Origin of the sequence: Microbacterium pseudoresistens, from assembly GCF_013409745.1 — a bacterium.
GTDB lineage: Bacteria > Actinomycetota > Actinomycetes > Actinomycetales > Microbacteriaceae > Microbacterium > Microbacterium pseudoresistens.
In genome coordinates, this window is record NZ_JACCBH010000001.1 from 1,909,431 (window position 1) to 1,965,489 (window position 56,059).

Sequence of the window (56,059 nt, forward strand, 5' to 3'; positions counted from 1 at the left end):
CTCGGCCGCATCCTGATCGACGAGGTAATCGCCGCCCTTGACGGTGTCGAAGGTGTGCCACTCCCAGCTGTCCTCTTCGACGTTGGCCAGAGCTGCGGCCATGCCGCCCTGCGCCGCGCCGGTGTGCGAGCGCGTGGGGTAGAGCTTGGTGATGACGGCCGTCTTGGCGCCGGGGCCCGCCTCGATCGCGGCGCGCATGCCCGCGCCGCCGGCGCCGACGATGACGACGTCGAACTCGTGGTGGTGCACACCGTTCTTGACGACGGAATCCTGAGTCTGGGTGGTCACTCTCGTATGCCTATCTATCTCGTCGCTCAGTTGCCTATGGCCAGGCAGGCTTCCCACATCGAGCCGTCCTCGAGGACGCCGTTGCAGGGATCGAAGGTGAACACCACCAGCGTGCCCAGCACGATCAGAAGCGCGGCGGCCAGACCCAGGGCCCACACGAGCGCCTTGCGGACGCCGGGATGGGTGACGTAGTCGTTCACGACCGTGCGCATGCCGTTGGCGCCGTGGATGAGCGCCAGCCAGAGCATCAGCACATCCCACCACTGCCAGAACGGGTTGGCGAACTTTCCGGCGACGAAGGCGAAGTCCAGCGCGTGGATGCCTTCGCCGAGCATGAGGTTCACGAACAGGTGGCCGAAGATCAGCACGACCAGAACGACGCCGGAGGCGCGCATGAAGATCCAGCCCCACTTCTCGAGGTTCACGCCGCGACGACGGCGTGCGGGGGTCGCGGCCGGGACCTGGAGCTGTGCCTGGGCGGACATCAGTGCGAACCTCCGGAGAAGACGTTGATGAGATGGCGCGGCACGAACCCGGCCAGCAGCACGAGCCATACGCCGATGACGCACCAGAACATCTGCCGCTGATAGCGGGCGCCCTTCGACCACAGGTCGACGAGGATGATGCGCAGGCCGTTGAGCGCGTGGAAGGCGATCGCCGCCACGAGCACGACCTCTCCGATGCCCATGAGCGGGTTCTTGTACGTGCCCAGCACGGCGTCGTACGCCTCGGGGGAGACCCGGATGAGCGCCGTGTCGAGCACGTGCACGAGGAGGAAGAAGAAGATGGCGATGCCGGTGATGCGGTGGAACACCCACGACCACATGCCCTCGCGTCCGCGGTACAGCGTGCCCCGGGGCGTTCTGGACGTGGTCTCCGATACGGACGGTGTCAAGCGTGTGCCTGCGGACACGGTCGTCCTCCCTGGTCGAAGCGAGGTCGGTGCGCGCGCGAAGGCGCATCCGATCGCTCCCATCCTATTCCCAGGTGGAGAGTGCGGGCGAGGAAGGGCATCCTAAGTGTCTCGATGTCGAGATATCTGCGCCTGTGGATAACTGGAGAGCGCGAGGATCGAACGGCGAAAGGGGCGGCGGATACCCTGGGGGGATGCGCGAACCCATCGACGACTTCTACGCGATCATCCCCGCCGGCGGGATCGGCAGCAGGCTCTGGCCGCTGTCGCGCGCGGATGCGCCCAAGTTCCTGCACGATCTCACCGGATCGGGGCGGTCGCTGCTGCGCGACACCTGGGACCGGCTGGAGCCGCTGACCGGTCCTGACCGGATCGCGGTGGTCACCGGGCGCGCGCACCGCGCCGCCGTCGAGGAGCAGCTGCCCGGCATCGACGACCGCAACGTGATCCTCGAGTCCGAGCCGCGAGAGTCGGCCGCGGCCATCGGGCTCGCGGCCGCCATCCTGCACCGACGCGACCCCGACGTGGTGGTCGGCTCGTTCAGCGCCGACCACGTCATCCGCGGCACGCGCGTGTTCGAGTTCGCCGTGCGCGACGCCGTCGAGGTGGCCAAAGAAGGCTACATCTGCACGATCGGCATCGCGCCGACCGAGCCCGCCGTCGGCTTCGGGTACATCAAGCGCGGCGGCGAACTCGTCGTCGACGGTGCGCGCGAGGCGGCCCTCGTGGAGCGCTTCGTGGAGAAGCCCGACCTTCAGACGGCGAAGGAGTACCTCGCCGAGCGCACCTACCTGTGGAACGCGGGCATGTTCATCAGCCGCGCCGATGTGCTGCTGCAGGAGCTGGAGATGCACCAGCCCGCCCTGCACGCGGGGCTCATGGAGCTCGCCGAGGCGTGGGACGACCGCGAGCGGCGGGGCCCCGCGGTCGACCGCATCTGGCCCTCGTTGCCGAAGATCGCGATCGACTACGCCGTCGCCGAGCCGGCGGCCGAGCGCGGCCGCCTCGCCGTGGTGCCCGGGCACTTCGACTGGGACGACGTGGGCGATTTCGCGTCGCTCACCAAGCTCATCTCCAACGGGCGCAAGAACGACCTCGCCGTGCTCGGGCCGCGCGCGCGGGTGCTCAGCGATGCCGCCAGCGGGATCCTCGTGAGCCAGACCTCTCGCGTGATCAGCCTCATCGGCGTGAAGGACATCGTCGTCGTCGACACCCCGGATGCGCTTCTGGTCACAACGACCGAGCATGCGCAGCGCGTGAAGGGCGTGGTCGAGTCGCTCAAGCTCACCGGCCGAGGCGACGTGCTCTGAGCCGGTTCCGCGCGCCGAAGTAGGCGCGGGAGCGCCCATCGTGCTCATGCGAGCACGCCCGCCCAGGCGTTGGTTTCAGGTTGATAACCATTCCCGAAGGCCACCATGCGCGCAGGTGCGCGCAGACGTCACAATCGGTAACTTTGAGCGATCCGCGATGGTCGCGGGTTCGTTCAGGGGAGGCAAGAGTTGACCATCTCTACCACCAAGAAGCTCGCCGGCATCACCGTCGCCGCGGGCGTGATCGCCGCTCTCGCCGGATGCGGCGCGGCACCCGAGAGCAACGGCGGATCGGCCGGCGGCGGAGAAGCCGCGACCGACTTCCTTCCGTGCATGGTCTCGGACGCCGGCGGGTTCGATGACAAGTCCTTCAACCAGCTCGGCTACGAGGGGCTGCTCGAGGCGGGCGACGACCTCGGCGTCACGCCGATCACCGTCGAGTCCAAGGACGAGTCCGAGTACGCGGGCAACATCTCCAGCCTCATCGACCAGAACTGCAACCTGATCGTCACGGTCGGCTTCCTCCTGGCCCCCGCAGCGGCCGAGGCGGCCGAGGCCAACCCCGACGTCGAGTTCGTCTCGATCGACGACATGGTCGACACCGACGGCGACGGCAAGACCGACTCCGAGAACGTCAAGCCGCTCGTGTACGACACGGCGCAGTCGGCGTTCCTCGCCGGATACGCCGCGGCGGCGTACAGCACGACCGGCAAGGTCGGCACGTTCGGCGGCATCAACATTCCCACGGTGTCCGTGTTCATGGACGGCTTCAAGCAGGGCGTCGAGTACTTCAACGCACAGAACAGCGGCAGCGTGCAGGTGATCGGCTGGGACGGCTCCGACGGCGTGTTCACCGGTGGGTTCGACGCCAACCAGGATGCGATCAACGCCGCGCAGGGCATCGTCGACCAGGGTGTCGACGTGCTGCTGCCCGTGGGCGGCCCGATCTACCAGAGCGCCGCATCGGTCATCCGCGATTCCGGTCGCGACATCGCGCTCGTCGGCGTCGACGCCGACGTCTACGAATCCGACCCGTCGGTGGCCGAGCTGATGCTCACCTCGATCCGCAAGGGCATGGACGTCTCCGTCAAGGAGGTCGTCGAGGCCGCGGCCAAGGGCGAGTTCGACGGTTCGCCCTACATCGGCACGCTGGAGAACGGCGGCGTCAGCCTCGCTCCGTTCCACGACTTCGAGTCGAAGGTTCCCGCGGGTCTGAAGGACGAGATCGAGAAGATCAAGGCCGGCATCATCGACGGCTCGATCCCGGTCGCGTCGTACCTCACTTCCTGATCGAAGACACAAGCGGGGAGGCCATGGCGGCCTCCCCGCTTTCTTCGTGTCGTCGGTGACGCAACCTGTCCATGACCACACCCGGTGAATAGGATCGGCCCATGAAGCTCGAACTCCACGGGATCACGAAGCGCTTCGGGACGTTCACGGCGAACGACCACATCGACCTCGTCGTGGAACCCGGAGAGATCCACTGCCTGCTCGGCGAGAACGGCGCAGGAAAATCCACTCTCATGAATGTCCTCTACGGGCTGTATCAGGCCGAGGAGGGCGAGATCCTCCTCGACGGCGTGCCCCAGAGATTCCAGGGTCCCGGAGACGCGATGCGCGCGGGGATCGGAATGGTCCACCAGCACTTCATGCTGGTCGACGTCTTCACGGTCGCCGAGAACGTCATGCTCGGCAACGAGGCCACCAAGGGCGGTGTGTTCCTCGATCTCGACGCGGCGTCCGCTCGCGTGCGGGAGATCTCCGACCGCTTCGGGTTCGACATCGATCCGGATGCCGTCGTCGAAGACCTCCCCGTGGGCGTGCAGCAGCGCGTCGAGATCATCAAGGCGCTCTCGCGCGACGCCGAGGTGCTCGTGTTCGATGAGCCCACCGCGGTTCTGACGCCGCAGGAGACCGACGAGCTGATGTCGATCATGCGCCAGCTGCGCGATGAGGGCACCGCGATCATCTTCATCACGCACAAGCTGCGCGAGGTGCGTGAGGTCGCCGACCGGATCACGGTCATCCGACTGGGCAAGATCGTCGGAGAGGCGCTTCCCACCGCATCCAGCGAGGAGCTGGCGACCATGATGGTCGGCCGCGAGGTGTCGCTGACCGTCGAGAAGGATCCGCCGACGCTGGGCGGCGAGGCCCTCGTGGTCACCGGGCTCACCGTGCTCAACGCCACGGGCCAGGCCGTCGTCGACGACGTGTCGTTCGAGGTGCGCGCGGGCGAGATCCTCGCTGTGGCCGGCGTGCAGGGCAACGGTCAGACCGAGCTCGTCGAGGCGATGATGGGCCTGCAGGATCACGTGCAGGGCAGCATCACGCTGGACGGGCACGAGCTCGTCGGGCGCTCCGTGCGGCGGATCCTCGACGCCGGTGTCGGCTTCGTCCCCGAGGACCGCAACGAAGACGGCCTGGTGGCCGAGTTCACGATCGCCGAGAACCTCATGCTCGACCGCTCCAACGGCGAGCCGTTCGTGCGTCGCGGCGCGATCCGGCGCGGGGCGCTGGCGGAGTTCGCCGCGGAGAAGTTCGAGGAGTTCGACGTGCGCGCCTCCGGCATCGACGTCGCTGTCGGGCGCCTGTCGGGCGGCAACCAGCAGAAGGTCGTGCTGGCGCGCGAGCTCAGCCGCGACCTGCGTCTGTTCGTGGCCGCCCAGCCCACCCGCGGGGTCGACGTGGGCTCGATCGAGTTCATCCACAAGCGGATCGTCGCCACGCGCGATGAGGGCGTTCCCGTGCTCGTCGTGTCGACCGAGCTCGACGAGATCGCCGCGCTCGCCGACCGCATCCTGGTCATGTATCGGGGGCGGATCGTCGGAATCGTTCCCGGCGACACCTCACGCCGCGACCTCGGGCTCATGATGGCGGGCGAAGCCCCTGCGCACGAAGGGAGCGTTGCATGAGCGCCACCGCGACCACCACGGAAGACCTCGAGCGGGCGCCGGAGCCCTCGCGCTGGAACGTCGCGCTGCGGGAGATCTCGCAGAGCAACGGCCTGGTGATCCTGCTCGCCGTCGTGCTCTCGTTCGTGATCGGCGGCATCATGATCGCCGCGACCGACAAGGGCGTGCAGCAGGCGGCGGGCTACTTCTTCGCCCGCCCGACCGACACGCTCGGCGCCATCTGGGATGCCGTGGCCGGCGCGTACACCGCGCTGTTCCGCGGGTCGATCTTCAACTACGAGGCGGCCACGTTCGAGCGCGCGATCCGCCCGTTCACCGAGACGCTCACGTTCGCGACGCCGCTGATCGCGGCGGGTCTCGGAGTTGCTCTCGCCTTCCGCATCGGCATGTTCAACATCGGTGGTCGCGGACAGATGCTCGTGGCGGCCTCGGCCGCCGGCTGGGTCGGCTTCGCGGTCGACCTGCCCTGGGGGCTGCACATGCTCATCGCCCTCGTCGTGGGCATCGCCGCCGGCGCGATCTGGGGCGGGATCGTCGGTCTGCTCAAAGCCAAGACCGGCGCGCACGAGGTGATCGTCACGATCATGCTCAACTACGTCGCCTACTACCTCGTGTCGTGGATGCTGCGCACCCCCGGCCTGCTGCAGGCGCCCGGATCGAGCAACCCGAAGTCGCCGGCGATGAAGGAGACGGCCGTCTTCCCGCCGCTGCTCGGCGACCGGTTCAACCTCAACGCCGGGTTCATCCTCGTCATCCTCGCCACGGTGCTGGTCTGGTGGATCCTCAGCCGTTCCAGCCTTGGATTCCGCTTCCGCGCGGTGGGTGAGAACCCGCATGCCGCGCGCACGGCGGGCATCGACGTCAACCGGATGTACATCGTGGGCATGCTGCTGGCCGGAGGCCTGGTGGGCCTGGCCGGCGTCAACCAGGTGCTCGGCGCGTCGACGACCGGCGTCACCTCGGGGGTGGATGCGGGGATCGGCTTCGACGCGATCACCGTCGCCCTGCTCGGACGCTCCACGCCGTGGGGCACGTTCGCCGCCGGCCTGCTGTTCGGCGCCCTCAAGGCGGGCAGCTTCACGATGAAGGCCGCCGAGCAGATCCCGCTCGAGATCGTCACCGTCGTGCAGTCGTTCATCGTTCTGTTCATCGCGGCGCCTCCGCTCGTGCGAGCGATCTTCTTCCTGCCGTCGCCGGAGCGCACCCGGCGGCGCGAGGCGCGCAGACGGAAGAAGCAGTTGCGCGCCGACGTGATCGCGGCGACCGAGGAGGCAGCACGATGAGCGGCGTTCTGAGCGCACCCGAGACGCCGGTGCCCACGGTCGCGCCCGTCGTCGTTCCGCGTAACTGGAAGACGCCCGTCGTACTCGTGGTGTTCAGCGTGCTGTTCGCGCTCGTCGTGCTCATCGCGCATCGCCGCGGCGAGACGACGTTCCGGCTGTCCACCGGGTCGGATGCCGTGGTGCTGCCCGACTTCGTCGTGCCCGTGGCAGTGACGGCGTGGGTGAGCATCGTCGCCTCGGTGCTGCTGACGGCGCTGGCCGCCTGGTATGCGTACGGCCGCCGCCGCGTGCCGCTGTGGCTCATCTCGCTGTACATTCTCGTGATCGTTTTCGGGTTCCTCGCCTGGGCCGCAGCGGGTAAGACTCTGCCCATCCCCGGCCTGCTGGCGGGATCGCTCGCCCTGGCCGTGCCGCTCATCTACGGCGCCCTGGGCGGCGTGATCGGCGAGCGCGTGGGCGTGGTGAACATCGCGATCGAGAGCCAGCTGCTCGGCGGCGCGTTCTGCGCGGCCGTCGTGGCGACCCTGACCGGCTCGCCGACGCTCGGACTGCTGGCGGCGATGGTCGCCGGAGCGGCCGTGGGCGCGGTGCTGGCGGCGTTCGCGATCGTGTACTTCGTCGAGCAGGTCATCATCGGCGTCGTACTGAACGTGCTCGTGGCGGGCCTCACCAGCTTCCTGTACTCGCAGGTGCTGCAGCCGAACGCCGCGACGCTGAACACGCCGCCGCGCTTCGACCGGCTGCCCATCCCGCTGCTCAGCGACATCCCGATCATCGGGCCGGTGTTCTTCCGGCAGACGTTCCTCGTGTACCTGATGTACGCGCTGATCGTCATCGTCTCCATCGCGATGTTCCGCACGCGGTGGGGTCTGCGGATGCGCGCGGTCGGAGAGCACCCCAAGGCCGCCGACACCGTCGGCATCGATGTGGGGCGCACCCGCTTCGTCAACGTCATGATCGCCGGTGCGATCGCGGGCGCGGGCGGCACCGTGTTCACCGTGGGCAACGGCATCGCCTTCAACCAGGAGATGACGGCGGGTGCGGGATATATCGCGCTGGCCGCCGTGATCTTCGGCCAGTGGCATCCGATCAAGGCGACGCTCGCGGCGCTGCTGTTCGGCTTCGCGTCGAACCTGCAGAACACCCTCAAGGTCGTCGGATCGCCGGTGCCGAGCGAGTTCATGCTCATGCTGCCGTACCTCGTGACGATCTTCGTCGTCGCGGGGGTCGTCGGAAAGTCGCGGGCGCCCGCGGCCGACGGCATCCCGTACATCAAGTCCTGATCGTGTGAGGAGCGAGATGACCGACATCGACTGGGACGAGCTGCGTCAGGTCGCCACCGACGCCATGCAGCACGCCTACGCCCCGTATTCGCGCTACCGGGTGGGGGCCTCGGCGCTCGTGGGCGATGGGCGGATCGTGTCGGGCTGCAACGTCGAGAACGCCTCGTACGGCGTCGGCCTGTGCGCCGAGTGCGCCCTCGTGGGCGATCTGCACATGTCCGGCGGCGGCCAGCTCGTCGCCTTCGTCTGCGTGAACGGTGAGGGCGAGACGATCATGCCGTGCGGCCGGTGCCGCCAGCTGCTGTTCGAGCATGCGATGCCGGGGATGCTGCTGGAGACCGTGTCGGGTATCCGCACGATCGACGAGGTGCTGCCCGACGCGTTCGGGCCGCGCGATCTGGAGGAGGTGCGATGAGCGGCGAGCAGCAGGCGGCGATCGAGCCGTTCGACGCGGTCGACGTCATCCGCGCCAAGCGCGACGGCGGCGCGGTTCCCGACGACGCCCTGCGCTGGATGGTCGACGCGTACACGCGCGGTTACGTCTCGGATGCGCAGATGGCCTCGTTCGCGATGGCCGTGCTGCAGCGCGGCATGCAGCGCGACGAGATCCGCGTGCTCACCGACGCCATGATCGCCTCGGGCGAGCGGATGAGCTTCGCGAACCTCGGCAAGAAGACCGTCGACAAGCACTCCACGGGGGGCGTGGGCGACAAGATCACGCTGCCGCTCGCGCCGTTGGTGGCCTCGTTCGGGGTGGCCGTGCCGCAGCTGAGCGGTCGGGGCCTCGGGCACACGGGCGGAACGCTCGACAAGCTCGAGTCGATCCCCGGCTGGCGTGCAGCACTGAGCAACGACGAGATGCTCGCCCAGATGCAGAGCGACGTCGGCGCGGTCATCTGCGCGGCGGGCTCGGGCCTCGCGCCTGCCGACAAGAAACTGTACGCACTCCGTGACGTCACGGGCACGGTCGAGGCGATCCCGCTGATCGCCTCGAGCATCATGTCGAAGAAGATCGCCGAGGGCACCGACGCGCTCGTGCTCGATGTGAAGTTCGGCTCCGGCGCCTTCATGCAGGACATCGAGCGCGCCCGCGAGCTGGCCCGCACCATGGTCGAGCTGGGTACGGACTCGGGTGTGGCGACGACGGCGCTGCTGACCGACATGAACGTGCCGCTGGGACTGGCGATCGGCAATGCGAACGAGGTGCGCGAATCCGTGGAGGTGCTCGCCGGTGGTGGGCCCGCCGATGTGCGCGAGCTCACGATTGCCCTGGCCCGTGAGATGCTCGCACTGAGCGGGCTGCCCGAGGCGGACGTCGAGGCGGTGCTGGACGGCGGGCGCGCGATGGACGTGTGGAACGCCATGATCCGCGCGCAGGGTGGCGATCCGCACGCGCCGCTGCCGACGCCGCGCGAGACGCACACCGTGACCGCGGATGCCGATGGCTTCGTCACCAGGATGGATGCGCTGCCTTTCGGCGTGGCCGCGTGGCGGCTGGGCGCGGGTCGTGCGCGTGCGGAGGATCCGGTCGTGCACGCCGCGGGCATCGATCTGCACGCCAAGCCCGGCGACGCGGTGCGCGCGGGTCTGCCGCTGTTCACCTTGTCGGCCGACGACGATGCGCGCTTCGCACGTGCTCTCGAAGCGCTGGAGGGCGCGTGGGCGATCGGCGCCGAGCGCCCGGCATCTGCCCCGCTCGTGCGGGAGCGGATCACCGCCTAGGCTGATCAATCGACGGGCGGTCATCGCGCGTCGATTCCGCATCCGTCCTTGAGAGGATCCGCCATGTCGATCGACGCGAACGGCGACGTCGCCGTGGACGGGGTGTCGCTGCGCAGCCTGCCCAAGATCTCGCTGCACGATCACCTCGACGGCGCCCTGCGTCCCGAGACGATCATCGAGCTCGCCGACGACGCCGGCGCACCGGTGCCGGAGAGCGATCCGGATGCCCTGGCCGACTGGTTCGCGAAGCAGTGCGATGGCGGGTCGCTGGGGGAGTATCTGAAGACCTTCGACCTCACGACGTCGGTGATGCAGAGCGCCGACGCGCTGCGTCGCGTCGCGCGCGAGTTCGTCGAAGATCTCGTCGACGACGGCGTCGTCTACGGCGAGATGCGCTGGGCGCCCGAGCAGCACCTCGCCGGAGGCCTGTCGCTCGAGCAGGCCGTGGAGGCCGTGCAGGAGGGCATCGAGGAGGGCGAGGATGCCGCCGATTCCGACGGCCACGGCATCCGGGTCGGCCAGCTCATCACGGCGATGCGCCACACGGATCGTTCGCGCGAGATCGCCGAGATCGCCGTCGCCTTCCGCGACCGCGGGGTCGTAGGCTTCGACATCGCGGGGCCAGAAGACGGCTTCCCGCCGTCGCGCCATCGCGCGGCGTTCGACTATCTCGCCGAGAACCTGTTCCCCGTGACGGTGCACGCAGGCGAGGCCGCGGGGGTCGAATCGATCCGTTCCGCACTGCTCGACGGACGTGCGCTGCGGCTGGGCCACGGCGTGCGCATCGCGCAGGACCTGCGCATCATGGGCGCCGACGGCGACGCCGTGCAGGTGCGCTTCGGCGACGTGGCGCGGTGGGTGCGCGACCGGGAGATCCCGCTCGAGCTCTCGCCGTCGTCCAACCTGCAGACCGGTGCCGTTGCCGCGTGGGGGTCGGACATCGCCGATCACCCCTTTGACCTGCTGTACCAACTTGGCTTCTCGGTGACGGTGAACGTCGACAACCGCACCATGAGCGCGACCTCGCTGACGCGCGAGCTCGCCCTGCTCGTCGACGCCTTCGGCTACGGGCTCGACGACCTCGAGGCGTTCCAGTTCAACGCCGCATCCGGGGCGTTTCTGCCCGTGGAAGAGCGCGAGGAGCTCGTCGAGATCATCGCCGAGGGCTTCCGCGGCTGACACGCCTTTTCTGGGGGTTGGAGGTCCTCCTCCCCACACGGCGTGACCGGGAGGATATCCCCGAGACGTGGGGAAGCGCCGGCGGACGAGATCTGTCTAGGGCAAGGTGCACCCATGAATGCGTGCATCGAGATTCTGCAGGGTTCGCGGCTGGGAGCCATCCGGCGGCGCGGCGAGGTCTATCGCTCGCCCGCGGTCGACGTCCCGCTCGTACGGCTGCGTCCGGGCGCGTATGCCTCCGCGGATGCGTGGGGAGCCGCGCGCCCCGAGGATCGTGTCGTGGCTCGTGCGCGGGCGCTGCGACTGACGGCGGCCGAGTCGCCCGTGTTCTCGCACGAGACGGCCGCCGCCATCCATGGTCTTCCGCTGTACCGTCCCGATCCGGACCGTGTGCACATCAGCCTCGACGATGCACGGCCCGGCGCGGCCCACGGCACCGTGCGGCATCGCTCGCAGCTGAGGGATGACGAGGTCGTCGAGGTCGACGGCTTGCGGTGCACGTCCTTGATCCGCACGGTCGCGGATGTGGCGCGCACCGCGACGTTCGAGCGCGCGGTCGTCGTCGCCGATGCCGCTCTTCGGGTGGTCGCGGGGCGCGTACGGCAGGGTTATGACGAGGATTCGGCTGCCGATTTCGTGGGCGAGTGTGGCATGATCGCGGAGCGGTCGGCGCACGGCCGGGCACGCGGCGCGATCTCTCCCCTTCGCCGACGGCCGTGCTCAGCTGCCCGGCGAGAGCATCAGTCGCATAAGGCTGCGTGAACTGGGGTTTCGAGATCTGCGGCTTCAGCATCCGGTCGCAGGCCCGCCGGGGACGCCGACGTTCTTCGTCGATTTCGCGTGCGACGGCCCCGGCACACGATGGCTGGGCGAGTTCGACGGCCGGGTCAAGTACGACGACGAGCGGATGCGGCGTGGGCGCTCGCCCGACGAGGTCTTCCACGAGGAGAAGCGCAGGGAGGACTGGATCCGCGGCGTCGAGCAGCGCCCCCTGGCCCGCTGGGGATGGACTCACCTCACCGACGCGGCGACCCTTGCTCGGCGCCTCGCGGCCTTTCGCATCCGTCCGCCCGCCTAAGCCCCGGGTTTGGGGCAGGTTCTCGTGTTTGGGGCGGGGAATCTCCGCCCCAAACACGAGAATCCGCCCCAAACCGAGGGAGGGGAGAGGGAGGGAGGGGGACGGGTCAGGGGGCCGCGACGCCGGGGTGCGTCGCGAGGTACTCCTCGAACGCCTCGCGACTCGTGCGGGCGGGGGTGAAGCCGAACTCCGCCTTCAGCCGGTCGTTGGCGAGCACCGGGCGGTAGCGGAGGAAGCGCACCTTCTCGGGGCCGTGCTCGGTCAGACGCAGCGCGTGTCCGATGCGCAGCGCGGCGCTCAGCGTCCACGCGGGAATCGTCAGCAGCGGCTTGCCCAGTCGTGCGGCGATCTCCGTCACGGTGAGTGCGCCGTCTCCGGCGACGTTGTAGATGCCCGCCGGGCCGCCGGTTGCGGCGCGCGTCATGGCGGCGGCGACGTCGTCGGCCCAGATGAACACGAACGGCGAGTCGGATCCGGCGATGTGCAGGATGCGTCTGCCGTCCCACAGCGCCGTGATCTGGTTGCGCACGGTCGGCCCCAGGATCGTGCCGATGCGGAACACCACCTGCTCCAGTTCCGGATGCTCCTGTCGAGCCTCGGCGAGCATGTCCTCCACGAGGCGCTTGTGCTTCGAGTACGGGAACTCGTCGCTGCCGCGGGCCGGCACGTCTTCGTCGATCCAGGCGGGGGAGTCGGCGTGGTATCCGTAGGCGGCGCCGGAGCTCGACACGACGATCCGCCGCACTCCCGTGGCGATGCAGGCGTCGAGCACATGCCTCGTGCCCTCGACGTCGACGCGGTATTCGAGGTCGACGTCGCGCCCCGGGTTCACGATCGCCGCGAGATGGATGACGGTGTCGATGCCGTGCCGCTCCAGCACCGGCGCGATGCCGGTCGTATCGGTGACGTCCACCGTCTCCGACACGACGCCGGGTGTCGCGGAGGCGCGTACGTCGCCGCAGACGACGAGCTCGACATCCGGATGGGCGGCGAGCAGCCGGGTCACGTGCGAGCCGAGGAATCCTGCCCCGCCCGTGACGAGCACGCGCGTCACGATGACACCTCCGCGACGGTGCGTCCGGTGGCGTCACCCGTGGACGATCCTGTGCGCCTCCGGGTGTGCGCGGCCCACAGGCTCGCCACGACCAGGCCCGCCACGATGTCCCAGATGCCCCACCAGCCGGCGACGATGGCCATGCCGCCCAGCCCGCCGAAGAAGGTGAAGACGAGGCCCAGCCCGAGCCCGGCATTGCGGATGCCGACCTCGAACGTCATCGCCTTGCGCTCGCGCGTGCCCAGCCCGCCCAGCACGGCGGTGCCGTAGCCGAGGGCGAGGGCGACCGCGTCGTGGACGGCTACGACGAGCAGCACGATCCCGATGACCGAGAGGAACACGGCCCAGTTGCCGACGAGGGCCCCGACGATGAAGCCGACCAGCGCGATCAGGCTGAACCACTTGACGAACGGCTGCACTCTGGCGGCCAGCCGCGGCAGCTTCGCGCGCACGAGCAGGCCGATGGCGAAGGGCACACCGATGATGAGCAGGATCTCGGCGAGCATCTGCCACGGGTTCAGCGCCACGGCCACGAGCAACTCGTGCGCTGTGGGGTGCAGCGAACCCCAGAACGCGATGCTCAGCGGCATGGCGACGATGTAGAGCAGGTTGCCCACGCCGGTCATCGACACCGACAGGGCCACGTTTCCGCCGGAGCGGTGCGTGAGCACCTGCGAGATGTTGCCCGGCGGGCAGCACGCGACGAGAATCATCCCCAGCGCCATCGACGGCGTCACCGGCAGCACGAGGGTGAGCAGGAACGTCACCACGGGCAGCAGCAGGAGCTGCGCGAGGATGCCGATGATGAAGGGCCTGGGGTGCTTGGCCACCACCCGGAAGTCAGCGGGCGCGGTGTCGAGGGCGATCCCCAGCATGATCAGCGCCAGCACGACGTTGAGGATCATCAGCGTGCCGGGCGTGAAGCTCAGGACGATGTCGTCGACGTTCATGCCGCCGCCTCGATGCCCTGGCGCTCGGTACGCACGGCCCGGCGATAGGCGTCTTTGTTGACGTAGTACGACATCCGATCCAGCCCCAGGTACTTGTACCCTCCGGTGAGATCGGGCCAGGGGGAGTCGTTCACCCTGGTGCGGAAGCGCGCCGCGCGAGCCGGATCGTTCTCGAGCGCTGCGAGGTAGGTCGCCACGAGCTCGGCCTGCTCGAACCGGCCCTGCCAGCCGATGCCGGACGCCTCGATCATCCCCATGACGTAGAGGCCGTTGAACGACGGCGGGAACACGTTCATGAACAGTCGGGGCGAGGCGCCGCGCCACTGCAGATGCTCCCGGTCGACGAAGGGGTAGTCGAGCGTGTACCCGGTGGCGAGCAGGATGAGGTCGTAGTCGGCGTGCGACCCGTCGCGGAAGTGCACGGTCGATCCGTCGAAGCGCTCGATGTCGGCGCGGATGCGCAGATCGCCCTGACCGAGATGGTTCAGGATGAGCGTGTTCACGATGGGGTGGGACTCGTAGATCTTGTAGTCCGGTGCGGGGAAGCCGAAGCGCACGGGATCGCCGGTGAACATCTTCAGCACGCGCGAGTCGAGGGCCTGCTTGAGCCGGGCCGGCAGCGGACGGCCCTGGTTGAGCGTGTCGCTGGGACGGCCGAAGATGTACCGCGGCACGAAGTAGTAGCCGCGGCGCACGCTCATGTCGACGCTCGCCGCGTGATGCACGGCGTCGACGGCGATGTCGCATCCGGAGTTGCCCGCCCCGATGATGAGCACGCGCTTGCCGGTGAGCTGGTCGGCGCTCTTGTATGCGCTCGTGTGCATGATCTCGCCGGAGAACTCGCCCGGAAAAGCGGGGACGTTCGGCTCGGCCAGTGTGCCGTTGGCCAGCACGACGCCCGCGTAGTGCCGCGTGATCGCGCCGTCCGGACCCTCGGCGGTGAGATCCCATCCCTCGCCCTGCGGTTCGAGACGGGTCACCTTCGTCTCGAAGCGGAACAGCTCGAGCAGGCCGAAGTGCTCGGCGTACTGCTGGAAATAGTCGCGGAGCACGCGGTGACCGGGGTAGTCGGCGTCGCTGCTCATCGGGAACTCTGCGAACTCGGTCGTCGTGCGCGACGAGATCAGATGCGCTGACTCGTACATCGTGCTGCGCGGATTCGAGATGTCCCACAGCCCTCCCACGCCGTGCGCGGCCTCATAGCCGTCGACGAGGATGCCCTGCTTCTGCAGAGCGCGGGCGGCGGCGAGGCCGGAAGGACCGGCGCCGATCACGGCATAGGCGTTCATGGTTCTCCTGCACGGCGTTGACCTGCGCGGCGTTGACTTGCACAGCGGCGTGCGGGTCGGGGAGCCCCCTTCGGGTGGGGGTCAGAACATGTTAGCCGTTGTTAACCGAAAATCACGACACGGATCCACACCCCGGAGGACGAACCGGCTCAGAGAGCGGCCTGGCGGGCGGCGACCACCGCGCGCACGGGGTCGAACAGAGGGTGATCGGTCGCGAGCCCGGTGACCTGCAGGGTGAACGCGTCGGCATCCTCGGTGCGCAGCAGCTCCTGCATCCGCACCGATTCCTCGTCGTCGGCCACGTCGAAGTGCAGCGCGGCGCCGATGGCCTCGACGAGGGCGCGCGTGCTCAGACCCTGCTCTGCGGCGACGGATGCCGGGCCCACGAAGCGCTCGTGCCGCGACAGCTTGCGCAGCGGCTGACGCCCCACGCGCTGCACGGTGTCGGGCAGCTGCGGGTTGCGGAACCGGTCGAGGATCGTGGCGCGATACGCGGTCATGTCCTCAGGGTCCAGGCCATGCACGGCGCACAGCATCGCCGAGGTCTCCTGCAGGGCGGCTTCGACGCGGGCCGCGACCTCGGGGTCGGCGAGCGCCTCGGCGATGCGCTCGTGCCCGCGCTCGGCACCGAAATAGGCTGTGCACGCGTGCCCGGTGTTCACGGTGAACAGCTTGCGCTCGATGTAGGGGCACAGGTCGTCGACGAAATGCGCGCCGGGGACGTGCGGGAGCTCGCCCTGGAACGGCCCCTGCTCGATCGCCCACTCGAAGTACGGCTCGACGGTCACGTCCACCCCGGGATTGTCCTGGGGGGCGGGCACGATGCGGTCGACCGCGGTATTGGCGAAGCGGGCGCGGGCCAGCGCCTCGGGCCCGCCGCCGGACTGCGCCACGGCGCCCTCCACCTCGGCACGGAGGATGTCGGTCGCCCCGATCGCGTTCTCGCAGGCCATGACGGCCAGCGGCGGCGCGTCCGGCGCACGGCGGAGGAGTCCCGCCGCGATGGTCGGGGCGACGAAGCGCAGCACGGTGGGCCCGACGGCCGTGGTCACCACGTCGGCCGTGGCGACCTCGTCGGCGGCGCTCTCGGGGTCGGCCCCGCTGTCGATCGCCCGGAACCCGGTCACCTCGCGGTCCACGCCGCCGGGGCCGACTTCATGCACGGTGTACGCGGACTCGGCGTTGATGGCCTCGACGAGGGCCGAGGCCACGTCGGAGAAGACGAGCTCGTACCCGCCCTCGTGCAGCAGCAGGCCCACGAATCCGCGCCCGATGTTTCCCGCGCCGAAGTGCACTGCCTTCATCGTCGAACCCCGTTCATCCTTGGCCGTCCCGGCCCGTCCACCGCTTCGTCGTTCGCTGCGGATCAGTTGTTCATTGCTGATCGTTCACCGCGGACAGGAGCGCGAACAGCTCCTCCGGCGTCTGCGCGGCCGAGAGCTTGGCGACCTCGTCGTCTTCGGAGAACAGCAGCGCGATCTGCGACAGGATCTCCAGGTGCGCATCGCCCTTGCCCGCGATGCCGATCACGAACGTCACCGGTTCGCCCGCCCAGTCGACGCCGCCGTCGTATCGCACGACCGACAGCGCCGAGTCGAGGATGGTGTCCTTCATCTCGTTGGTGCCGTGCGGGATCGCCAGGCCGTTGCCCATGAAGGTCGACACGGTCTGCTCGCGCTGACGCATCGCATCCAGGTAGGCGGGGGTGACGGCGCCGGCGGCGACCAGGATGTCGGCCGCCTCCTGAAGCGCGGCCTCCTGGTCGGCGCTTCCGGAGTGGATGCGGACCTGTCCCACGTCGAGAACGCTCATGATCTCTTCCTTCTCTCGCTCGGTGCGTTACTGGTGCGCACCATGATCCTCCATCCGGAGGCCGGTGGGCCGGAGGCGGTCCGGCCCACCGGGATCTCAGTCGGATTCGCGCTGGCGGCGAACCATCTCCACGACCTCGTCGTACTTCGGCGAGTTCATGAAGTTGTCCACGGAGACGTGGATCGAATCGGGCGACTGCCCCTTGGCGCGGTCGGTCAGCTGCTGCTGGGTGATCACCAGGTCGGCGGTGCCGTCGAGGTTCGCGATGGCCTGGTTGACGACGGTGACGCCGTCGATCCCGGCCTTCTTGAACTTGTTGCGCAGCACGCTGGCGCCCATCGCCGACGAGCCCATCCCGGCATCGCACGCGAACACGATGTTCGAGATCTCGGCCGTGGCGACCGCGGCGGTGCCCGCCGCGACACCGCCGGCGGCACCGGCGAGGTTCGACAGCGTGGAGGACGACTTGCCCTTGTTCGCCTCGGTCTTGGCGATCGCGGCGGCCAGCGGGTCGCCGTTCGCGGCCTCGGCCGCGATGTCGCGCCGACGGGAGGCCAGCAGGATCGGTGCGCAGACGGCGAAGGTCACGGCCGCCGAGAACACCACCGAGCAGATCACGCCGAGGTGGCTGCCCGGCGCGGTCTGGATGAGCACCGCGAAGATCGATCCGGGAGCGGCGGGGGCGACCAGGCCCGACTGGAAGATGACGTTGGTGAGCACACCGGTCATGCCGCCGAGGATGAGTCCGAGGATCAGCAGCGGCTTGGCGAGCACGTACGGGAAGTACACCTCGTGGATGCCGCCGAGGAACTGGATGATGAACGCGCCCGGCGCCGTGGCGCGCGCGGCGCCGACGCCGAACACCGTGATCGCCAGGAGCATGCCGGCGCCGGGGCCGGGGTTGGCCTCGATGAGGAAGAGCAGGCTGCGGCCCGCCTCCTGCACCTGCTCGGTGCCCAGCGGTGTGAACACTCCGTGGTTGATCGCGTTGTTCAGGAACAGCACCTTGGCCGGCTCGACGATGATGCTCGCCAGCGGCAGCAGTCCGGTCTCGACGAGCCAGCCGACCGCGCCGCCGAGCAGCTCGGTGACCCACTTGATGACGGGGGCGAGCCAGAAGAACGAGGCGAGCGCCATGAAGAAGGCGACGAAACCGGCCGAGAAGTTGTCGACCAGCATCTCGAAGCCGGGCTTGATCCGACCGGTCCACGGCTTCTCCACCCACTTCAGCACGAGGGCCGTGAGGGGACCGGCGATCATCGCGCCGAGGAACATCACCGTTCCCGCGGCGCCGGAGATCACGCCGAACGCGGCCACGGCGCCCACGACGCCGCCGCGCACGCCGTGCACCATGCGGCCGCCGGTGTATGCGATGAGGGCGGGCAGCAGATAGTTGATGATCGGGCCGACCAGGCCCGGGTATTCCACGCCCCCGACCTCGCCTCCGCCCAGGATCGCGGAGTCCGCCCAGCGCCATGCCGCCACGGGACTCTCGCTGCCGAGCCAGCCGTTCGGGATGAACAGGGCGGTGATGAAGCCCCAGGCGATGAATGCCGCGATGTTCGGCATGACCATGCCGGACAGGAACGTGCCGAACTTCTGCACGCCCACACGGATGCCGCCCGTACTCGGGGCGGCCGGTGACGTCGTCGTCATGATGTCGTCTCTTTCTGGTGTGAGGGGAGGGATGCCGTGGCGGCGGCCACGGCGGAGCGGGCATGGGCGGCGTCGTCGGCCGCCAATGCCGCCTCGGCGAGCTGTCGGGTCTCGTCGAGGGTGCGTTCGGAGAGGGCCCGGCGCACATCGGAGAGCGCGGCCGGGGCCATGGACAGGCTCGTGGCACCCAGGCCGACGAGCACGAGTGCCAGCAGCGGATCGGCGGCGGCCTCGCCGCAGATCCCCACCGGCTTGCCGAGGGCGGCGCCCGCCGTGCCGACCTCGGCTACGAGGCGGAGCACGGCGGGATGCCACGGGTCCTGATACGAGGCGACCGAGCCGAGCATGCGGTCGGCGGCCATCGTGTACTGGGTGAGATCATTCGTGCCGATCGAGGCGAAATCGGCGTGCGCGAGCACCCGGTCGGCGAGGAGGGCGGCAGCGGGGATCTCGATCATCACCCCGGTCGTCTTCAGGCCGTGCTCGCGGGCGAGCGCAGTGAAGTAGGCGGTCTCCTCGACGGTGGCGACCATGGGCGCCATCACCCACAGATCGGCCTCGGTGGCCGCATCCGCGGCGGCCAGCGCCGTGAGCTGATCGCGCAGCACGGCCTCGGCGGCGCGCAGCGATCGCAGTCCGCGAAGGCCCAGCGCCGGGTTCTCCTCGTCGGAGTCGTTGAGGAAGGCGAGGGGCTTGTCGGCGCCCGCGTCGAGCATCCGCACGACGACCTTCTTGCCGCCGAACGCCTGCAGCAGCTGCGTGTACGCCTCGCGCTGCTCGTCGACCGTGGGGGCGGTCTCGGCGGAGAGGAACAGGAACTCCGTGCGGAACAGTCCCACGCCCTCGGCGCCGCGGGCCACGGCCTCGTCGGCGTCTGCGGGCTTGCCGAGGTTGGCCAGGAGCGGCACGGCGGTGCCATCGGCGAGGACACCGGGCGACGGCGGGGCGTCGTCGTCGGCCGCCCGCGCGGCGATGCGCGCATCCGCCGCGGCGAGCTCGTCGTCGGTCGGGTCGGTTGTGACGGCGCCCAGAGCCGCGTCGACGATCACGGTCGCGCCCTCGGCGATGCCGGCCGCGTCGGCGGCGCCCACGACGGCGACGATGCCCTTCTCCCGGGCGAGGATCGCGGTGTGCGACGTGGGCCCGCCGTCGGTCGTCACGAGGGCGAGCACCTGGTCGAGGTCGAGCAGGGCGGTGTCGGCCGGGGCGAGGTCGCGCGCCACGAGCACGAAGGGATGGCCAGGGTCGGGAACGCCGGGCGCGCTCACGCCCCGCAGGCGGGCGAGCACGCGTCCGGCGATGTCGTCGAGGTCGGCCGCGCGCTCGCCGAGGTAACCGCCCACCGAGCGCAACGTCTCCTGAAATCCGGAGAACGCGTCGTGCACGGCCCATTCGGCCGTCGCGCCGTCGTCGATGCGGGCGTCGGTCTCTTCTTCGAGAGTCGGATCCTCGGCGATCATCGCCTGGGCGTCCAGCACCTCGGCAGCCGATCCGCCGGCCGTCTCGGCACGCTGCTGCAGCTCTGCGGCGACCGCGGCCACCGCCTCGCGGGCGCGGGCGCGTTCGGCATCGGCGCCGAGCGTGCTGGGCGTGTTCTCCGGCGCCGGCAGCGCCTCGGACATGCGGGCGACCGGGCCGCGGGCGATCCCGCGGCCGATGCCCACACCGGTGATCGTGCTCATGCCGACTCGTCGTGGTCGGTAGAGAGGAAGGCGGCGAGGTCGTCGAGCACGGTCTCGGCGCCCTCGCCCTCGGCGCGGAGCGTGACCTCGTCGCCGTGGTCGATGCCCAGGGCGATGACGGCGAGGATGCTGGCGGCGTTCGCCGGCTTCGAAGCGCCCTTGGCGATCGTGACAGGAACGCCCGACTCCTTCGCGGCCTGGGCGAAGAGCTTGGCGGGGCGCGCGTGCAGCCCGTGCGAGGAGCCGATGCGGACGGTGCGGGTGAGCTCGGTCATGAGGTTCCTTTCGAGAGGGCCTGCTCGACGAGCGCGAGCGATCGCGAACCGTCGAGATCGGAGAAGGCGTCGTCCGGGAGGACGACGAGGTGCGCACGGGGTGCGTGCACGACGATGTCGTCGCGGCGATCCGCGAGGTGCGGGCCGAGCAGGATCACGTCGGCGAAGCCGTCCACGGCATCCGCCGCTGCGGCGGAGACCTGCCATTCACGGCCAGCGCTCTCCGCTGCCCGCCGCAGCCGTCCGGCCACGAAGGTGCTCGAGGCGCCCGCGCCGCATACCACCTGGATCCTCATCGATTCCGCCCTTCTGCCACCAGTCTGGGAAATCGCTGAGCGCGCCGCCACCAGGCTTCCTTCCGCCCGGGAGGAAGACGCGGTCGAAGGCGCATCGGGCGCCGGTCGGGGACGTCGGATCGGTGCGGATCGCCGCGGGAGTGGCGGGAGGCTGACATCATGAAGACATGTCGCGACGTCGCCAGGATCAGCTCCTCGGGGTGCTGCTGCGCGACGACGCCTGGGTCACGGCGGCGCGTCTGGCCGACGCTCTCGGGGTGACGCCGCGCAGCGTGCGCAGCTACGTGGCGGCCCTCAACGTCCGCGTTCCCGACGGCGACGCCGTCGAGTCGGGCCCCGCCGGCTACCGCGCGGGTGCGGCCGCGCGCGCCGCGCTGAACGACCGGGATGCGTCGGCGTCCACCCCCCGGGCGCGGCTGCATCGGATCGTGCGCGCCCTGCTCGACGACGCCGACGGGCTCGACGTGTACGGCATGGCCGCGACGCTGCATGTGAGCGAGGCGACGCTGGAGGCCGATCTCGGGCGCGTGCGCGCGCTGCTCGACGGCACGGGGCTGTTCTTGGATCGCGACCGCGAGCGGGTGCGGCTGCGGGGTCACGAACAGGCGCAGCGTCGGCTTCTGAGCCGTCTCGCGCACGACGAGATGGATTCCGCGGCCTTCCCCGTCGACCCCTTCCGGCTCGCATTGGAGGGCGGGACCGTGTCGTCGTCGGCCGTCGTGCCGTTCAAGGCGGAGCTCGTCGCCGAGCTCGGCCGGCTCGGCTACTACGTCAACGAGCTCGCGATCTCGGATGTGCTGCTGCACGTGGCCATCGCCGCGGATCGTGTGGCGGCCGGGCATCCGCTGGAGAGCACCGCCGCCGAGGGCAGCGACGAATGGGGGCCCGTGGCCGAGGCGATCGGTCGCCTCGCGCAGGAGCATCTCGGTGTCGAGCTCGGCGCGGGGGACCGGGCGCACCTGGCCCGGCTCGTGCTGACCCGGGTGGTCGCCCCCGGCACCGCCGATCCTGTCGCCGCCGCCCGCGCGGGCCTGGACCCCGAGGTGGAGGATGCCGTGCGCACCGTCGTGGGCCAGGCGGCGTCCGACTACGACGTCGATCTCGTCGACGACGCGTTCCTGCTGCGGCTGGCGCTGCACGTGCAGAACCTCAAGCGCAGGGCGAGCGAAGACGCCAGGGCCCGCAACCCGCTCACGCGCTCGCTCAAGACGGCGTATCCGATGATCTTCGAGGTGGCCGTGTCGGTGGTGAGCGGACTGCACGAGCGTCTGGGGCTGCCCGTCGACGACGACGAGATCGCCTACGTCGCGATGCACATCGGCGGCCGCCTCGAGCGCAGTCGCCGCGCGGAATCGCTGCTGACCGCGACGATCGTGTGCCCCGGGTACTACGAGCTGCACGAGGTGCTGCGCTCGCGGGTGGACCGTTCGCTGGGGCCCGCGATCGACGTCGTCTCGGTCGTGACCCGCATCGATCCGCAATGGGACGAGATCGACACCGACCTCGTGCTCAGCACGATCGACCCGGTCGGCGACTCCGACCGTGTCGTGCGCATCCAGCCGTTCCTCACCGAGGGCGACGTCGAGCGCGTGCAGCAGGCCGCCGCGCGGCTGCGCCGTACCCGTCGGCTGACGCGCCTGCGCGACGAGCTGTCGCGCTATTTCTCCGCCGACGCGTTCCTGTCTCCCGTGCCCGATGAGGGCGAGGAGGCGATCATCCGGCGGCTGGGCGGGATGCTCGAGGCGGCCGGGCTCATCGGTGAGGACTACGTCCGGAACACGATCCAGCGCGAGCGGCTGTCTTCGACGGCGTTCAGCGACGCGCTGGCCGTGCCGCACGCCATGCAGATGACCGCGCGGCGGACGGCCATCGCCGTGGGCATCGCCGCCGGGTCCGTGGCCTGGGGGGCGGGGCGGGTGCAGGTCGTCGCGCTCGCCGCGTTCAGCGAGCAGGATCGCGCGGCGTTCCAGACCGTGTTCGAGCAGCTCGTCGAGGTGTTCAGCGAGCGCGACAGCGTGCAGCGCATCGTGCGCCGTGCCACCGACTTCGAATCGTTCCTCGACGAACTGGTCGCCGTGATCGACGGCTGATGTGATCTCCGATCAGGGAGCGTCGGGCGCGGACAGCACGGCGGTGAGGGCATCCAACAGGGTCTCGGCGCGGGGGGAGTCCGCCGTGCTCAGCACCACCTCGTCGCCCTGGCCGAGAGCGAGCTCCATGACGGCGAGGATGCTGGCGAGTTCCACCTCGACGCCGTCTGCGGTGGTGAGGGTCACCGGGGCGCCGTAGGCGGTCGTGAGACGGACGAGTTCGGCCACGGGACGCGCGTGCATGCCGTCGGCCGCATGGATCGTCACGGTCCGGCGCGGCATGTCAGCGATGCTATCGGCGATCAGGCGGTGAGGGCGAGGATGCCCCGCACGAGCACGACGACGGTTCCCGCCCACGCGCACCACAGCATCGCTGCGCGCGCGAATGCGATGGGCACCCGCCGCACGAGCGCGGCGCCGAGCAGCGACCCGGCCGCAGTGCACACGGCGAGGATCGAGACGTCGACGGGAGAGGACTCCGGCAGCCCCCGCAGCAGCACTGACACGACGCCGAAGACGAGGAAGATCACCTGCGCGCTCGCCGCGAACCGGCGCTGATCCCAGCGGTCGCCCATCGCGAACGCGGCCAGCGGAGGGCCCGACAGACCGCTGGAGGCGTGCATGAATCCTGCGGCGGCGCCCGCGGCGAGCGCCCCGGTTCGGCCGTGCAGCGCGCGGGCGGCGATCGCTCCCAGCCGCGGCGCGAGCAGCGCCATGATCGCCATCGCCGCGATGAGCAGGAGCAGCGCCGGCTCGGGCAGCATCCGCGACACCAGCGCGCCCAGCGGCGCGGCGATCAGACCCGCGGCGAGCAGCCAGGTCGCACGCCGCCAGTCGACGTCTCGCCAGGCCGAGGGGATGGCCGTGGCCGCCGCGATGACCGCGAGCAGCACGGCGAGGGTCACCCCCTCGACGGCGCCGTAGACGAGCACGACGGGGCCGAGCAGCACGAGCACGAACGCGAGCCCCGTGATCCGCTGGATCACCGCCGCGATCACCGTGCTCAGGCCGACGACGACCAGGAGCAGGATCGGCGTGCTCAGCACCGATGCGCCCAGAGCAACCGTTGTGCCCAGAACAGACGCGCTCAGGATCGTTCGTCCAACAGCGCGCGTGCGCCGGCCTCGACGTCGGCGATCCGTTCGGCCGCCTGTTCTGGGGTCTCGCCCCGGGCATCCAGATACACCTTGAGCTTCGGCTCCGTGCCGCTGGGGCGCACGATCACGCGCGTGCCGCCGGCGAGACGGTAGCGCAGCACGTCTCCCGACGGGGCGCCCGGCGGCGCCTGCAGCAGATCGTCGACGGCCTCGACGGCGAGCGACCCGATCCGCGCGGGAGGCATCGTGCGCAGCGACAGCATCAGCGCGTCGATCACGCCGAGGTCATCGACGCGGATCGAGACCTGGCCGCTCGCGAAGTGGCCGCATGCATCGCCCAGTTCGCGGAGCAGGGTCGAGAGCGACTCGCCGCGCTCGCGGGCCTCGGCCGCCAGGCCCAGCAGGGCGACGGCGGCGGAGATGCCGTCCTTGTCGCGGATGGTGCCCGGATTCACGAGGTAGCCGAGGGCCTCCTCGTAGCCGAACACGATCGAGGGGGCACGGGAGATCCACTTGAAACCGGTGAGGGTCTCGTGCGCGTCGAGGCCGTAGTGCTGCGCGATGGCGGCGAGCCCCGGCGAGGAGACCAGCGAGCACGCCAGCGAGGCGCCGGGCAGGGCCGCCGGGTTCTCGGCGCGCGCCGCCTGCACGGCGCGGGCCGCGCGCCAGCCCAGGAGCAGCCCCACCTCGTTGCCGGTGAGCCGGCGCCAGCCGCCCTCGGCGGAGGCGTCGGGAACGGCCACGGCGAGCCGATCGGCATCCGGGTCGTTCGCGATCACGAGCTCGGCGTCCACGGCGCGAGCACGGGCGAAGGCGAGATCCATCGCCCCGGGCTCCTCGGGATTGGGGAAGGCGACGGTGCGGAAGGTCGGATCCGGCTGCCGCTGCTCCTCGACCATGCGCGGCGCCGGGTACCCGGCGGACTCGACGACGCGGGCGAAGGTCTCGGCGCCCACGCCGTGCATCGCCGTGTAGACCCAGCGCAGGCCCGCGGCGGCGGCAGGCGCGGGCGCGACTGCTGCGGTGGCCGCGATGTAGGCGGAGACCACCTCTTCCGGGGCGATCTCGTAACCGGTGTCGCGGGGGAGGAGCCCGATGTCGCCGGCATCCGCCACGCGCTCGATGTGCGCCGCGATCTGCGCATCCGCCGGCGAGACGATCTGCGACCCCTCATCGGCACCGCCGAGGTACACCTTGTAGCCGTTGTCGTTCGGCGGATTGTGGCTCGCGGTCACCATGACACCGGCCTCGACGCCGAGATGGCGCACCGCGAAGGCGAGCACCGGTGTGGGCAGCAGGCGCGGCAGGAGGATGGCGCGCAGCCCCGCACCGGCGAAGATCTCGGCGGAGTCCTGGGCGAACCGCTGCGAGTTGCGACGGCCGTCGTAGCCGATCACGACCGCGGGGCGGGACCCGTGTGCGCGCTCGCGCAGGAACGCCGCGAAACCTGCGGCGGCCTGCGCGACGAGCACCCGGTTCATCCGGTTGCTGCCCGCGCCCAGCTCGCCGCGCAGCCCCGCGGTGCCGAACGCGAGCCGGGTGCCGAAGCGGTCCTCCAGGTCGGCCAGCGCGGCCCGGTCTCCCGCGGCGGCGCGGGTGATGATCCCGGCGAGCTCGTCGCGGGTCTGCGGGTCGGGATCCTGCCGCAGCCAGGAGCGGGCCTGCTGCAGACGGTCGGCCGCATCGACGGCGGGCGCGGCGTCCGCCGCGGGGGTGCTCACAGCTCGCCGATCACGCGGGCGAGCAGAGACGAGATCACCGGCTCGGCCTCACGGCCCGCGGCGATCACCTCCTCGTGGCTGAGCGGGGTCGGCTGGATGCCCGCGGCGAGGTTCGTGATGAGCGAGAACCCGAGCACCTCCATGCCCGCCTCGCGCGCCGCGATGGCCTCCAGCGCCGTGCTCATGCCGACGATGTCGCCGCCCATCGTCCGCGCCATCCGCACCTCGGCCGGGGTCTCGTAGTGCGGGCCGCGGAACTGCACGTACACGCCCTCGTCGAGCGACGGGTCGATCGTGCGGGCGAGCTCGCGCAGTCGGCGGCTGTAGAGGTCGGTGAGGTCGACGAAGGTCGCCCCCTCCAGCGGAGAGTCGGCGGTGAGGTTGAGGTGATCGGCGATGAGCACCGGCTGCCCGGCGCGCCACGTCTCGCGGATGCCGCCCGCGCCGTTGGTGAGCACCATCGTCTGCACGCCGGCGGCGGCGGCCGTGCGCACGCTGTGCACGACGCGGCGCACCCCGTGGCCCTCGTAGTAGTGCGTACGCGCGCCGATGATCAGCACGTTCCTGCCGCCGGGCGTGCGGATGCTCCGCAGCGTGCCGACGTGGCCCTCCAGAGCGGGCTTGGAGAAGCCGGTGACCTCGGTCGCGGGGATGGTCGCGACGGTCTCGCCGATCAGCTCGGCGGCCTTGCCCCAGCCCGAGCCGAGGGTGACGGCGATGTCGTGCTGCTCGACGCCGGTCAGGCGGCGGATGTCGGCCGCCGCCGCGCGGGCGATCGCGAACGGATCGGCGTCGGGGGCGTCGAGGGGGTTGTCCTGGATCTCGTGCATGCACCCACTCTAGGAACCCTGCATATGCGGAAGCCAGATGTGCGGGAGAATGGAGATCATGTCGCCCAACCCCTTCGCGAACAGGCAGCGCGTCGCCGTCCTCGGCGGCGGCCCCGGTGGTTACGAGGCGGCGCTCGCCGCAGCTCAGCTCGGTGCCGAGGTGACCCTCGTGGAGCGGGTCGGGGTGGGCGGATCGGCGGTGCTGACCGATGTGGTTCCGTCGAAGAGCCTCATCGCCACGGCGGATGCGGCCGTCGCGATCGCCGAGGCGTCGGACCTCGGCGTGCAGTTCTACGCCAAGGGCGACAAGGACCGCCCGCTCAAGCCCGAGGTGGCCATCAACCTCGCCGCCGTCAACAAGCGCCTCCTCGCCCTCGCCCGCCAGCAGTCCGACGACATGCGCACGGCGCTCGCCGATGCGGGGGTGCGCATCCTCTCCGGCCAGGGGCGCCTGGACGGACCGGGGGCGATCGTTGTGGCGACCGACGACGGCGGCACCGACTTCGACCGGATCGAAGCCGACACGGTCGTCGTGGCCGTGGGGGCGTCTCCGCGCGAGCTGGACTCGGCCAAGCCCGACGGCAAGCGCATCCTCACCTGGACCCAGCTGTACGACATGCGTGCGCTCCCGGAGCACCTCATCGTGGTCGGCTCCGGTGTCACCGGCGCCGAGTTCGCGTCGGCCTACATGAACCTGGGCGCGAAGGTCACGCTCATCTCCAGCCGCGACCAGGTGCTGCCCGGCGAAGATGAGGATGCCGCGAAGGTGCTCGAGAAGGTCTTCACGCGCGGCGGCATGCAGGTGCTGTCGAAGTCCCGCGCCCAATCGGTCGAGGTGGTCGCAGGCGGTGTGCTCGTCACGCTGTCGGACGGACGAACGGTCGAGGGCAGCCACTGCCTCATGGCGGTGGGATCCATCCCCAACACGGCGGGGATCGGGCTCGAGGAGGCCGGCGTCGAGCTCACCGGCTCCGGGCACATCCGCGTCAACCGCGTCGCGCGCACCTCGGTGTCCGGCGTGTACGCCGTCGGGGACTGCACCGACTTCTTCCCCCTCGCCTCGGTGGCGTCGATGCAGGGGCGCACGGCGGTCTTCCATGCCCTCGGCGACATCGTCATCCCGCTGGATCAGCGCAAGATCACGGCGAACATCTTCACCGCGCCCGAGATCGCGACGATCGGCATGGGTGAGAAGGACATCGCCGACGGCACCGTCGACGGCTTCGTGTACAAGCTGCCGCTCGCCGCCAACCCGCGCGCGAAGATGATGGGCATCAAAGACGGCTTCGTCAAGCTCATCGCCCAGAAGGGCTCGGGAACGGTCGTCGGCGGCGTGATCGTCGCGCCCAAGGCCTCCGAGCTCATCTATCCGATCGCCCTCGCCGTCGAGCGCCGCCTCACCGCCGATCAGGTCTCGAGGGTGTTCGCCGCGTATCCGTCGCTCTCGGGCAGCATCACGGATGCCACCAGGGCGATGCACCTCATGAACATCTCCTGATCTGCTGAGGGGCGATCCTTCCGGACGTCAGAACCGGCGACCGCCGGAGCGCCCGGACGAGCGACTGCCGCCGGAGGAGCGACTCGACGACGAGCGCGACGAGGAGCGACTCGACGAGCGGTGCGAGCCTCCTCCCCAGGAGTGCGACGAGGAGGAACCGCCCCACCCGGAGGAGGAACCCCCGCCTCCGCCGCTCATGCCCATGGCGCCGAACAGTGCGCCCAGCAGCACGCCGCCGACCGTGAACAGGACCACCGGGGCGAAGCTCATGTCCTCCCGCAAGATGCCGAGCGAGCCGAACAGGCCCACGACGCCTCCGCTGAGGGCTCCCGTGCCGGCGCGCGCGCCCGTCGACGGCCCGTCGTCCTCATAGGCGTAGCTGCGCACCGGCGCCTGCCGGCGGGGGAATCTCGACGGGCTCGTCGTCGTGCTCGATGTCCCGGTGCTCGATGTCCTCGTGCTCGATGTCGCCGTGCCGCCCACGAGGGCGGACACCTCGGCGGCGAGCGTCCGGCTGCGCTGCGCGTGAGCCGCGGCGGAATCCGCATCGGTGTCCTTGGCGCTCATCGCCTGCCGCAGCTCGTCCTGTGCGAGGCGGAGCTTGCCCAGCGTCTGCGCCGTGAACTCTCCCGGCCGGGCGGCGATCGAGCTCTCGGCCAGCCTCACGGCGGATGCGGCGTCGTCGATCGCCCGGTTGCCTGTCGTCGCATACGACGCCGATGTGGACGCGGACACGGAAGCCGGGGTGGCGGTGGAAGCCGGGTCGCCGGGTGCGGCGAGGATCTCGGCCTGCGCCGCGACGGCGGCGTGCAGCTCTGCGATCTCGGCGAAGTCGCGCTCGGCCTCGTGCGTCGCCTGCCGCACCACCGTCGGCCGTCCACGATGCACGGCGTCCTCCACGAGCACGATCTGCTCGTCGGCGTGCGCGAGCCTGCGGCCGATCTCGGAGTCGTTGTCGGCGACGGCGGCGATCTGCGCCGCGGGGAACGATGCGCGCAGCGTCGCGATCCGCTCGGCGGCCGACTCCTGAAGCGTTTCGGCGTTGGCGCGACCGGTGCGCAGGCGCTCGAGGGTGGCGGGTGCGTCCTTCGACAGCGCGCGCAGGGCCTGGAGGCGTTTGCTGCGCGCGTCGAGATCCTTGTTCACCTGCGTGCACGCGGCGAGGATCTCGTTCGTCCAGGCACGGGTGTCGGCGGTCGTGTCGGGCTCGGAGTCTTCGAGCAGCCGCTGGCGCTCGAAGGCGTGACCCAGCTGCGCGCGCCCCGCGGTGAGCACCTCGGTGAACTCGCGCGTCGCCTCCTCGCCGAACTCGGCGGTCACGAAGCCCAGCTCCTGCTCACTCGTGCGCAGCGCCTCGTCGGTGCGCACCAGAGCGATCGACGCGCGTCTCTTCTGTCCCTCGAGCGTGCGCAGCTCTTGGGCGCGCGCCGCCCGGCGACGGGCGTACAGCACGAGCTGCACGATGATGAAGATCACCAGCGCTGCACCGGCGACGATCAGCGCCCACACCCACCACGGCAGCGGCACCTTGTCGAACTCGTCGACGAGATAGTCCACGCCGCCCGCCCAGTCGTCGTCGGCGAAGTAGCGCGAGCCCACCTGCTCCTCGAGGTCGAGCACGCGCGATTCGGAGAGAGGACCGGCGGCCACGTCTCCGCCGCCGTACTCGGCCGAGATCGCCAGGGCGCGACCATCGGTGGCGACGGCCAGCAGGTACTGGTCACTGGCGAGATTGCTGAGCTGCGCCGCCGCATCCGCCCATTGCAGCGCGTTGGACGGAGACGTGAACTCGTCGACGAACACGACGAACAGCTCCGGACGGTCATCCGTCTTCGCCAGTGCGTCGAGCCGCTCCTCGAGCCGGCGCTCCTCGGCGGACGAGAGCACATCGGACGCGTCGGTGAGGTGGCCGGGACCCAGCCGATCCGGATCCGTGGCGCTCGCCGCCGGGGCCAGCGCGAGCAGCCCCGTCACCGCGAGAGCCGCTGCCGCGCACAGCGCGGCCGCCCTCGACCTCCGGTCGTTCTTCGTCGTCATCGATACCCCCGTCATCGATTCGCGGCGACCGCTGCGCCGTCGCAGCGGTTCAGCTGACCAGTTCAGCTGATCGTGAGCAGCGGATGCCCCGACGAGACCGTCTCGCCTGCCGTGGCGTTGATGTTGCCGATCACGCCGTCCTTGTGCGCCTGCAGCGGCTGCTCCATCTTCATCGCCTCCAGCACGACCACCAGGTCGCCCTTGACCACGTGCTGGCCCTCTTCCACGGCGAGCTTGACGACGGTCGCCTGCATGGGCGACTTCACCGCGTCACCGGAGGCGCCTGCCGACACGCTCGTGGCGTGGCTGCGTCGCGACGGCGGCACGGCGGCGGGCCGGCCGACGCGGGTCGTCGCGGCGGCGACCCGGTCGGGCAGGCTCACCTCGAGCCGCTTTCCCGCGACCTCGACGACGACGGTGTGCCGGCCCGGCGCGTCCGCCTGCTCGGCGAGCTCGCCGTCCCACGCCGGAATGTCGTTGACGAACTCCGTCTCGATCCAGCGTGTGAACACGCCGAAGGAGCCGTTCTCCGCGGTGAAGGCCGGATCCCGCACGACCTTGCGGTGGAAGGGGAGCACGGTGGGCATGCCCGCCACCTCGAACTCGTCGAGAGCGCGCCGGGCGCGCTCCAGCGCCTCGTCGCGATTCCTGCCGGTGACGATGATCTTCGCCAGCAGCGAGTCGAAGGCGCCCGAGACGGTGTCGCCCGCGGTCACGCCGGAGTCGAGGCGGATGCCGGGGCCGCCGAACGTCTTGAACACGCTGATCGGCCCGGGCTGGGGGAGGAATCCGCGCCCCGGATCCTCGCCGTTGATGCGGAACTCGATCGAGTGCCCCTGCGGCTCGGGGTCGTCGTCATCGATCGTGCCGCCGGCCGCGATGCGGAACTGCTCGCGCACGAGGTCGATCCCGGTGACCTCCTCCGAGACCGGATGCTCCACCTGCAGTCGCGTGTTGACCTCGAGGAACGAGATGGTGCCGTCGGCGCCGATGAGGAACTCGCACGTGCCCGCGCCGACGTAGCCGACCTCGCGGAGGATCGCCTTGGACGAGTCGTAGAGGATGCGGTTCTGCTCCTCGGTGAGGAACGGCGCCGGTGCTTCTTCGACGAGCTTCTGGTGGCGACGCTGCAGCGAGCAATCGCGCGTGGAGACGACCATGACGTTGCCGGCCGCGTCGGCCAGGCACTGGGTCTCGACGTGCCGGGGCTTGTCGAGGTACTTCTCCACGAAACACTCTCCGCGCCCGAACGCGGTGATCGCCTCGCGCGTGGCCGACTCGAACATCTCGGCGACCTCGTCGAGCTCGCGGGCGACCTTGAGGCCGCGTCCCCCGCCGCCGTACGCGGCTTTGATCGCGATGGGCAGCCCGACCTCGCGCGCGAAGGCGACGACCTCGTCGGCGGTGTCGACCGGGCCGGGGGTGCCGGGGGCGAGCGGAGCGCCCACCTTCTCGGCGACGTGCCTGGCGGTGACCTTGTCTCCCAGCGCCTCGATCGCCTCGGGCGATGGGCCTATCCAGACGAGTCCGGCGCGGATCACGGCGCGGGCGAACTCGGCGTTCTCGGCGAGGAACCCGTATCCGGGGTGCACCGCGTCGGCGCCGGAGCGGCGGGCGATGGAGAGGATCTTGTCGATGCTCAGGTACGTCTCGGCACCGGTGGCGCCGTCGAGCGCGTACGCCTCGTCGGCGAGCATGGCGTGCATCGCGTCGCGATCCTGATCGGCGTATACGGCGACCGAGGCGAGCCCCGAGTCGCGGGCGGCGCGGATGATGCGGACGGCGATCTCGCCGCGGTTGGCGACGAGCACCTTGGCGAACGCGCCCTGCGAGGACGTGGCCTGTTCGGTCTGGGGCATGAGTGCCAGCTTATCGAGCGGAAGGGCATTCATTTTGACGCCCTCCCACAAGAAACCCGCGAAATCGTGGGTGCAGGTCTACGACGCAGGCGAGGCGTCGGCGGGCGGCCAGAGGTCGGACCAGGTGACGCCAAGTTCGGCGGCGAGGCGACGCAGCGTCGACAGCGACATCCCGACGACCGTCGACGGATCGCCCTCGACGCGTTCGATGAAGGCGCCGCCGAGGCTGTCGATCGTGAACGCGCCCGCGACGTGCAGCGGTTCGCCCGAGGCGACGTACGCCTCGATCTCGTGGTCGGTGACGTCGGCGGCGAAGGTCACCGTCGCCTCGGCGACCGCGTGCGCCTCGACGGGGTCGGCACCAGGACGCAGCCGGAAGACGCTGTGACCGGAGTGCAGCACGCCCGTGCGGCCGCGCATCTCGCGCCAGCGCCGCGTCGCCTCCGCCGGCTCGTACGGCTTGCCGTAGACGCGCCCGTCGAGCGCGAACATCGAGTCGCCGCCGATGACGATGCCGTCGAAGTCCGGCACCTGCTGCGGAATCCGCGCGGCGACGTCCGCAGCCTTGGCCCGCCCGAGCAGCAGCACGAGCTCGGGGGGCGGCAGGGGCTCGCCGCGCTCGGCCTCCGCTCTGGCGGCCACGGCATCCTCATCGACATCGGGCGCGATGGTGAGCGGCTCGATCCCGCTCTGGCGCAGCAGGGCGAGGCGGGCGGGGGAGGTGGAGGCCAGGCATACGCGCATGCCTCCACGCTAGAGGAATGGCTGATCTACAATGCGTGATCGATGACCTTCTCGCGGGTGAAGCTCAGCAGTTCCTCGATGTTGCTCTCCTTGCCGAAGCCACTGAGCTTATACCCGCCGAACGGAGCCCCGTATGGGCGCGGGCCCACTTTGTTGATCCAGACGTACCCGGCTTCGACGGCAGAGGCGAGGCGATATGCCCGAGAGGCGTCGTTCGTCCAGATGCTCGCCGTGAGGCCGTAGTCGACAGCGTTCAGGTCGGATACGAGCTTTGCTTCATCATCCCAGCGCATGATGCTCATGACGGGGCCGAAGATCTCCTCGCGCGCGATGGTCATGTCCTGCGTGACGTCCGCGAACATGGTCGGCGGGACGAAGAACCCCTTCTCGGGCACAGCGGCGTGAGAGCCGCCGTAGACGACGCGTGCGCCCTCCGCCTCGCCGACTCGAATATAGTTCGCGACGCGATCGCGGTGTTCTGCGAAAGTCAGGGGGCCGATGTCCGTCGCAGACTGCAGAGGATCTCCCACGCGGAGCTCGCTCAGCTGCTGCGCGGCATGCCCGATGAACTCGTCGTAGATCGACGCGTGCACGAAGACACGCGAGAAGGACTGACAGGACTGGCCCTGCGACCGCGCGAAGTTCATGCCGGCGATGGAGGCGATGGCCGCCTTCTTCACATCCACATCGGGGGCCACGACCATGGGGTTCTTGCCGCCCAGCTCGAAGGTCAGCACCTTGAGCCTTTCCGATGCCGTCGACATGATGCGACGGGCGACACCGACGCTTCCGGTGAAGGCGAGCCGCGGCACGTCCGGGTGAGAGGCGAGGGCATTGCCCACCTCAGCGTCGCCGGCTACCACATTGAGGACGCCGGGCGGGAGGACTTCGGCGGCCACGGCACCCAGATGCAGAGCCGAGAGCGGTGTGTGATCGGACGGCTTCAGCACGACGGTGTTGCCGGCAGCGAGAGCCGCGGACACCTTCGCGATGGCGAACATGAACGGATGATTGAACGCCACGATGCGCCCGACGACGCCGTACGGCTCCCGGATGGTGAAATTGATCATGTCGGAGGAGGCCGGGAAGCTCGATCCCTTGGCTTCACCGGCGATGCCCGCGAAATAGGTGAGGGCTTCCAGGCCGGAGGCGACATCGGAGCGCATGGCCGCCAGAGGGTTCCCGCCGTCCATCGAATCGAGAACGGCGAAGGTCTCCTTCTCCTGCTCCAGCCGTCGGGCGAGGCTGTGCAGCACCCGAGCACGCGCTGACCAGGTCATGCCCGACCAGGAGGCCTGAGCGGCCTGCGCCGCCTTGACCGCGGCGTCCACATCCGCAGACGCGCCGGTGGGTGCATCGGCGATCGCGAGTTCTGTGGCGGGGTTGACGGATGCCGCTGTTCGCCCGTCCAGTGCCTCCCGGGCCTCGCCGCCGATGGTGAACCGGAATGAAGTTGGGATGCTGGTTTGCATTTCACACCTCGCAGATTGAAAGAATTGACAACTAATATTTAGACCAGTACGGGAATCAGCGCATCGCTACCGTCGTGTTCCGACGTCAAGCCGGGCGATCTCGTGGCGCCAGGCGGTTTCGGTGTTGAGAGTCGATCCCAGATCAGGGAGTTCGGCCATGTCGACGGCAGGGATATCGACCAGTCTGCCGCCTGCCGAGACGATCTCGAGCGAGAGGTCGGCGATCATGTTGACGCTGATCGCCTGGAGCACCGCCTCCTCAACGGTCCGCGCCGCGCTCGTGATGCCGTGCCCCCGGAGCACGACGACAGGACGCTCGCCCATGGCCGCGGTCATCTCCGACGCGAGGCGCTGGTTCCTGATAAGCACGCTGCGGCGATAGACAGGAACGCCGCCCGCGGCGAGCCGAGTGCCGGGGATGTCGAAGGCGCCGACGATCGATCGGATCTCTATGCCGGCCAGATCGGCAGCGACGACCCTTGGCGGATGTGCGTGTACGACGGACATCACTTCATCCCGAGCCTTCATGACGCCGGTGTGAAGAGGCAACTCGTTCGGGACGGCCCAGCCGTCGAGTTCACTCGGCCCTGCGGGCGTTCCGTCGAAGAAGACGTGCCGGATATCCTCGGCGACAGTGCAGGCGATGCCCCGTTCCTGCGGGCCGCGGCACCGCACGAGAAGGGTGTCCTCGTCGACGCGGAGACTGATGTGTCCGAGGAAGCCATCGGCGAGCCCCCGTGCGGCCAGGACTCTGCATGCGTCGGCGATGAGCGTCCGCTCCTCTTCGAATGAACCGTGCACGTGCGCCCTTTCTGCTTTCTGTGCCGAAGGCGAGGTCCCCCATGCGGTTCCGCACGGGCAGCGTTCGGGATCAGAGTTTGACAAGATGATAGCGTGCGGTAGATTGGTTAGTCCATTGAGATGTGAGGAGCGGTGCGTGCCAAAGGTCGTGTACACCGTGAGCGACGGCGATCGCGTCGTCGACGCCGCGGTCGGAGAGAGCGTCATGAGCGCGGCTGTGCGCTCTGGAGTTCCCGGGATCGTCGGTGAATGCGGTGGACAGCTCTCCTGCGCCACGTGTCATGTGTGGGTTCGGGACGATTTCCGCGAGCGAGTCGGTGGACCCGGTGAGATGGAATTGGACCTTCTCGATCTCGGGGTGACAGATTTCACGGACGCCAGCCGTCTCGGCTGTCAGATAACGATCACCGATGAGCTGGATGGGCTCACCGTAGAACCACGCCCCGAGGCGTGGCACTGAGAGGAAAAGCGATGCTGCGCCCCGATATCAATGACCTGCTCACGCAGACCGGCCCTGGTACGCCCATGGGGGATCTCTTCCGGCGGTACTGGCAGCCGGTGCTGCACACGGATGAGCTGCCGGAAGACGGCTGTCCGCCCGTCCGTGCGAAGATCCTCTCCGAGCGTCTCATCGCCGTGCGAACGCCGGAGGGCGAATACGGTCTGATGGATGAGTTCTGCGCTCACCGTGGTGTCTCGCTCTTCTTCGGGCGAGTGGAGGAACAGGGCATCCGGTGTCCCTACCACGGGTGGAAATACGACGCCAACGGACAGGCGATCGATGTGCCGAGCGAGTTGAACAACTCGGAGTTCTGCGCCAACGTCAAGCTCCGTTCCTATCCGCTCGTCAAGGTGGGAGACATCCTCTGGACCTACATGGGAGACCCCGAGAAGCAACCGCCGCTGCCGACGTGGGAGTTCGCGACGGTCCCCTCCGGACAGACCTACACATCCAAGCGCATCCAGGAGTCGAACTGGCTCCAGGCCCTGGAGGGCGGCATCGACTCCAGCCATGTCACGTGGCTGCACGGCGGTGGCCCGAAGGGCACGGGACTCGAAGCCGATCCGCTGTTCGCCGGATCCCGAGGGAACAAATACAACGCCGGCGACGTCAAGCCGTTCTTCGAGGTCGTCGAGAACGAGGGCGGTCTGCTGATCGGTGCTCGTCGCAACGCCGAGGAAGGCCATTACTACTGGCGTGTGACGCCCTGGGTGCTTCCGAACTTCACAATGGTGCCGCCGCGAGGCGATCACCCGATGCACGGCCACTTCTGGGTTCCGATCGACGACGAGAACTGCTGGGCGTGGAGCTTCGACTACCACCCGACGCGCGACCTCACGGAGGCCGAGCGTGAGGCGATGATCGCGGGGGCCGGTGTGCACAGCAAGAACATCCCGGGAACCTACCGTCCGGTGGCGAACTCGGAGAACGACTATCTGATCAATCGTGAGAAGCAGAAGACGGGGGAGTGGTTCTCGGGCGTGGAGGGCATCGCGATTCAAGACTCTTCGCTCCAGGAGAGCATGGGGCCGATCGTCGACCGCACCAAGGAACGTCTGGTCGCGACGGATGCCGGCATCATCAAGGCCCGTCAGAAGCTGCGTCGAGCGGTCGAGGCGCTGCGTGACAAGGCCGAAGAGCCGGTCGGCAACGTGCCTGAGCATCAGAGGATCCGCTCCGTCGCCATCGTCCTTCCCGCGGACCAGCCCTTCGTGGAGGGCATCGGCGATGCCTTCCAAGCGCGCGAAGGCGTCGGACAGACCACTGTGTGATCATGGCTGAGCCCGTCGCAATGAGCGCATGCGCGCGCGCCATCACCGCTGAGGAAGCGGCCTTCCGGATCGACTACCCGCTGGCGTACGCCCGGTCGACGCGAATCGTCGCGTTCGATGAGTCCGCGGAGGCGGTCATGCGGGGGATCGCCGATGAGCCGTGGGGCCAGGCGCGCTTCTACACCGTGAACGCCACCGGCGAGCAGCTTGTGACGCTCGACGGTGAGGCGGTGCCCATGGCGCAGGAGATCGAGCATTCCGACTCCGTCATCATGCTCGCGACGAACGGAATCAAGGCGGACGCGGTCGCCGCGGTCGGAATGGCGGCGCGGGAACGCGCGATCATGACGGCCGGCCTCTTGTTCGTCGACGACGGTGAGCTGCGTGGTGAAACGCTGATGGCGATCAGACCTCACGCGCGGATCCTCCTGGTTCCGGCGGAACATGAAGACCTCTACCAGCTGCTGGTGGCGATTCGCGCATGACCAGCCTGCCTCAGCTGCGGGAGATGAAGCGGACAGGTCAGAAATCGGTCTGCTTCGTCGCGTGGGACTACCACATGGCACGCATCGCGGATCGTGTCGGTGCGGACATCGTCTCGGTCGGCGACACGGTCGGCGTCAACCTCTTCGGTCAGCCGAACCCTCTGGAGATCACGTTCGACGAGATGGTCTTCGTCGCAAAGGCTGTCCGTCGGGGTGTGGAGCACGCGCTGCTGAGCTGTGACTTCCCCTACGGCCCGCTGCAGGCGGGTGACGCGCTTCCTGCGGCCATCCGTCTGGTGAAGGAGGTCGGCGTCGACCTCGTCAAGCTCGATGGGGCGGCTGACTTCCCAGAAGAGGTGGAGCGGCTCACGAAGGCGGGCATCCCGGTGTTCGCACAGTTCGGCATCACGCCTCAGACGTCGCTCAAGTACGGCATCGACTACTCGGCCGCGGACACGGTGCAGGTTCCCGATGAGATGACGGACGAGCTTGTCGCCGAGGCGAAGCGCCTGGAGTCGGCGGGTGCCGCGCTGCTCAACTTCACGAACTCCGGTGCCGTCGTCGGTGCCGCCGTCGTGGAGGCGGTGAAGATCCCCGTGCTCGGCGGCTTCGGCGGGGGTCCCTGGCTCGATGGCCGGATCAGGCTCATCACGGCCGCGCTCGGCTACAACCACAAGTGGGTCGATGCCGAGCCCGACACCTATGCGAACGTGGCCGGGATCGCATACGAAGCGTTGAAGGAATGCGCGGGAGACATCCGCGCGGGGCGTCAGATCAGAGGCGGGATCACGGTTCCGGCAGAAGGAGTGCAGTAATGCCATTCTTGGAGGCGGACGGGATCCGCACCCGGTACGAGATGGTCGGCGACGGACCTCCCCTGCTGATGTTCAGCCCGGGCGGCTTCAATGCGAGCCTGGAGAACTGGACGTCGTTCGGCCGCTACAAACAGCTCGGATTCATCGACGCACTGTCCAAAGAGTACACGTGCATCGTGTTCGACCGGCGTGAGTCGGGACAGTCGGGCGGGCGCGTGGAGCGCCTCTCGTGGAGCAAGTACGTCGCTCAGGTGGTCGGTTTGCTCGACGGCCTGGGCATCGGCAGTGTGCACACCATGGGCGGGTGCGTGGGCTGCACGTCGGCGGCTCAGCTGGCGGTGGAGCATCCCGAGCGCGTGCGCAGCATGGTGCTCTTCTCGCCGGCCGGCGGTGTCACTTATCGGGCGGCGCAGCATCAGCGCTTCACCCATCATCTGGGGTGGGCGCTGGAGCACGGACTTGAGGCCGTCGCAGAGCTCGCCCGTTCCACGACCGAGGGGTTTACCAAGGATCCACGCGTGGGGCCGTGGGCGCCGGCGCTGCGCTCCGACGAGACCTTCGCCACCGACTTCGCCCGCATTCCGCTCGAGAGCTACGTCACGATCGTGTCCGGCACGTCCCGGCTGCTCTTCGACCGTGACACGGTGCCCGGGCCGGAACCCGAGGATCTTCGACTGCTCGACATCCCTGCGCTGATCGTCCCCGGCGAGGACCTCTCGCACACGCGCTCGGCGGCTCGTTACCTGCAGGAGACGCTGCCGGACAACCAGTACTGGGACGTACCGGTCGCCGAGCAGACGCCTGAGGCGTCGACAGCCCGGGTGCGCGAGTTCCTCTCGCGTCAGTGACGGTCTTCTTCCATCTGTGCGATCTGGGCGATGCGGATCGCGTGCTCCGCGCCTTTGAACGGCGTGGCTAGCCAACGGTCGACCAGCGACAACGCCGTCTCCTCGTCGATGACCTTCGTGCCGATCACCATGACGTTCGCGTCGTTGTTGCCACGTGAGATATCGACGGCGAACTCGGAGTAGGCCAGTCCCGCTCGGATGCCGCGCACCTTGTTGCATGCGATGACTTCGCCCTGTCCGCTGCCTCCGATCACGATGCCGAGATCGGCTTCGCCGTTCGCCACACGATGCCCGACATCAGCGCAGAGCGGCGGATAGTCGACGATCCCCGCGTTCTGAGGGGCGAGGTTGGCGACGACGTGCCCGCGCGCCGTCAGAACATCTGTGAGGCGGCCGGCGAGTCTCACGCCGTGGTGATCCCCGGTGATGACGATGCGCGCAAGAGTGCTTATCATCCGATGAGTCCGAACGTGGAAGGCTCGAAGACGGCGTCAAGCGCAGGGGCGGAACGAATGATGTGCTGCGACATAGCGTGCTCGATGAGCGCGTTCAACGTCGTGCGGTTCTCGTCGATGCCGTAAGGAAGGGGATCGGCGCCGGTGATCTGCGCGACGCGGCGCAGAACCCGATCCTGGCGGGTGTCGCCCCGTCCGTCGGCGAGTTGCTCGAGATAGCCGCGCTTCGCCGTCGCGAAATCGGTGAAGACCGCCTCCGCGAGCGAGGCGTGTTCGGCGAGCAGTTCGTCGCGGATCACGACGAGGTGGTTTATCGGGAAGACGCCGGTCGTCTCGACCGACTCCGCAGCCGCGTCGTCTGGGTCCGTGATCAGCGGAGCGACGTCCGGGTGGTCAAGAGCGGCGCCGACGACGGCGTCCAGGTCGCCGGACAGGAGCATCTCTTCCAGCGTGACTCCGTCGGGCGCCTGCACGACGTTCGTAGGGGGAGCGTAGGAGGCGACGTGCTCGTCTCCGGAACGCACCCATGTGACGGAGTCCAGATCGAGTCCGGCGTCCGCGAGTGCGCCACGACCCCAGACGCCCGTCGTGACGGTGTATCCGCGGTTGACTCCGATGCGTGCGCCGTTGAGACTATCCGCGCGACGCCCGGCGTCAGCAGCGCGAACCTGTGTCGCACCATGATGGAAGTCGCGCACCAGGAATATCGGCAAAGCGGTGAATCCGCCCCCGTGTTCTTTGGCGGTCAGGTACGTCGTGATCGCCATCTCTGCGACGTCGAACTCGAGAGATCGCACCATCTTGCGGAAGCCCGTGACGAGCACGGGTTCGTCTGCCTGCTCGTAGCCGATGCCGGAGGCCGCGGTCCCTCCGGTGATGAGTGCACGGTTCGCACCCTGCTCTCGCGTCAGTAGTGACAATCGCACCTGTGTCTCCCGAGATCACGGTAAGGTCTTAGACTAAATGCTACTCCGGTATGACCATTAAGCCAATTTCGATCCCGAGGAAGCGCAGATGACAGGAACAGTGTTGGCCGCCGTCCGTACAGCGCCGGGCAGGACCGAGATGCGCGAGTTTGTGAAGCCGCGGATCGACGCCGATTCCGCGCTCCTCCGGGTCGAGGTCGCGGGGATCTGCGGCACGGATGCGAGGCTGTACTTCAGCCCGCCGGACACTCCTGCGACGCGAGGGCAGGTGATCATGGGACACGAGAACGTCGGAATCATCGCAGAAGCAGGTGAGAACTTCAGGGCCCGACACGGGGTGGAGGAGGGAGACCGTGTCTTCGTCGAGCACTACGTCGCATGCTACAACTGCGAATGGTGCCGAATCGGCGAGTACCGTCACTGCGAGGCGACCGACTGGCGCACGAATCCCGATGCTCGCCGGTTCGGATACACCTCAGCCGATCATCCCGGGCACCTTTGGGGAGGATTCTCCGAGGCGATGTATCTGCCGTGGAACACGGTCTTGCACCGGGTCCCGACGACGATGAGTGCCGAACTCGCCGGAATGGTGATGCCGTTGTCCAACGGGATCGAGTGGGCGCTACTCACCGCGGGCATCGGCTACGACGACACCGTGCTGATTCAGGGGCCCGGTCAGCAGGGACTCGCGCAGCTGGTCGCATCGAAGCAGGCCGGGGCTTCGATGATCATCGTCTCGGGCACCACCCGGGACAGGGAGCGGCTCGACCTCGCCCGCGAACTCGGTGCCGATGCGGTGATCGACGTGCTCGCCGAAGATGCCCGCGAGAAGGTGATGGATCTCACGAACGGCCGCGGTCTCGATTTCGTCCTCGACTGCACCTCGCGCGCCGGCACGGCTCCGATGCTCCTCGGTATCGACGTGCTCAAGCGCCGGGAAGGCACGATGGTCGTCCAGGGGGAGCTTTCGGCGTTCCCGGACTTCCCGCTCAAGAAGATCACCGAGAAGTCGATCACGATGAAGTCCGCGCGCGGACACTCCTATAAGGCCTGTGAGCTCGCCGTCGCGCAACTGGCGTCCGGCCGCTTTCCGCTGGAGAAGCTCGCCACCCACCGCTACGGGATCGACCAGGTCGACCACGCCATCCGGGTCCTCGCGGGTCAGACCGATGAAGACGCCATCCACATCTCGATGATGCCGTCGATGGTCGGCGAGCGCGGCGGTCGCACGGCGAAGGGCGATGCGAAATGACCGGCATCGTCGTCACAGGCGCACCCCGCGTCCCATTGGATCAGCTCGACGCTCTCGCAGGATACGGCGTCGCGACCGTCCACGAGGCGCAGGGCCGCTCCGGCCTGCTGCGCTCCTGGATCAACCCCATCCAAGAGGGCGTTCGGGTGTCGGGCAGCGCCGTCACCGCCACCGTCGCCCCCGGGGACAACACGATGATCGCCGTCGCCGTCGAGCAGTGCCAGGCGGGGGACATCCTCGTTGTCACACCGACGTCGCCGAGCGAGATGGGGTACTTCGGAGACCTCCTGGCGACGTCGCTGAAGGCACGAGGGGTGCGGGGCCTGGTGATCGACTCCGGCGTGCGCGACGTCGCGGATTTGAAGGCACTCGAATTTCCCGTGTGGTCCCGGTGCATCGTCGCGGAGGGCACGACCAAGGGCAGCCTCGGCGACGTGAACGTACCGATCTCGATCGCCGGGCAGATCGTGCATCCGGGCGATGCGATCGTCGCGGACGACGACGGGGTCGTCGTCGTTCCGCGCGCGTGTGCGGCAGCCGTCGTCATCGCATCGCGGGAACGCGAGGAGAAGGAAGAACGATCTCGTCGTCGCTACGAGCAAGGCGAGATCGCGCTCGACGTGAACAACATGCGGTCCCTGATCGAGAAAGCGGGAATCAGGTACGTCGACTATCAGGACTGGAAGGGGACAGAAGAACCGTGATCATCGATGTTCATGGACATTACACGACCGAGCCGGCGACGTTCATCGAGTTCCGCAAGATGCAACTCGACCGTGATGCCCCCAGCGTTCGAGAGCTGATGTCGTCCATCTCGGATGACGAAGTTCGTGAGAGCGTTCAGAGAAACCAGATCCGTGTGCTGACCGAGCGTGGCGGCGATGTCATGCTCTTCTCTCCCCGCGCGTCGGGGATGGGTCATCACGAGACGGATGTCGCGGTCGCGAACGCATGGTCGCGAGCGTCGAACGCCATGGTGCATCGCATCAGCGAGCTCTTCCCCGAGTTCTTCGCACCGGTCGCACAGCTTCCGCAGACGCCGGAAGGGAACGTCGACGGGGTGCTCGCAGAGCTGCATCGCGTAGCTGATCTCGGCTTCGTGGGTGCCAATCTCAACCCGGATCCGTCGGGAACGTGGGCGGGCGCGCCCATCACGGACGCCTCGTGGTATCCGATCTTCGAGACGGCGCAGGAGCTGCGCATGCCTCTCATGGTGCATGTTTCAAACGCGTGCAACCCGAACTTCCACACGCTCGGAGCCCATTACCTGAACGCAGACACCAGCGTCTTCATGCAACTGCTGCAGTCCGATCTCTTCGAGAGGTTCCCCGGGCTTCGCCTCGTGATTCCGCATGGCGGGGGAGCGATTCCTTACCATTGGGGTCGCTACCGCGGCCTCTCGATGCGCAACGGCTGGCAGGACCCGGCTGAGTTGTGGCGCAACGTCTTCTTCGACTCCGCGGTCTATCATCAGGCCGGGATCGATCTGCTTCTCGACGTCGTGCCTTCGGCCAACGTGCTCTTCGCATCCGAGATGCTCGGCGCGGTGCGCGGGGCCGACCCGGAGACCGGGGTCGAGTGGGACGACACGCTTCACTATCTGCGCGCCTCGGGGCGTTCGGAGCACGACTGGAACGCGATCACGCACGGGAATGCGCTTCGGGTGTACCCGCGGCTGTCGGCGAGGCTCGAGGGAGCCGTCCGGTGAGCCGCCTGCAGCTGACCTTCGCGTGCGGGGATTACGATCGCACCCGAGCGATCGAGGACGGCTCCGTGCACGTCGATGGCATCGACGTGACCTATCTGCGCCTTCCCGTGGAGGAGACGTTCTTCCGCATGGCGCGCTATCGCGAGTTCGACATCGCGGAGATGTCGCTGTCGACGTACGTGGCATCGTTGAACACCTTGGACCGGGGGGAGCGGCCACCGTTCGTCGCTCTGCCGGTGTACACCTCGCGTCAGTTCCGTCACGCGGGGATGTTCATCAACACGGAGGCCGGCATCTCGAGCCCGTCGGATCTGAGCGGGAAGCGCATCGGCCTGCCGGAGATGCAGCTGACTGCGTGCGTGTGGCAACGCGGCATCCTCGCCGACGGCTACGGCCTTCCGCTCGACGCATCGACCTTCTACACCGGAGGCCAGGAGAGCCCCGGGCGCATCGAGAAGGCGAAAGTCGACCTGCCCTTCGACATCCGCCCCATTCCCGCCGGGCGGACGCTTTCCGAGATGCTCGCCGTCGGCGATCTCGATGCGATCTTCGCGCCGCGGATCCCCAGCGTGTTCGGCACGCCGGGCGCGCCGGTGGCGCGCCTCTTCCCCGATGCCCAGGCCGCTGAGCGGCAGTACTTTCGGGACACCGGGATCTTCCCGATCATGCATGTCGTCGCTCTGCGCCGGGAACTCTATGAGTCGAACCGGTGGATCGCTCAATCGCTCACCAAGGCACTGAACGAAGCGAAGGACCGGGCTATGGAGCGTATCTACGATGCATCGGCCCTGCATCTGATGGAGCCGTGGCTCATGCTTCATCTCGAAGAGGCGCGGGCATTGATGGGTGCCGATTACTGGTCGTACGGGGTGGACGACGGCAATCGACGGGTGCTCGAGACGTTCTTGAGGTACCACCACGAACAGGGTCTGTCGGGTTCCTTGCGTTCCGTGGAAGACCTGTTCGCGCCGGAAGCTCTCGAGAGCTTCGTGATCTGAGGCAAACCCGGTTGACCGTGAAACTGCACGGTGATAGGCTTGGTCTATCCATTGGACATTTATCAGGTCGCGATGAGGCGACCAAGGGGAGTGAAATGAGCGATCGCGTCGCGGGTGACGAGACTTCGGTGCTGGTGGCATCTGATGGTGCAGCCGTTGCCATACCCGAACGCTTGCAGAATCGCGTCGCGATCGTGACGGGCGGTGGTCACGGGCTCGGCCGGGCGTACGCGACTCGGCTTGCGTCCGAGGGGGCTCACGTCGTGATCGCCGAATTGGATCGCGATGCCGGCGAGAGTGTCGCGGCCGAACTCCGCGAACGCGGGCTCACCGCGTCTGCCTACGGCACCGACATCACCGATGCGGCGGCCCTGGAGACGATGGTGTCATCCGTGGTCGAAGCGCACGGCAGAATCGACATACTGGTGAACAACGCCGCAATGTTCTCCCGGGTGCCCATGTCGCGATCATTGTTCGACGCCATTGAGCCGGACGAGTGGGACAGGATGATGAGCGTCAATCTCAAGGGCACGTGGCTCGCATGCCGAGCGGTGGTTCCCGAGATGCGCAAACGAGGATACGGCAAGATCATCAACATCAGCTCAGGCACCGCGTTCAAAGGAATGACCACGCGCATTCATTACGTCACTTCGAAAGCTGGAATCCTCGGCTATACGAAGGTGCTCGCTCGAGAGCTGGGAGCCGACGGAATCACGGTCAACTGCGTTGCCCCGGGAAGCACGTTGAGCGAGGAGGCCCCTGACGCCGCGACCCTCGCGTTCCGGAAGGACGCAACAGGCGATCGGGCTATTCCGCGTGTGCAGGTCGCAGATGACCTCGTGGGAGCCGTCGCTTTCTTCGCGTCGGCGGACAGCGACTTCATCACAGGACAGACGCTGGTGGTCGACGGCGGCTCCTACATGCATTGAGGCTCGACGGCCTGCTCAACGATCGAACGATGATGTCGAACTACTACACCCTGCAACCGCTCGTGGTGGGCACATTCACTGCGATCCCGCTTTCGCATTTCCGCAGTGACGCGCCCAAAGACGCGACGGTCGCCGCCCCCTGCATCTCCTGGCTCGCACGAGGCGACGATGGTGACCTCATCGTCGTCGACACCGGTCCAGGAGATCCGGCGGGGGACGCGGCGAAGATCCACTATCCCTTCACTCGCGGTCCTGGACAGCGTATCGACGAGGCGCTTCGCGTGGTCGGCGTGGATCCGGAGGATGTATCCACCGTCATTCTGACGCATCTGCATTTCGATCACTGCGCGGACGGCGAGCTTCTTCCCTCCGCGCGATTCTACGTACAGCGCAGCGAACTGGAGTACGCCGAGCGGCCAGATGCCCGCCAGGAACGCGCATACGATCTCGGTCATGACGGCATTCGCCCGGCATGGTGGAAGATCCGGGATCGAATCTCCGTGATCGATGGAGAGCACGAACTCACTCCCGGATGCACCATCTTGCATACTCCCGGACACACTCCGGGATCGGCATCGGCGGTGTTCCGCCGACAGGACGGCGTTCGCGTCGCAATCGCGGGCGACCTCATCAGTCGCATGGAGAACTGGTCAAACGAGCGCGGTGATCATATCCCTCCGGGGCTCGTCACGAGTCTCGCCGACTGCGCAGCATCGTGGAGAGCCCTCAAGCACGCCGCCGATGTTGTACTCGCTTCCCACGACGAACGCATGCTGGACCTTCATTCCACGGAACATCGTTCCACCCCGAACAACGAAAGTGATCAATGATGAAGAAGTTGCTGACGGGATCTGTCGCCCTTGTGCTTGCAGTAGCACTTGCCGGGTGCGGTGCCAACATCGAAGACACCGGAAACGAGCCCGATGACGCTGGGAGCGGCCTCACGCATATTGCGGTCGGTGACATCAAGATCGCGTCGCAGACGGACGCATATGCGGCGCAAAAGCTCGGTTTCTTCGAGGATCATGGTCTCGACGTGGAGTTCACCTACGCGGCGAACGGTCAGGACATCCTGACGGCGATCTCCAGCGGATCGCTGAATCTCGGCCTGGCCATACCGGGAACCGCGATGACCGCCAACGCGAGCGGCTTCGATTTCGTCGGCGTCGTTCAGGATCAGATCGCGCATGAAGAGGGCCCGGACTCGGGTGGTCTCATCGTCCGAACGGACAGTGGGATCTCGTCGCTGGCTGATCTGGAAGGTCGCAGCCTGGCGGTGAACGCGACCGGCGCGAACCAGGTCTACGTCTCGATCGTCAAGACCCTTGAGGACGCGGGGGTGGATGTCAGCAAGGTTCAGTTCCAGGAGATCCCGTTCCCGCAGATGCCGTCGGTGCTCGAGCAGGGGCAGGTGGACGCCGTCGCCGTCGTCGATCCGTTCACGACGATGATGCTGTCTGACTCCGCATACACCGACCTGGCCTGGTACTACGTGGAGGCCCTTCCCGGAATGCCTCTCAGCACATACTGGGGTACGCGTGAGTGGGTCGAAAGTCATCCGGATGAGGTGAGCGCCTTCAACGCGGCCATGACAGAAGCCGTCGAATACCTCAGGGCCAATCCCGATGAGGCGCGGGACCTGATCGCTGAGTTCACCGGTCTCGATCGCGCTCTTCTGGACAACATGCCGGATATCCAGTGGTCGACCGAGGTGTCGGTGGAGACCTGGGAGAAGCTGATCGACATCTACGTTCAGGCCGGACTGCTGCCCGAGGCCGTGGAGGTAACGGATCTGCTGACCGCTGCTGCTCTTGACTGACCGCTTGCACCGAGATCCGTGGGTTCGGCCCATGGGAGAGGCAGGATGAACATGAGACGAACAAAGAGTCAGGACGCCTCGACATCGATGAGCAGCGTGATCCTGAAAGCGAAGGGTCTATCCAAGTCCTTCAGGATGACGACGGGAGATCATCACGTCTTGAAGGACGTCGACCTGCAGATCGAAAGAGGATCCTTCACGTCGATCATCGGTCCTTCCGGGTGCGGGAAGTCCAGCTTGCTCATGTGCCTGTCCGGTCTTTCCAAGCCGACGTCCGGTGTTGTCGAGATCGACGGCAGAGAGGTGACATCACCGCCGGAAGAGGCCACTTATCTCTTTCAGCAGTACTCGAAATCGGTGTTTCCTTGGCGCACCGTCCGGGAGAACGCTGAATTCGGAATGGAAGTCTCGGGCGTCCCCAGAAAGACCCGTCGAGAGCGATCCGCCAATATTCTCGATCGTGTCGGGCTCGCCAAGTTCGCTGATCGGTATCCCAGCGAGCTCTCCGGTGGGATGCAGCAACGGCTCGCGATCGCACGAGCCCTCGTCTGCGAGCCGCAGGTGCTGCTCATGGACGAGCCGTTCAGCGCCGTCGACGCTCTCACCCGGGCGCAACTCCAGGATCTTGTGCTGGATATCTGGGAAGAAGCGGGTCTCACGATCATCTTTGTCACGCATGATGTGGAAGAGGCCGTCTACCTTTCCGACCGTGTGATCTCGCTCGGCCGCGATGCCGCAGGAATCCAACTTGACGTCGAAGTGGATTTGGCACGCCCGCGTAATCAGATCTCGACCCGTGAGTCTGCGGAGTTCATGTCGTACCGTCATGAACTTCTTGATCTCGTACTGTCTGACCACCACCCGGATGGGAGCGCCTGATGCGGCTGTTCCACACGCGGTTCACAGGAGTGCTCCTGCTGATCGTATTGGCTGCTGTCTGGCAGCTCGTGGCCACACTCAATGTGATGAATTCGTCGAGTCTGCCGACGGTGACGGAGATCCTTTCCTCGTTGTGGGAGCTCACCGTCTCCGGAGAGCTGCCGAGTGAACTCGCGCTCAGTCTGCAACGTGTGGCGATCGGGTACGGGCTTGCAGTGATCATCGGCGTCGGACTGGGTCTGGCCATGGGCTACTCACGTGCTCTTCATAACCTGCTCGAGCCGGTCACCGAGTTGCTCCGACCGATACCGAGTCCTGCATACATCCCCTTGGCCATCCTCTTCCTCGGGCTGGGGGAGTCGATGAAGATCTTCGTCATCGCGTTCTCGTGCACCTTTCCCATTCTGCTGAACACCTTCAGCTCGATCCGGGCGGTGGACCTGGTTCTCGTCGACACGGGGCGTACTTTCGGCGCGAAGCGGTTCGATCAGATCGTCAAGATCTACCTTCCTTCTGCTCTGCCGGGCATTTTCACAGGTATGCGGGTCGCGCTGGGCATCAGCCTCATCGTGGTCGTGATCGCGGAGATGGTTGCCAGCGGTGGCGGCATCGGCTATTTCATCCTGAATGCACAGCGCTTGTTCCAGGTGCCCGAGATGTATGCAGGAATCGTGACGTTGGCGGTGACGGGATACCTTCTGAATCTCATCTTCGTGGTCATCGAAGGCAGGGTGCTGCGCTGGCAGCCGAAGTCGGTGTGAGTTGGTGGTGAGTGCCCGAGGAGCGGACGTCGCGACGTCGATCTGGGCAGAGGAGCCGTTGCGGGTGACCGCGTCGTGAGTACCGGCAGGGCGGCCGTACCACTGCGCGAGGACGTCTTCACGCAGACGACGATCTTCCTGTTCTCGGTGTCCTTGGGGATGGCGACCGTGATCGTCCCGCTGCTGGCCACCGCCGCCGGATACCAACTCGGCGTCGTGGGCTTTCTCATCGGCGTCTCGGCCATAACGCAGATCGTGGCCCGAGCGGGCATGGGCGTGCTCATGGACCGGTTCAGCACGCGGACCTTCATACTCGCCTCGCTCCTTCTGCTGGCCGCGTCGTGCGCAGTGCTGGCCGCCAGCGACGCACTCTGGGCATTCATCGTCTCCCAGTTGCTTCAGGGCGCCGGGCGCGCATACTTCTTCACCGGCACGCAGACGCACGTCGTGCGGGGGACGAGGCCGGCGGTGTCGGCTCTGGCGATCATGAACGTGACGAACGGCATCGGTCTGCTCGTCGGCCCGCTGCTCGCCGGATTCATCGGCGACAGCTCGCTGATCCTCGCGCTCGTCGTTGCTGCGGCAATCGCCGGAGTGGCGATCCTGACCTGTGTGTTTCTCGTCCGCTACGAACCCTTCGTGAAGCAACAGCCCATCGAAGGGGAAGTGAAGCCGTCACGGATGTGGCGTCGCTCGGGAGTGATGACGGCGGGGTGGATGGGGGCGGTAGCCGGCGCATGGCGTGGCATCCTGAACTCGTATCTTCCCTTGCTGATCACGCAGGCCGGCCATTCGATCCCGGTGGCCGGCGCGATGATGACGCTTGCGAATCTTGCCGCTCTGGGAGGATCGGCGGTTGCGACGCCCGTGCGCAGGCTGGGCATTCCGATCTCCACGGTGCTCGGCACCGCTCTCGTCTCGCTGGGCACCGCTGCGATGGCGCTTTCGACGGCGAACTTCGTGTGGTCCGGCATCTTCCTCGCCATCTCCGGCATCGGTGCCGGGGTTCTGCAGACGCTCGGGCCGGCGCTGGGTGCCGAGTCGGTCGATCCGCAGGAGCGCGGGCGATCGATCGCGGCGATCGGGACGTTCCGCGCCATCTCGCTGCTGATCACGCCGATGGGCATCGGTGCGCTGGTCTTCGTGCTCCCCTCGGCGGCGGTCGCCACCGCTGTGGTGGCAGTCGCGGTCGCCGTTCCGGCGATGGTGATGCGCGGATCGGGCTCCGCCCGCTCCTGAAGCGGTCTGGAAGTACGTATCCGAGAGATTCGGGGATGACGATCCGCGAATCAGCGCTGTAGATGATCCTTCAACGGAATCTTCAGGTCGCCCGCTGCCTCGACCGGGATGTTTCCGCCGACCTCGAGGATTCGGCGAACCGTCATATAGTCGCGGGGGCTGTTCACGGACTCGACGGAGACGATCTCGCCGTCGCGGTAGTACAGCGTGGAGAACTGCTCGCTACCCGGCTGACCGCGCACGACGGCATGGTCGTATCCCATGGAAAGCCCCGCCATCTGCAGCTTCAGATCCGCTTGGTCCGACCAGAACCAGGGCACGGGCGGCTTCCCCGGTTCACGCCCCAGCAGGGCAGCCGCCGCAGACTTCGCCTGAGCGATCGCGTTCGGCACCGACTCGATTCGGATCTCGCCATGTACGGGGTGGGCTGTGAGAGCGCAGTCGCCCGCCGCCACGATTCCCCCGATTCGCGTGCGGCCGGCTTGGTCGACCCTGATCCCTCGCGCATCCGCAAGCCCAATCGAGGATGCTAGTTCCGTGTGAGGGAGCAGCCCGATGCCGACGACGACCACCTCGGCTTTGATGGCTCGGCCGTCGCTGAGCCCGACCCCGGTGACGCGGCCGTCGGCGCCGTGGAAGCTGGTGACGGTGGCATTCAGCTCGATCCGGGTTCCGCGCCGCGTGTGGGCATCCGCGTAGAACCGTGACATCTCCGGTGCGACGGCGCGGGCCATCAAGCGGTCGAGCGCTTCCAGGACTGTCACGTCCTTGCCCTTTGCCGTCGCGGTCGCGGCGATCTCCAGGCCGATGAAGCCGCCGCCGACGATGGCCACGTGGTCTGCGGCGTCGAGTTCGGCGCGCAAGGCAGTCGCGTCGTCGATCGTCCGCAGATAGTGGATGCCCGCCAGGTCGGCTCCGGGAACGCTCATCCGACGAGGAGTACCGCCCAGGGTGAACGCAAGACGTGAGAATCCGATCGTCTCTCCGTCGCTGGTCGTCGCGGTTCCGGAGCTGCCGTTCTCATCGTCCAGGGTGATCGAGTCGATCCACATCCCGCTCTGGATGGCGATGTCGTGGAGGTCGTAGAAGTCGGCGTGACGCAGTGTCAGATCCGGGGATGCCGCCTGTCCGGCCAGGAAGGCCTTGGACAGGGGCGGTCGCTGGTAGGGGAGGTGGGCCTCGCCGCCGACGACGGTGATCGGATCGAGGTCGCCGAGTTCGCGGAGGCTGGACGCGACCTGAAGTCCGGCTTGCCCAGCGCCGATGACGAGGGTTCGCCCGCGGGCAGCATGCGACTGAACGTGGTCCATGGTTCTCCTCGAGACTAACGGCATAACCATTAGACCACACCGAGACGGCGTTTCGTCACTCAGCCGGGTCGAACGCTGTCATTCCTTGACGCGAGCGAGGCGCGCTGCTGTTCTCTTCAGGTGTCGCTCGAGGATCGTTCGCGCACCGTCGAGATCTTTGGCCTCAAGGGCATCGATAATTGCGCCGTGCTCGCTGACACCCTTGGTGCCCGTGTTGGCCGCCGAGTTCTTGGCCTCGTGAAGTGACAGAAGCAGGGAGCCGCGGAAGCTGTGCATCATCGCCTCGATCGCCGGGTTGTGCGTGCATCCGGCCAACCGCACGTGAAATGCCGCGGACATGTCTGTGGAGTAGATTCCCTCCGCGTTCGCCGCCTTGGCATCGGCGACGAGCTGGCGAAGCTCGACGATATCCTCTGGTGTTGCGCGCTCAATGGCCAGCGGGAGGACGCCCAGTTCGAAGATCTGGCGAGCTTCGGTGACCGCGGCTGCCGTGATCGGAGACAGCGAGAGCAGTTGCGCGAGATTGTCGCCGACGAGTTCCGGTGACGGCGCCGTCAGGAACGAACCTCCCTGGGCGCCGACTCGTACCTGGATCAGGCCCGTCGCCTCGAGCACACGGAGTGCTTCGCGCACCGTGACCCGGCTGACACCGAACTGCTGACAGAGCTCGCGCTCGTTCGGGAGGCGGTCTCCGGGGCGCAAGCTTCCGTCTTGGATCAACTGCTTGATCTGGTCGACGATCACCTGAGACGCACGGTCTACGGTCACCCGGTTGAAGCGTGGCTTCGGGGGCACGGTGGAGGGTGTGTCAGACAAGAACGTCTCCTGTCGTTAGATGGCTGGAGCAATGCGCGAGGCGTCGTGTTCCGGAGTGTCCATGGAGCGATCGTCTGATCGTGCGCGTTGTCAAATAGGTTAGTCCCAAAACGCGCGAGGAGAGGTTCTGCGCGTCATCACGCGCCTCGGAACCGCGGCTTTCTCTTCTCCCGAAACGCTGCGATGCCTTCTCTTCGATCTTCGGACGTGCGGATGATCGTGTTGAGCATCGATTCTTGACGATGTGCGGTCATCAGATCGAGGTTCTCCGCGTCCCGGATGACCTTTTTCGCGAATCTCATGCTCAGCGGAGCGTTCTCAGCCAGGACGTCGGCGAGTTGTTCCGCCGTCGCGGCAACCTCGTCTTTGGGAACCACCTGAGTGACCAGCCCCCACTCGGCAGCGGTTGCGGCATCGTAGCGTGCACCCGTGAGCACCATCAGCGATGCTCGGGTCGGTCCGATGATTCTGGTGAGGAGGGTCGTTCCGCCGAGCGCGGGAAACATACCGATCCGGGACTCCGGGAGGGAGACCTCCAGTCCCTCTGCGGCGATCCGCAGATCACACGCGAGCGCGAGCATGAGACCACTCCCGAGAGCGAAGCCATGCATCGCGACGATGGTCGGCACCGGGACGTCCGACCATCGGACGTTTAGCCGATCGCGCAGTTCACGGTTCAGATGCTCCGCCGGTGACGATTCGTCGTGCTCTCGCAGGTCGTGGCCAGCGCAGAAGCCGGCTCCCTCACCACGGAGCAGTATGACGCGAACCGAGGGGTCGCGTTCTGCGCGATCGGCGACATCGAGAAGCCGATCGATGACGGCGCGATTCATCGCGTTCCGTGCCTCGGGCCGGTTGAGATCGACACGGAGAACTCCGTTCGAGTCGAGCGCGACCCGGACCGGGTCGTCGGCGGAGGTCGCGTTCATCGTCAGCTCCTCTCCGTGCGATCGCCCAGAGACAGTACGACATCAAGCGCGACGGCCCCCCGACCGGCGCGCAGCGCGAGCAGAGGATTCACCTCGATCACTTGCACTTGAGGAAGAGCGGTGACCATTTCGGCCATCCGCGTCATCGCCGCTGTGACGGCGGCAACGTCGTATGCCGGACCCCCTCGATACCCTTCGAGCACACGAACGATCTTCGTGCGGCGAAGCAGTGCCTCCGCGCGATCCGTCGTCATGCTCTCCGCGCGGCCGATGACGATGTCGTCATGCAGTTCGGTCAGCAATCCGCCGCTTCCAACCATGACGACGTGGCCGACTTCCACGTCGTATTTCGCGCCGAGGATCAGTTCCACTCCGCCTGAGAACATTGGAGTGACGAGCACTCCTTCGAGCGCGACGTGTGATCGGGAGGAGGCCTGCGCGATTCGGGCGTAGGCGTCGACCAGTGCCCGTTCGTCGGCTATCCCGAGCTCGACGAGGCCCAGATCGGACTTGTGCGTGACTTCGGCGGTGACAGCCTTCAACACCACCGGATAGCCCACTGCGCCGGCGGCGGCCAGGAGTTCCGACTCGCTGTGCGCGACGAACTCGGGAGGGACGGTGATCCCGAACTCTTTCAGAAGCGCCTTTCCTTCTGGTTCGGAAGCCACCGCATCCGGTCGTGATGAGACCTGGTCGATGGTGGCTACGGCAGCCTTCGTCGGTGCGGTCATCGCGAGCTGTCCCGCGGACGGTTGACGGCTGGCGCGCTCCCTAGCCAAGGCGGCGATCGCGTCGTCGACGCCTTGCAGAACGCCGACATCGCGAAGCTCCCGCCGGAACTGCGCTCCATAGCCGGTCACGCTCTCTTTCAGCAGCGAAAACGCGGAGATTGACGTGTCCGTCTTGCGGGCGATGTCCTCGATGCGGCGCAGATATCCACCGGATCGAGGCGTCCGCGCATTGTCGGGGAGATTCTCTTGGACAAGGACTGTTCCGAACTCCGGCGCCTCTGTGAGTATCTGCACGCATCTGCTGAAGACCTCCGGTCTCGTCAGTCCGAGGAAGCCGATGTCCAGGGGGTTTCCCACGTGTCCGCCCATCGGCAGCAGTGCCTCAAGCTCCGAGACGGTTTCGTCGCGCAACGCAGCGAACTCGACGCCGTGTTCTTCAGCGGCTTCGAGGATCAGCGATCGGAGTCCGCCGGAGTACACGACCGCGGCCACGCCGTCATTTCGTGGCCTCTTGGCGTGGCCGAGCAGGTTCAGCAGTTCGATGCCCTCTTCGAGAGTATGTGCACGGATGACTCCCAAGTCTTCGCAGAGTGCGTCGAATGCCTCGATCGAGCCGACGAGCGCTCCGGTATGCGCCTTCGCGGATTCCCTCACCTCGTCGGTGCCGCCGATCTTGACGGCCACGACAGAAGTTCCGGTGCGGCGCGCGGCGACGCATGCGCGAATGAAGGCCTCGCGATCGCGAATCGCCTCCAAGAAGACCATGATCACGCGCACACCCTCATCGTCGGCGAAGTACTCGATGAAGTCGGCCGTCGTGCTCCCGAGCTCATTGCCCGTCGTCACGGCGTAGGCGATCGGTGCGCCGCGCTTGTGAAGAGCTCGAGCCGCGAAGAGTATGACGCCCCCACTTTGCCCGACGACCGCGATTGGCGCAGGATCGGGCACGAGTTCGATCTTCGCGGTCAGATTGGCGAATCCCGTTTGCGCCGCGAAGTTGCCTAGGCAGTTGGGACCAGTCATCGCGAAATCCGCCCCCGCGATGGCTGCCCCGATCTGTGCAGCCAGCTCAGCCTCGGGCCCTTCGCTTGCGCCGCCGATCTCCGATGCATAGACGGTTGCGCTCTTGGCTCCGACGGCGATGGCCTCTTCGATGACCGTGGGCACGTGCTTCGCACTTACGAGCACGGCGACATGCTCCGGCGGTTGCGGCAGTGCGCTCAGGGACGCGTACACACGCTCCCCCCATACCTCATCTCGTGACGGATTCACGAACTGCGTCGTGCCGCGGAAGCCGTTCGAGCTAAGGTTCCTCCGAATCACTTCAGTGAAGCCGCCTTCCTGTGCGCCGACGAGCGCGATGTGCTTCGGATCGAAGAGTGTACGGATACTGTCGCTGCTGACTGCCATCTCTGCCCTTTCCAAGGCGACCAATGCGATGATATGTTCTATCACAGAAAAGTTTTCGCTTTTCGCCCATTACAGCATGAGATCACAGTGCAGTGCCAGCCCTGCGGGCGCTGGTCCCATCACCGAGCGGTATCGAAAGTCGAGGATGAACGAATGAGCAACTACGAGACGATCAGGGTCGATCGAGACGATGCTTTGACCACGGTGACGCTGTCGCGTCCCGAGAAGAAGAACGCGATGAACCCGCAGCTGCACGAGGAGATGCACGATTTTCTCAGCCGGCAACTCCATGACAAGAAGACGAAGGCCCTGGTCATCACGGGCGCTGGCGATGCCTTCTCGGCGGGAATGGATCTGAAGGAGCACTTCGCTGACCTGGCGTCCGACATCGATGAGCTCAACAGAGTCCGCTACCTGTCACAAGATTGGCGAGGCCGTTTGCTTCCGCTTCAGCCCGCGGTGACGATCGCGAGGGTGAACGGATTCTGCTTCGGGGGTGCGTTCCCCATCGTCTTGGGGTGTGATCTCGCCATTGCTGCTGACGAGGCCAAGTTCGGTTTGTCGGAGATCAACTTCGGTCAGGTCGCCGGAGGGCCCGTCTCCAAGATGCTCGGTGATGTGCTGCATCCGCGTGATGTGATGTATCACCTGTTGACCGGCGAGCCCTTCTACGGCCCTCGTGCCGCGGAGATCAAGTTGGTGAACTCTTCGGTGCCCGGCGCGGATCTGGACGATGCCGTTGCGGTCCTCGTGGCGAGTCTCCTCGAGAAAAAGCGGGAGACGCTTGCGCTCGCGAAGCGTCTGTACCGCAACAGCATTCATATGCAGCGAGAGGGTGCCTTCGC

At 67.7% G+C, this 56,059-nt stretch carries 54 protein-coding genes (2 of these 54 only partly in view); 27 read left to right on the forward strand and 27 right to left on the reverse strand.

Annotated features, from left to right (window positions below; genetic code table 11):
- The 3 genes in view from sdhA to sdhC are tightly spaced (at most 26 nt apart) and all read right to left on the reverse strand, a layout consistent with a single transcriptional unit that may run on beyond the window.
- A protein-coding gene (sdhA, locus tag BKA02_RS09480) for a succinate dehydrogenase flavoprotein subunit (protein WP_179433479.1) crosses the window boundary here: on the reverse strand, positions 1-288 show its 5' portion. It extends 1,518 nt beyond the left edge of the window; only the first 288 of its 1,806 coding nucleotides appear in the window; it begins with the start codon at positions 286-288; its stop codon lies beyond the left edge, outside the window.
- A gap of 26 nt (positions 289-314) precedes the next feature.
- The gene (gene sdhD, locus BKA02_RS09485; RefSeq protein WP_179433481.1) at positions 315-773 is read right to left on the reverse strand and encodes a succinate dehydrogenase, hydrophobic membrane anchor protein; all 459 of its coding nucleotides are present in this window, start codon (positions 771-773) and stop codon (positions 315-317) included.
- Positions 773-1,201, reverse strand: a complete 429-nt coding sequence (gene sdhC / locus BKA02_RS09490; protein ID WP_343045387.1) for a succinate dehydrogenase, cytochrome b556 subunit — start codon at positions 1,199-1,201, stop codon at positions 773-775. Before sdhC ends, sdhD begins: the two co-directional genes overlap by 1 nt.
- A 194-nt stretch (positions 1,202-1,395) precedes the next feature.
- On the opposite strand from sdhC, the gene BKA02_RS09495 reads away from it, so the two are divergent.
- From BKA02_RS09495 to BKA02_RS09540, 10 genes are all read left to right on the forward strand, one after another.
- Positions 1,396-2,511: a mannose-1-phosphate guanylyltransferase gene (locus tag BKA02_RS09495; protein ID WP_179433484.1), complete on the forward strand. Its 1,116-nt coding sequence runs from the start codon at positions 1,396-1,398 to the stop codon at positions 2,509-2,511.
- A gap of 189 nt (positions 2,512-2,700) precedes the next feature.
- Positions 2,701-3,801 (forward strand): BMP family lipoprotein, encoded by a 1,101-nt coding sequence (locus BKA02_RS09500; RefSeq protein ID WP_218844505.1) that lies wholly within the window; start codon positions 2,701-2,703, stop codon positions 3,799-3,801.
- A 101-nt stretch (positions 3,802-3,902) separates the two neighbouring features.
- On the forward strand, positions 3,903-5,423 hold the full coding sequence (locus BKA02_RS09505) for an ABC transporter ATP-binding protein (RefSeq protein WP_179433486.1): 1,521 nt from the start codon (positions 3,903-3,905) through the stop codon (positions 5,421-5,423).
- The gene (locus BKA02_RS09510) at positions 5,420-6,706 is read left to right on the forward strand and encodes an ABC transporter permease (RefSeq protein WP_179433488.1); all 1,287 of its coding nucleotides are present in this window, start codon (positions 5,420-5,422) and stop codon (positions 6,704-6,706) included. The genes BKA02_RS09505 and BKA02_RS09510 overlap by 4 nt, the downstream gene beginning before the upstream one ends.
- A complete protein-coding gene (locus tag BKA02_RS09515; RefSeq protein ID WP_179433490.1) occupies positions 6,703-7,989 on the forward strand; it encodes an ABC transporter permease in 1,287 nt (428 codons plus the stop codon). Before BKA02_RS09510 ends, BKA02_RS09515 begins: the two co-directional genes overlap by 4 nt.
- Positions 7,990-8,005: 16 nt before the next feature.
- Entirely contained in the window at positions 8,006-8,404 is a 399-nt protein-coding gene (locus tag BKA02_RS09520; RefSeq protein ID WP_179433492.1) for a cytidine deaminase, read from the forward strand.
- Positions 8,401-9,711, forward strand: a complete 1,311-nt coding sequence (locus tag BKA02_RS09525; RefSeq protein WP_179433494.1) for a thymidine phosphorylase — start codon at positions 8,401-8,403, stop codon at positions 9,709-9,711. The genes BKA02_RS09520 and BKA02_RS09525 overlap by 4 nt, the downstream gene beginning before the upstream one ends.
- A gap of 63 nt (positions 9,712-9,774) precedes the next feature.
- Complete coding sequence (locus tag BKA02_RS09530; protein ID WP_179433496.1) at positions 9,775-10,890, forward strand: adenosine deaminase; 1,116 nt, start codon at positions 9,775-9,777, stop codon at positions 10,888-10,890.
- 114 nt (positions 10,891-11,004) lie between these two features.
- The gene (locus BKA02_RS09535) at positions 11,005-11,652 is read left to right on the forward strand and encodes a hypothetical protein (RefSeq protein WP_179433498.1); all 648 of its coding nucleotides are present in this window, start codon (positions 11,005-11,007) and stop codon (positions 11,650-11,652) included.
- Between the two features lie 145 nt (positions 11,653-11,797).
- Positions 11,798-11,968, forward strand: coding sequence for a hypothetical protein (locus BKA02_RS09540; RefSeq protein ID WP_179433500.1), 171 nt, complete (start codon positions 11,798-11,800; stop codon positions 11,966-11,968).
- A 106-nt stretch (positions 11,969-12,074) separates the two neighbouring features.
- On the opposite strand, the gene BKA02_RS09545 is transcribed toward BKA02_RS09540, so the two are convergent.
- The 9 genes from BKA02_RS09545 to BKA02_RS09580 form a co-directional block, all read right to left on the reverse strand.
- The gene (locus tag BKA02_RS09545; protein ID WP_179433502.1) at positions 12,075-13,022 is read right to left on the reverse strand and encodes an NAD-dependent epimerase/dehydratase family protein; all 948 of its coding nucleotides are present in this window, start codon (positions 13,020-13,022) and stop codon (positions 12,075-12,077) included.
- On the reverse strand, positions 13,019-13,972 hold the full coding sequence (locus tag BKA02_RS09550; protein ID WP_179433504.1) for a bile acid:sodium symporter family protein: 954 nt from the start codon (positions 13,970-13,972) through the stop codon (positions 13,019-13,021). Before BKA02_RS09550 ends, BKA02_RS09545 begins: the two co-directional genes overlap by 4 nt.
- Positions 13,969-15,261: a flavin-containing monooxygenase gene (locus tag BKA02_RS09555; RefSeq protein WP_179433506.1), complete on the reverse strand. Its 1,293-nt coding sequence runs from the start codon at positions 15,259-15,261 to the stop codon at positions 13,969-13,971. The genes BKA02_RS09550 and BKA02_RS09555 overlap by 4 nt, the downstream gene beginning before the upstream one ends.
- A gap of 149 nt (positions 15,262-15,410) precedes the next feature.
- Complete coding sequence (locus tag BKA02_RS09560; RefSeq protein WP_179433508.1) at positions 15,411-16,565, reverse strand: mannitol-1-phosphate 5-dehydrogenase; 1,155 nt, start codon at positions 16,563-16,565, stop codon at positions 15,411-15,413.
- 70 nt (positions 16,566-16,635) lie between these two features.
- Entirely contained in the window at positions 16,636-17,073 is a 438-nt protein-coding gene (locus BKA02_RS14235; RefSeq protein ID WP_218844506.1) for a PTS mannitol transporter subunit IIA, read from the reverse strand.
- A gap of 96 nt (positions 17,074-17,169) precedes the next feature.
- Positions 17,170-18,729 carry a PTS mannitol transporter subunit IIBC gene (locus BKA02_RS09565; protein ID WP_218844507.1) on the reverse strand — a complete coding sequence of 520 codons (1,560 nt, stop codon included), beginning with the start codon at positions 18,727-18,729 and terminating at the stop codon, positions 17,170-17,172.
- Positions 18,726-20,411: a phosphoenolpyruvate--protein phosphotransferase gene (gene ptsP / locus BKA02_RS09570; RefSeq protein ID WP_179433510.1), complete on the reverse strand. Its 1,686-nt coding sequence runs from the start codon at positions 20,409-20,411 to the stop codon at positions 18,726-18,728. The genes BKA02_RS09565 and ptsP overlap by 4 nt, the downstream gene beginning before the upstream one ends.
- Positions 20,408-20,686 carry an HPr family phosphocarrier protein gene (locus tag BKA02_RS09575; RefSeq protein WP_179433512.1) on the reverse strand — a complete coding sequence of 93 codons (279 nt, stop codon included), beginning with the start codon at positions 20,684-20,686 and terminating at the stop codon, positions 20,408-20,410. Before BKA02_RS09575 ends, ptsP begins: the two co-directional genes overlap by 4 nt.
- The gene (locus tag BKA02_RS09580; RefSeq protein ID WP_179433514.1) at positions 20,683-20,982 is read right to left on the reverse strand and encodes a PTS sugar transporter subunit IIB; all 300 of its coding nucleotides are present in this window, start codon (positions 20,980-20,982) and stop codon (positions 20,683-20,685) included. The genes BKA02_RS09575 and BKA02_RS09580 overlap by 4 nt, the downstream gene beginning before the upstream one ends.
- A 167-nt stretch (positions 20,983-21,149) precedes the next feature.
- Here BKA02_RS09580 and BKA02_RS09585 point away from each other — a divergent pair, with 167 nt between their 5' ends.
- Positions 21,150-23,072 carry a BglG family transcription antiterminator gene (locus tag BKA02_RS09585; protein ID WP_179433516.1) on the forward strand — a complete coding sequence of 641 codons (1,923 nt, stop codon included), beginning with the start codon at positions 21,150-21,152 and terminating at the stop codon, positions 23,070-23,072.
- Between the two features lie 12 nt (positions 23,073-23,084).
- On the opposite strand, the gene BKA02_RS09590 is transcribed toward BKA02_RS09585, so the two are convergent.
- The 4 genes from BKA02_RS09590 to BKA02_RS09605 are packed head-to-tail and all read right to left on the reverse strand — an operon-like array spanning position 23,085 to position 26,720.
- Entirely contained in the window at positions 23,085-23,354 is a 270-nt protein-coding gene (locus tag BKA02_RS09590; protein WP_179433518.1) for an HPr family phosphocarrier protein, read from the reverse strand.
- A gap of 20 nt (positions 23,355-23,374) precedes the next feature.
- A complete protein-coding gene (locus BKA02_RS09595; protein ID WP_179433520.1) occupies positions 23,375-24,118 on the reverse strand; it encodes a TSUP family transporter in 744 nt (247 codons plus the stop codon).
- A gap of 41 nt (positions 24,119-24,159) precedes the next feature.
- Positions 24,160-25,890, reverse strand: a complete 1,731-nt coding sequence (locus BKA02_RS09600; protein WP_179433522.1) for a phosphohexomutase domain-containing protein — start codon at positions 25,888-25,890, stop codon at positions 24,160-24,162.
- Positions 25,887-26,720, reverse strand: coding sequence for a purine-nucleoside phosphorylase (locus BKA02_RS09605; RefSeq protein WP_179433524.1), 834 nt, complete (start codon positions 26,718-26,720; stop codon positions 25,887-25,889). Before BKA02_RS09605 ends, BKA02_RS09600 begins: the two co-directional genes overlap by 4 nt.
- Positions 26,721-26,769: 49 nt before the next feature.
- On the opposite strand from BKA02_RS09605, the gene BKA02_RS09610 reads away from it, so the two are divergent.
- Positions 26,770-28,218, forward strand: a complete 1,449-nt coding sequence (locus BKA02_RS09610; RefSeq protein ID WP_370467862.1) for an NAD(P)H-quinone dehydrogenase — start codon at positions 26,770-26,772, stop codon at positions 28,216-28,218.
- Positions 28,219-28,245: 27 nt separating this feature from the next.
- Here the strand turns inward: BKA02_RS09610 and BKA02_RS09615 are convergent, their stop codons facing one another.
- The 5 genes from BKA02_RS09615 to phtC form a co-directional block, all read right to left on the reverse strand.
- Entirely contained in the window at positions 28,246-30,255 is a 2,010-nt protein-coding gene (locus BKA02_RS09615) for a TPM domain-containing protein (RefSeq protein ID WP_179433528.1), read from the reverse strand.
- A gap of 62 nt (positions 30,256-30,317) precedes the next feature.
- Positions 30,318-32,114, reverse strand: coding sequence for an acetyl/propionyl/methylcrotonyl-CoA carboxylase subunit alpha (locus BKA02_RS09620; RefSeq protein WP_246286008.1), 1,797 nt, complete (start codon positions 32,112-32,114; stop codon positions 30,318-30,320).
- A gap of 78 nt (positions 32,115-32,192) precedes the next feature.
- Positions 32,193-32,858, reverse strand: a complete 666-nt coding sequence (locus tag BKA02_RS09625; protein WP_179433531.1) for a Maf family protein — start codon at positions 32,856-32,858, stop codon at positions 32,193-32,195.
- A gap of 26 nt (positions 32,859-32,884) precedes the next feature.
- Positions 32,885-34,330: an aldehyde dehydrogenase family protein gene (locus BKA02_RS09630; protein WP_179433533.1), complete on the reverse strand. Its 1,446-nt coding sequence runs from the start codon at positions 34,328-34,330 to the stop codon at positions 32,885-32,887.
- A gap of 66 nt (positions 34,331-34,396) precedes the next feature.
- On the reverse strand, positions 34,397-35,338 hold the full coding sequence (gene phtC / locus BKA02_RS09635; RefSeq protein ID WP_179433535.1) for a 3,4-dihydroxyphthalate decarboxylase: 942 nt from the start codon (positions 35,336-35,338) through the stop codon (positions 34,397-34,399).
- A gap of 264 nt (positions 35,339-35,602) precedes the next feature.
- On the opposite strand from phtC, the gene BKA02_RS09640 reads away from it, so the two are divergent.
- From BKA02_RS09640 to BKA02_RS09655, 4 genes are read left to right on the forward strand one after another with little or no spacing between them, the layout of a single operon-like run.
- The gene (locus BKA02_RS09640; RefSeq protein WP_179433537.1) at positions 35,603-36,904 is read left to right on the forward strand and encodes an aromatic ring-hydroxylating dioxygenase subunit alpha; all 1,302 of its coding nucleotides are present in this window, start codon (positions 35,603-35,605) and stop codon (positions 36,902-36,904) included.
- Between the two features lie 2 nt (positions 36,905-36,906).
- Positions 36,907-37,389: a 3-methyl-2-oxobutanoate hydroxymethyltransferase gene (locus BKA02_RS09645; RefSeq protein ID WP_179433539.1), complete on the forward strand. Its 483-nt coding sequence runs from the start codon at positions 36,907-36,909 to the stop codon at positions 37,387-37,389.
- On the forward strand, positions 37,386-38,204 hold the full coding sequence (locus tag BKA02_RS09650) for a 3-methyl-2-oxobutanoate hydroxymethyltransferase (protein WP_179433541.1): 819 nt from the start codon (positions 37,386-37,388) through the stop codon (positions 38,202-38,204). Before BKA02_RS09645 ends, BKA02_RS09650 begins: the two co-directional genes overlap by 4 nt.
- Complete coding sequence (locus tag BKA02_RS09655; protein WP_179433543.1) at positions 38,204-39,052, forward strand: alpha/beta fold hydrolase; 849 nt, start codon at positions 38,204-38,206, stop codon at positions 39,050-39,052. Before BKA02_RS09650 ends, BKA02_RS09655 begins: the two co-directional genes overlap by 1 nt.
- Here BKA02_RS09655 and BKA02_RS09660 read toward each other — a convergent pair.
- Both BKA02_RS09660 and BKA02_RS09665 read right to left on the reverse strand, forming a co-directional pair.
- Positions 39,046-39,507 carry an RpiB/LacA/LacB family sugar-phosphate isomerase gene (locus tag BKA02_RS09660; RefSeq protein ID WP_179433545.1) on the reverse strand — a complete coding sequence of 154 codons (462 nt, stop codon included), beginning with the start codon at positions 39,505-39,507 and terminating at the stop codon, positions 39,046-39,048. The genes BKA02_RS09655 and BKA02_RS09660 overlap by 7 nt on opposite strands.
- Positions 39,504-40,433: a substrate-binding domain-containing protein gene (locus BKA02_RS09665; protein WP_218844508.1), complete on the reverse strand. Its 930-nt coding sequence runs from the start codon at positions 40,431-40,433 to the stop codon at positions 39,504-39,506. Before BKA02_RS09665 ends, BKA02_RS09660 begins: the two co-directional genes overlap by 4 nt.
- A gap of 139 nt (positions 40,434-40,572) precedes the next feature.
- Here BKA02_RS09665 and BKA02_RS09670 point away from each other — a divergent pair, with 139 nt between their 5' ends.
- The 10 genes from BKA02_RS09670 (at position 40,573) to BKA02_RS09715 (ending at position 50,018) form a co-directional block, all read left to right on the forward strand.
- Complete coding sequence (locus BKA02_RS09670) at positions 40,573-41,685, forward strand: zinc-dependent alcohol dehydrogenase (protein WP_218844509.1); 1,113 nt, start codon at positions 40,573-40,575, stop codon at positions 41,683-41,685.
- The gene (locus tag BKA02_RS09675; RefSeq protein WP_179433549.1) at positions 41,682-42,389 is read left to right on the forward strand and encodes a 4-carboxy-4-hydroxy-2-oxoadipate aldolase/oxaloacetate decarboxylase; all 708 of its coding nucleotides are present in this window, start codon (positions 41,682-41,684) and stop codon (positions 42,387-42,389) included. The genes BKA02_RS09670 and BKA02_RS09675 overlap by 4 nt, the downstream gene beginning before the upstream one ends.
- Positions 42,386-43,393, forward strand: a complete 1,008-nt coding sequence (locus BKA02_RS09680; RefSeq protein WP_179433551.1) for an amidohydrolase family protein — start codon at positions 42,386-42,388, stop codon at positions 43,391-43,393. The genes BKA02_RS09675 and BKA02_RS09680 overlap by 4 nt, the downstream gene beginning before the upstream one ends.
- Entirely contained in the window at positions 43,390-44,391 is a 1,002-nt protein-coding gene (locus BKA02_RS09685; RefSeq protein WP_179433553.1) for a substrate-binding domain-containing protein, read from the forward strand. Before BKA02_RS09680 ends, BKA02_RS09685 begins: the two co-directional genes overlap by 4 nt.
- 95 nt (positions 44,392-44,486) lie before the next feature.
- Positions 44,487-45,320: an SDR family NAD(P)-dependent oxidoreductase gene (locus BKA02_RS09690; protein ID WP_218844510.1), complete on the forward strand. Its 834-nt coding sequence runs from the start codon at positions 44,487-44,489 to the stop codon at positions 45,318-45,320.
- 29 nt (positions 45,321-45,349) lie between these two features.
- Complete coding sequence (locus BKA02_RS09695; RefSeq protein WP_179433555.1) at positions 45,350-46,150, forward strand: N-acyl homoserine lactonase family protein; 801 nt, start codon at positions 45,350-45,352, stop codon at positions 46,148-46,150.
- Complete coding sequence (locus BKA02_RS09700) at positions 46,147-47,139, forward strand: ABC transporter substrate-binding protein (RefSeq protein ID WP_179433557.1); 993 nt, start codon at positions 46,147-46,149, stop codon at positions 47,137-47,139. The genes BKA02_RS09695 and BKA02_RS09700 overlap by 4 nt, the downstream gene beginning before the upstream one ends.
- Positions 47,140-47,226: 87 nt before the next feature.
- Entirely contained in the window at positions 47,227-48,018 is a 792-nt protein-coding gene (locus tag BKA02_RS09705) for an ABC transporter ATP-binding protein (RefSeq protein ID WP_179433559.1), read from the forward strand.
- Positions 48,018-48,779, forward strand: coding sequence for an ABC transporter permease (locus BKA02_RS09710; RefSeq protein ID WP_179433561.1), 762 nt, complete (start codon positions 48,018-48,020; stop codon positions 48,777-48,779). Before BKA02_RS09705 ends, BKA02_RS09710 begins: the two co-directional genes overlap by 1 nt.
- 75 nt (positions 48,780-48,854) lie before the next feature.
- Positions 48,855-50,018, forward strand: coding sequence for an MFS transporter (locus tag BKA02_RS09715; protein ID WP_179433563.1), 1,164 nt, complete (start codon positions 48,855-48,857; stop codon positions 50,016-50,018).
- 50 nt (positions 50,019-50,068) lie between these two features.
- On the opposite strand, the gene BKA02_RS09720 is transcribed toward BKA02_RS09715, so the two are convergent.
- The 4 genes from BKA02_RS09720 to BKA02_RS09735 all read right to left on the reverse strand — a co-directional run bounded on the left by BKA02_RS09720 (position 50,069) and on the right by BKA02_RS09735 (position 55,214).
- Positions 50,069-51,328, reverse strand: a complete 1,260-nt coding sequence (locus BKA02_RS09720; protein WP_179433565.1) for an NAD(P)/FAD-dependent oxidoreductase — start codon at positions 51,326-51,328, stop codon at positions 50,069-50,071.
- Positions 51,329-51,406: 78 nt separating this feature from the next.
- On the reverse strand, positions 51,407-52,144 hold the full coding sequence (locus tag BKA02_RS09725; RefSeq protein ID WP_218844512.1) for a FadR/GntR family transcriptional regulator: 738 nt from the start codon (positions 52,142-52,144) through the stop codon (positions 51,407-51,409).
- A gap of 137 nt (positions 52,145-52,281) precedes the next feature.
- Positions 52,282-53,073 carry an enoyl-CoA hydratase/isomerase family protein gene (locus BKA02_RS09730; RefSeq protein WP_179433567.1) on the reverse strand — a complete coding sequence of 264 codons (792 nt, stop codon included), beginning with the start codon at positions 53,071-53,073 and terminating at the stop codon, positions 52,282-52,284.
- Between the two features lie 2 nt (positions 53,074-53,075).
- A complete protein-coding gene (locus BKA02_RS09735; protein WP_179433569.1) occupies positions 53,076-55,214 on the reverse strand; it encodes an acetate--CoA ligase family protein in 2,139 nt (712 codons plus the stop codon).
- Between the two features lie 153 nt (positions 55,215-55,367).
- Between BKA02_RS09735 and BKA02_RS09740 the strand changes: the two genes are divergently transcribed.
- A protein-coding gene (locus BKA02_RS09740) for an enoyl-CoA hydratase-related protein (protein WP_179433571.1) crosses the window boundary here: on the forward strand, positions 55,368-56,059 show its 5' portion. Its footprint extends 124 nt past the window's final position; only the first 692 of its 816 coding nucleotides appear in the window; its start codon is at positions 55,368-55,370; its stop codon lies beyond the right edge, outside the window.

What these genes read in the sequence shown, in the direction of transcription:
- BKA02_RS09670 (WP_218844509.1), top strand. Translation starts at nt 40,573, where the DNA reads ATGCGCGAGTTTGTGAAGCCGCGGATCGACGCCGATTCCGCGCTCCTC.
- BKA02_RS09505 (WP_179433486.1), top strand. Translation starts at nt 3,903, where the DNA reads ATGAAGCTCGAACTCCACGGGATCACGAAGCGCTTCGGGACGTTCACG.
- phtC (WP_179433535.1), bottom strand. Translation starts at nt 35,338, where the DNA reads ATGACGCTCTCTCCGACCGCGGCGTCGACGACGCGATCGCCGTCGCTC.
- BKA02_RS09590 (WP_179433518.1), bottom strand. Translation starts at nt 23,354, where the DNA reads ATGCCGCGCCGGACCGTGACGATCCATGCGGCCGACGGCATGCACGCG.
- BKA02_RS09660 (WP_179433545.1), bottom strand. Translation starts at nt 39,507, where the DNA reads ATGATAAGCACTCTTGCGCGCATCGTCATCACCGGGGATCACCACGGC.
- sdhD (WP_179433481.1), bottom strand. Translation starts at nt 773, where the DNA reads ATGTCCGCCCAGGCACAGCTCCAGGTCCCGGCCGCGACCCCCGCACGC.
- BKA02_RS09575 (WP_179433512.1), bottom strand. Translation starts at nt 20,686, where the DNA reads ATGACCGAGCTCACCCGCACCGTCCGCATCGGCTCCTCGCACGGGCTG.
- BKA02_RS09615 (WP_179433528.1), bottom strand. Translation starts at nt 30,255, where the DNA reads ATGACGACGAAGAACGACCGGAGGTCGAGGGCGGCCGCGCTGTGCGCG.
- BKA02_RS09655 (WP_179433543.1), top strand. Translation starts at nt 38,204, where the DNA reads ATGCCATTCTTGGAGGCGGACGGGATCCGCACCCGGTACGAGATGGTC.
- BKA02_RS09690 (WP_218844510.1), top strand. Translation starts at nt 44,487, where the DNA reads ATGAGCGATCGCGTCGCGGGTGACGAGACTTCGGTGCTGGTGGCATCT.
- BKA02_RS09555 (WP_179433506.1), bottom strand. Translation starts at nt 15,261, where the DNA reads ATGAACGCCTATGCCGTGATCGGCGCCGGTCCTTCCGGCCTCGCCGCC.
- BKA02_RS09710 (WP_179433561.1), top strand. Translation starts at nt 48,018, where the DNA reads ATGCGGCTGTTCCACACGCGGTTCACAGGAGTGCTCCTGCTGATCGTA.
- BKA02_RS09700 (WP_179433557.1), top strand. Translation starts at nt 46,147, where the DNA reads ATGATGAAGAAGTTGCTGACGGGATCTGTCGCCCTTGTGCTTGCAGTA.
- ptsP (WP_179433510.1), bottom strand. Translation starts at nt 20,411, where the DNA reads ATGAGCACGATCACCGGTGTGGGCATCGGCCGCGGGATCGCCCGCGGC.
- BKA02_RS09560 (WP_179433508.1), bottom strand. Translation starts at nt 16,565, where the DNA reads ATGAAGGCAGTGCACTTCGGCGCGGGAAACATCGGGCGCGGATTCGTG.
- BKA02_RS09515 (WP_179433490.1), top strand. Translation starts at nt 6,703, where the DNA reads ATGAGCGGCGTTCTGAGCGCACCCGAGACGCCGGTGCCCACGGTCGCG.
- BKA02_RS09580 (WP_179433514.1), bottom strand. Translation starts at nt 20,982, where the DNA reads ATGAGGATCCAGGTGGTATGCGGCGCGGGCGCCTCGAGCACCTTCGTG.
- BKA02_RS09525 (WP_179433494.1), top strand. Translation starts at nt 8,401, where the DNA reads ATGAGCGGCGAGCAGCAGGCGGCGATCGAGCCGTTCGACGCGGTCGAC.
- BKA02_RS09565 (WP_218844507.1), bottom strand. Translation starts at nt 18,729, where the DNA reads ATGACGACGACGTCACCGGCCGCCCCGAGTACGGGCGGCATCCGTGTG.
- BKA02_RS14235 (WP_218844506.1), bottom strand. Translation starts at nt 17,073, where the DNA reads ATGAGCGTTCTCGACGTGGGACAGGTCCGCATCCACTCCGGAAGCGCC.
- BKA02_RS09695 (WP_179433555.1), top strand. Translation starts at nt 45,350, where the DNA reads ATGATGTCGAACTACTACACCCTGCAACCGCTCGTGGTGGGCACATTC.
- BKA02_RS09585 (WP_179433516.1), top strand. Translation starts at nt 21,150, where the DNA reads ATGTCGCGACGTCGCCAGGATCAGCTCCTCGGGGTGCTGCTGCGCGAC.
- BKA02_RS09720 (WP_179433565.1), bottom strand. Translation starts at nt 51,328, where the DNA reads ATGGACCACGTTCAGTCGCATGCTGCCCGCGGGCGAACCCTCGTCATC.
- BKA02_RS09735 (WP_179433569.1), bottom strand. Translation starts at nt 55,214, where the DNA reads ATGGCAGTCAGCAGCGACAGTATCCGTACACTCTTCGATCCGAAGCAC.
- BKA02_RS09535 (WP_179433498.1), top strand. Translation starts at nt 11,005, where the DNA reads ATGAATGCGTGCATCGAGATTCTGCAGGGTTCGCGGCTGGGAGCCATC.
- BKA02_RS09640 (WP_179433537.1), top strand. Translation starts at nt 35,603, where the DNA reads ATGCTGCGCCCCGATATCAATGACCTGCTCACGCAGACCGGCCCTGGT.
- BKA02_RS09630 (WP_179433533.1), bottom strand. Translation starts at nt 34,330, where the DNA reads ATGCAAACCAGCATCCCAACTTCATTCCGGTTCACCATCGGCGGCGAG.
- BKA02_RS09730 (WP_179433567.1), bottom strand. Translation starts at nt 53,073, where the DNA reads ATGAACGCGACCTCCGCCGACGACCCGGTCCGGGTCGCGCTCGACTCG.
- BKA02_RS09705 (WP_179433559.1), top strand. Translation starts at nt 47,227, where the DNA reads ATGAGCAGCGTGATCCTGAAAGCGAAGGGTCTATCCAAGTCCTTCAGG.
- BKA02_RS09530 (WP_179433496.1), top strand. Translation starts at nt 9,775, where the DNA reads ATGTCGATCGACGCGAACGGCGACGTCGCCGTGGACGGGGTGTCGCTG.
- BKA02_RS09540 (WP_179433500.1), top strand. Translation starts at nt 11,798, where the DNA reads ATGCGGCGTGGGCGCTCGCCCGACGAGGTCTTCCACGAGGAGAAGCGC.
- BKA02_RS09550 (WP_179433504.1), bottom strand. Translation starts at nt 13,972, where the DNA reads ATGAACGTCGACGACATCGTCCTGAGCTTCACGCCCGGCACGCTGATG.
- BKA02_RS09650 (WP_179433541.1), top strand. Translation starts at nt 37,386, where the DNA reads ATGACCAGCCTGCCTCAGCTGCGGGAGATGAAGCGGACAGGTCAGAAA.
- BKA02_RS09605 (WP_179433524.1), bottom strand. Translation starts at nt 26,720, where the DNA reads ATGCACGAGATCCAGGACAACCCCCTCGACGCCCCCGACGCCGATCCG.
- BKA02_RS09620 (WP_246286008.1), bottom strand. Translation starts at nt 32,114, where the DNA reads ATGCCCCAGACCGAACAGGCCACGTCCTCGCAGGGCGCGTTCGCCAAG.
- BKA02_RS09645 (WP_179433539.1), top strand. Translation starts at nt 36,907, where the DNA reads ATGGCTGAGCCCGTCGCAATGAGCGCATGCGCGCGCGCCATCACCGCT.
- BKA02_RS09675 (WP_179433549.1), top strand. Translation starts at nt 41,682, where the DNA reads ATGACCGGCATCGTCGTCACAGGCGCACCCCGCGTCCCATTGGATCAG.
- BKA02_RS09495 (WP_179433484.1), top strand. Translation starts at nt 1,396, where the DNA reads ATGCGCGAACCCATCGACGACTTCTACGCGATCATCCCCGCCGGCGGG.
- BKA02_RS09520 (WP_179433492.1), top strand. Translation starts at nt 8,006, where the DNA reads ATGACCGACATCGACTGGGACGAGCTGCGTCAGGTCGCCACCGACGCC.
- BKA02_RS09610 (WP_370467862.1), top strand. Translation starts at nt 26,770, where the DNA reads ATGGAGATCATGTCGCCCAACCCCTTCGCGAACAGGCAGCGCGTCGCC.
- BKA02_RS09510 (WP_179433488.1), top strand. Translation starts at nt 5,420, where the DNA reads ATGAGCGCCACCGCGACCACCACGGAAGACCTCGAGCGGGCGCCGGAG.
- BKA02_RS09625 (WP_179433531.1), bottom strand. Translation starts at nt 32,858, where the DNA reads ATGCGCGTATGCCTGGCCTCCACCTCCCCCGCCCGCCTCGCCCTGCTG.